This is a genomic window from Psychrobacillus sp. Z3-81 (genome assembly GCF_056620325.1).
Window position 1 is genome coordinate 285950 of record NZ_JBWQPU010000002.1, and the last position, 57671, is coordinate 343620.

Annotated in this window: 57 protein-coding genes, 3 pseudogenes, 1 riboswitch and 3 other annotated features; of the genes and pseudogenes, 15 read left to right on the plus strand and 45 right to left on the minus strand. The window is 39.2% G+C overall.

Annotated elements, in window-relative coordinates:
• Positions 1-62: 62 nt before the first annotated feature.
• The 3 genes and pseudogenes from AC1ECF_RS03640 (at position 63) to AC1ECF_RS03650 (ending at position 2136) form a co-directional block, all read left to right on the plus strand.
• On the plus strand, positions 63-1124 hold the full coding sequence (locus AC1ECF_RS03640; RefSeq protein ID WP_480388033.1) for a hypothetical protein: 1062 nt from the start codon (positions 63-65) through the stop codon (positions 1122-1124).
• 201 nt (positions 1125-1325) lie between these two features.
• A riboswitch (guanidine-I (ykkC/yxkD leader) is annotated at positions 1326-1423 on the plus strand.
• Positions 1424-1487: 64 nt separating this feature from the next.
• The gene (locus tag AC1ECF_RS03645; protein ID WP_480388034.1) at positions 1488-1826 is read left to right on the plus strand and encodes a DMT family transporter; all 339 of its coding nucleotides are present in this window, start codon (positions 1488-1490) and stop codon (positions 1824-1826) included.
• Positions 1827-2136, plus strand: a pseudogene (locus tag AC1ECF_RS03650) (DMT family transporter).
• A gap of 138 nt (positions 2137-2274) precedes the next feature.
• Here AC1ECF_RS03650 and AC1ECF_RS03655 read toward each other — a convergent pair.
• The 4 genes from AC1ECF_RS03655 to AC1ECF_RS03670 form a co-directional block, all read right to left on the minus strand.
• Positions 2275-3012, minus strand: coding sequence for an HAD-IIB family hydrolase (locus AC1ECF_RS03655; RefSeq protein WP_480388035.1), 738 nt, complete (start codon positions 3010-3012; stop codon positions 2275-2277).
• A complete protein-coding gene (locus AC1ECF_RS03660; protein ID WP_480388036.1) occupies positions 2975-4198 on the minus strand; it encodes a glycosyltransferase in 1224 nt (407 codons plus the stop codon). Before AC1ECF_RS03660 ends, AC1ECF_RS03655 begins: the two co-directional genes overlap by 38 nt.
• 260 nt (positions 4199-4458) lie before the next feature.
• A complete protein-coding gene (locus tag AC1ECF_RS03665) occupies positions 4459-4869 on the minus strand; it encodes a VOC family protein (RefSeq protein ID WP_480388037.1) in 411 nt (136 codons plus the stop codon).
• Between the two features lie 97 nt (positions 4870-4966).
• Positions 4967-5467: a TetR/AcrR family transcriptional regulator gene (locus AC1ECF_RS03670; protein ID WP_480388038.1), complete on the minus strand. Its 501-nt coding sequence runs from the start codon at positions 5465-5467 to the stop codon at positions 4967-4969.
• Between the two features lie 111 nt (positions 5468-5578).
• Between AC1ECF_RS03670 and AC1ECF_RS03675 the strand changes: the two genes are divergently transcribed.
• The 3 genes from AC1ECF_RS03675 (at position 5579) to AC1ECF_RS03685 (ending at position 6924) form a co-directional block, all read left to right on the plus strand.
• On the plus strand, positions 5579-5917 hold the full coding sequence (locus AC1ECF_RS03675; RefSeq protein WP_480388039.1) for a VOC family protein: 339 nt from the start codon (positions 5579-5581) through the stop codon (positions 5915-5917).
• Entirely contained in the window at positions 5910-6623 is a 714-nt protein-coding gene (locus tag AC1ECF_RS03680) for a Type 1 glutamine amidotransferase-like domain-containing protein (protein ID WP_480388040.1), read from the plus strand. The genes AC1ECF_RS03675 and AC1ECF_RS03680 overlap by 8 nt, the downstream gene beginning before the upstream one ends.
• Before the next feature lie 151 nt (positions 6624-6774).
• Complete coding sequence (locus AC1ECF_RS03685) at positions 6775-6924, plus strand: Spo0E family sporulation regulatory protein-aspartic acid phosphatase (RefSeq protein WP_480388113.1); 150 nt, start codon at positions 6775-6777, stop codon at positions 6922-6924.
• A gap of 83 nt (positions 6925-7007) precedes the next feature.
• Here AC1ECF_RS03685 and AC1ECF_RS03690 read toward each other — a convergent pair whose 3' ends face one another.
• Genes AC1ECF_RS03690 through AC1ECF_RS03700 form a run of 3 tightly spaced genes read right to left on the minus strand, consistent with a single transcriptional unit; the run spans position 7008 to position 9499 of the window.
• Positions 7008-7805 carry an aminoglycoside adenylyltransferase domain-containing protein gene (locus tag AC1ECF_RS03690; protein WP_480388041.1) on the minus strand — a complete coding sequence of 266 codons (798 nt, stop codon included), beginning with the start codon at positions 7803-7805 and terminating at the stop codon, positions 7008-7010.
• A 10-nt stretch (positions 7806-7815) separates the two neighbouring features.
• The gene (locus AC1ECF_RS03695; protein ID WP_480388042.1) at positions 7816-8568 is read right to left on the minus strand and encodes an SDR family NAD(P)-dependent oxidoreductase; all 753 of its coding nucleotides are present in this window, start codon (positions 8566-8568) and stop codon (positions 7816-7818) included.
• On the minus strand, positions 8555-9499 hold the full coding sequence (locus AC1ECF_RS03700) for an MBL fold metallo-hydrolase (RefSeq protein WP_480388043.1): 945 nt from the start codon (positions 9497-9499) through the stop codon (positions 8555-8557). The genes AC1ECF_RS03695 and AC1ECF_RS03700 overlap by 14 nt, the downstream gene beginning before the upstream one ends.
• A gap of 119 nt (positions 9500-9618) precedes the next feature.
• Positions 9619-9830: a binding site (T-box leader), on the plus strand.
• 51 nt (positions 9831-9881) lie between these two features.
• Here AC1ECF_RS03700 and proC point away from each other — a divergent pair.
• Positions 9882-10697 carry a pyrroline-5-carboxylate reductase gene (gene proC, locus AC1ECF_RS03705; RefSeq protein WP_480388044.1) on the plus strand — a complete coding sequence of 272 codons (816 nt, stop codon included), beginning with the start codon at positions 9882-9884 and terminating at the stop codon, positions 10695-10697.
• A 233-nt stretch (positions 10698-10930) separates the two neighbouring features.
• On the opposite strand, the gene rnz is transcribed toward proC, so the two are convergent.
• The 7 genes from rnz to mce form a co-directional block, all read right to left on the minus strand.
• Positions 10931-11878 (minus strand): ribonuclease Z, encoded by a 948-nt coding sequence (rnz, locus tag AC1ECF_RS03710; RefSeq protein WP_480388045.1) that lies wholly within the window; start codon positions 11876-11878, stop codon positions 10931-10933.
• A 454-nt stretch (positions 11879-12332) separates the two neighbouring features.
• Positions 12333-13193 (minus strand): YitT family protein, encoded by an 861-nt coding sequence (locus AC1ECF_RS03715; protein WP_480388046.1) that lies wholly within the window; start codon positions 13191-13193, stop codon positions 12333-12335.
• A 90-nt stretch (positions 13194-13283) separates the two neighbouring features.
• A complete protein-coding gene (locus tag AC1ECF_RS03720) occupies positions 13284-14525 on the minus strand; it encodes a DNA polymerase IV (RefSeq protein ID WP_480388047.1) in 1242 nt (413 codons plus the stop codon).
• Positions 14526-14588: 63 nt separating this feature from the next.
• The gene (locus tag AC1ECF_RS03725) at positions 14589-15062 is read right to left on the minus strand and encodes a chemotaxis protein CheW (protein WP_480388048.1); all 474 of its coding nucleotides are present in this window, start codon (positions 15060-15062) and stop codon (positions 14589-14591) included.
• A gap of 16 nt (positions 15063-15078) precedes the next feature.
• Positions 15079-16191 carry a M20/M25/M40 family metallo-hydrolase gene (locus tag AC1ECF_RS03730; protein WP_480388049.1) on the minus strand — a complete coding sequence of 371 codons (1113 nt, stop codon included), beginning with the start codon at positions 16189-16191 and terminating at the stop codon, positions 15079-15081.
• 16 nt (positions 16192-16207) lie between these two features.
• Positions 16208-17755 (minus strand): acyl-CoA carboxylase subunit beta, encoded by a 1548-nt coding sequence (locus AC1ECF_RS03735; RefSeq protein WP_480388050.1) that lies wholly within the window; start codon positions 17753-17755, stop codon positions 16208-16210.
• A gap of 2 nt (positions 17756-17757) precedes the next feature.
• Complete coding sequence (gene mce, locus AC1ECF_RS03740) at positions 17758-18168, minus strand: methylmalonyl-CoA epimerase (RefSeq protein WP_480388051.1); 411 nt, start codon at positions 18166-18168, stop codon at positions 17758-17760.
• A gap of 129 nt (positions 18169-18297) precedes the next feature.
• Between mce and prli42 the strand changes: the two genes are divergently transcribed.
• Entirely contained in the window at positions 18298-18393 is a 96-nt protein-coding gene (gene prli42 / locus AC1ECF_RS03745) for a stressosome-associated protein Prli42 (RefSeq protein ID WP_480388052.1), read from the plus strand.
• A 78-nt stretch (positions 18394-18471) separates the two neighbouring features.
• Here prli42 and AC1ECF_RS03750 read toward each other — a convergent pair whose 3' ends face one another.
• Genes AC1ECF_RS03750 through AC1ECF_RS03765 form a run of 4 tightly spaced genes read right to left on the minus strand, consistent with a single transcriptional unit; the run spans position 18472 to position 23806 of the window.
• The gene (locus tag AC1ECF_RS03750) at positions 18472-18912 is read right to left on the minus strand and encodes a BrxA/BrxB family bacilliredoxin (protein ID WP_480388053.1); all 441 of its coding nucleotides are present in this window, start codon (positions 18910-18912) and stop codon (positions 18472-18474) included.
• A 36-nt stretch (positions 18913-18948) separates the two neighbouring features.
• Positions 18949-20034, minus strand: coding sequence for a methylmalonyl Co-A mutase-associated GTPase MeaB (meaB, locus tag AC1ECF_RS03755; protein WP_480388054.1), 1086 nt, complete (start codon positions 20032-20034; stop codon positions 18949-18951).
• Complete coding sequence (gene scpA / locus AC1ECF_RS03760; protein WP_480388055.1) at positions 20034-22190, minus strand: methylmalonyl-CoA mutase; 2157 nt, start codon at positions 22188-22190, stop codon at positions 20034-20036. Before scpA ends, meaB begins: the two co-directional genes overlap by 1 nt.
• The gene (locus AC1ECF_RS03765; RefSeq protein ID WP_480388056.1) at positions 22187-23806 is read right to left on the minus strand and encodes a methylmalonyl-CoA mutase family protein; all 1620 of its coding nucleotides are present in this window, start codon (positions 23804-23806) and stop codon (positions 22187-22189) included. Before AC1ECF_RS03765 ends, scpA begins: the two co-directional genes overlap by 4 nt.
• Positions 23807-23981: 175 nt before the next feature.
• On the opposite strand from AC1ECF_RS03765, the gene AC1ECF_RS03770 reads away from it, so the two are divergent.
• Positions 23982-24482 carry an SRPBCC family protein gene (locus AC1ECF_RS03770; RefSeq protein WP_480388057.1) on the plus strand — a complete coding sequence of 167 codons (501 nt, stop codon included), beginning with the start codon at positions 23982-23984 and terminating at the stop codon, positions 24480-24482.
• Between the two features lie 87 nt (positions 24483-24569).
• Here the strand turns inward: AC1ECF_RS03770 and AC1ECF_RS03775 are convergent, their stop codons facing one another.
• Positions 24570-25004: a hypothetical protein gene (locus tag AC1ECF_RS03775; protein WP_480388058.1), complete on the minus strand. Its 435-nt coding sequence runs from the start codon at positions 25002-25004 to the stop codon at positions 24570-24572.
• Between the two features lie 87 nt (positions 25005-25091).
• Positions 25092-27086, minus strand: a complete 1995-nt coding sequence (locus AC1ECF_RS03780) for an ABC1 kinase family protein (protein WP_480388059.1) — start codon at positions 27084-27086, stop codon at positions 25092-25094.
• Between the two features lie 201 nt (positions 27087-27287).
• Between AC1ECF_RS03780 and AC1ECF_RS03785 the strand changes: the two genes are divergently transcribed.
• A complete protein-coding gene (locus AC1ECF_RS03785; protein WP_480388060.1) occupies positions 27288-28145 on the plus strand; it encodes a manganese catalase family protein in 858 nt (285 codons plus the stop codon).
• A gap of 84 nt (positions 28146-28229) precedes the next feature.
• Here the strand turns inward: AC1ECF_RS03785 and AC1ECF_RS03790 are convergent, their stop codons facing one another.
• From AC1ECF_RS03790 to AC1ECF_RS03810, 5 genes are all read right to left on the minus strand, one after another.
• A complete protein-coding gene (locus AC1ECF_RS03790; RefSeq protein ID WP_480388061.1) occupies positions 28230-28700 on the minus strand; it encodes a DUF4188 domain-containing protein in 471 nt (156 codons plus the stop codon).
• 49 nt (positions 28701-28749) lie between these two features.
• The gene (locus AC1ECF_RS03795; RefSeq protein ID WP_480388062.1) at positions 28750-29313 is read right to left on the minus strand and encodes a TetR/AcrR family transcriptional regulator; all 564 of its coding nucleotides are present in this window, start codon (positions 29311-29313) and stop codon (positions 28750-28752) included.
• A 188-nt stretch (positions 29314-29501) separates the two neighbouring features.
• Positions 29502-30305 (minus strand): PP2C family serine/threonine-protein phosphatase, encoded by an 804-nt coding sequence (locus tag AC1ECF_RS03800; protein ID WP_480388063.1) that lies wholly within the window; start codon positions 30303-30305, stop codon positions 29502-29504.
• Positions 30292-30789 carry an HIT family protein gene (locus tag AC1ECF_RS03805; protein ID WP_480388114.1) on the minus strand — a complete coding sequence of 166 codons (498 nt, stop codon included), beginning with the start codon at positions 30787-30789 and terminating at the stop codon, positions 30292-30294. The genes AC1ECF_RS03800 and AC1ECF_RS03805 overlap by 14 nt, the downstream gene beginning before the upstream one ends.
• Before the next feature lie 161 nt (positions 30790-30950).
• Positions 30951-31140, minus strand: a binding site (T-box leader).
• A 95-nt stretch (positions 31141-31235) separates the two neighbouring features.
• Positions 31236-32471: an ATP-binding protein gene (locus AC1ECF_RS03810; protein ID WP_480388064.1), complete on the minus strand. Its 1236-nt coding sequence runs from the start codon at positions 32469-32471 to the stop codon at positions 31236-31238.
• Between the two features lie 226 nt (positions 32472-32697).
• On the opposite strand from AC1ECF_RS03810, the gene AC1ECF_RS03815 reads away from it, so the two are divergent.
• Positions 32698-33039, plus strand: a complete 342-nt coding sequence (locus AC1ECF_RS03815) for a hypothetical protein (protein ID WP_480388065.1) — start codon at positions 32698-32700, stop codon at positions 33037-33039.
• Between the two features lie 89 nt (positions 33040-33128).
• On the opposite strand, the gene AC1ECF_RS03820 is transcribed toward AC1ECF_RS03815, so the two are convergent.
• The 4 genes from AC1ECF_RS03820 to AC1ECF_RS03835 form a co-directional block, all read right to left on the minus strand.
• The gene (locus tag AC1ECF_RS03820) at positions 33129-33710 is read right to left on the minus strand and encodes a hypothetical protein (RefSeq protein WP_480388066.1); all 582 of its coding nucleotides are present in this window, start codon (positions 33708-33710) and stop codon (positions 33129-33131) included.
• 53 nt (positions 33711-33763) lie between these two features.
• Positions 33764-34582: a DUF2785 domain-containing protein gene (locus AC1ECF_RS03825; RefSeq protein ID WP_480388067.1), complete on the minus strand. Its 819-nt coding sequence runs from the start codon at positions 34580-34582 to the stop codon at positions 33764-33766.
• A 19-nt stretch (positions 34583-34601) separates the two neighbouring features.
• Positions 34602-36284, minus strand: a complete 1683-nt coding sequence (gene metG / locus AC1ECF_RS03830) for a methionine--tRNA ligase (RefSeq protein ID WP_480388115.1) — start codon at positions 36282-36284, stop codon at positions 34602-34604.
• Between the two features lie 10 nt (positions 36285-36294).
• Positions 36295-36553 (minus strand) — a binding site (T-box leader).
• 62 nt (positions 36554-36615) lie between these two features.
• The gene (locus tag AC1ECF_RS03835) at positions 36616-37683 is read right to left on the minus strand and encodes a citrate/2-methylcitrate synthase (RefSeq protein WP_480388068.1); all 1068 of its coding nucleotides are present in this window, start codon (positions 37681-37683) and stop codon (positions 36616-36618) included.
• 100 nt (positions 37684-37783) lie between these two features.
• On the opposite strand from AC1ECF_RS03835, the gene AC1ECF_RS03840 reads away from it, so the two are divergent.
• A complete protein-coding gene (locus AC1ECF_RS03840) occupies positions 37784-38665 on the plus strand; it encodes a LysR family transcriptional regulator (RefSeq protein ID WP_480388069.1) in 882 nt (293 codons plus the stop codon).
• On the opposite strand, the gene AC1ECF_RS03845 is transcribed toward AC1ECF_RS03840, so the two are convergent.
• Positions 38646-39296 (minus strand): VC0807 family protein, encoded by a 651-nt coding sequence (locus AC1ECF_RS03845; RefSeq protein ID WP_480388070.1) that lies wholly within the window; start codon positions 39294-39296, stop codon positions 38646-38648. The genes AC1ECF_RS03840 and AC1ECF_RS03845 overlap by 20 nt on opposite strands.
• A gap of 446 nt (positions 39297-39742) precedes the next feature.
• On the opposite strand from AC1ECF_RS03845, the gene AC1ECF_RS03850 reads away from it, so the two are divergent.
• Positions 39743-40681 (plus strand): sigma-70 family RNA polymerase sigma factor, encoded by a 939-nt coding sequence (locus AC1ECF_RS03850; protein ID WP_480388071.1) that lies wholly within the window; start codon positions 39743-39745, stop codon positions 40679-40681.
• 553 nt (positions 40682-41234) lie between these two features.
• Here the strand turns inward: AC1ECF_RS03850 and AC1ECF_RS03855 are convergent.
• Positions 41235-41594 (minus strand): YolD-like family protein, encoded by a 360-nt coding sequence (locus AC1ECF_RS03855; RefSeq protein WP_480388072.1) that lies wholly within the window; start codon positions 41592-41594, stop codon positions 41235-41237.
• 99 nt (positions 41595-41693) lie between these two features.
• Entirely contained in the window at positions 41694-42749 is a 1056-nt protein-coding gene (locus AC1ECF_RS03860) for a M50 family metallopeptidase (RefSeq protein WP_480388073.1), read from the minus strand.
• Positions 42750-43218: 469 nt separating this feature from the next.
• Here AC1ECF_RS03860 and AC1ECF_RS03865 point away from each other — a divergent pair, with 469 nt between their 5' ends.
• Positions 43219-43656 (plus strand): hypothetical protein, encoded by a 438-nt coding sequence (locus AC1ECF_RS03865; protein WP_480388074.1) that lies wholly within the window; start codon positions 43219-43221, stop codon positions 43654-43656.
• A 170-nt stretch (positions 43657-43826) separates the two neighbouring features.
• Here the strand turns inward: AC1ECF_RS03865 and AC1ECF_RS03870 are convergent, their stop codons facing one another.
• The 13 genes and pseudogenes from AC1ECF_RS03870 to AC1ECF_RS03930 all read right to left on the minus strand — a co-directional run.
• Positions 43827-44837, minus strand: a complete 1011-nt coding sequence (locus AC1ECF_RS03870) for a hypothetical protein (RefSeq protein WP_480388075.1) — start codon at positions 44835-44837, stop codon at positions 43827-43829.
• A gap of 9 nt (positions 44838-44846) precedes the next feature.
• Positions 44847-45797, minus strand: a complete 951-nt coding sequence (locus tag AC1ECF_RS03875) for a hypothetical protein (protein ID WP_480388076.1) — start codon at positions 45795-45797, stop codon at positions 44847-44849.
• Complete coding sequence (locus AC1ECF_RS03880) at positions 45790-46662, minus strand: cell division protein FtsX (protein WP_480388077.1); 873 nt, start codon at positions 46660-46662, stop codon at positions 45790-45792. Before AC1ECF_RS03880 ends, AC1ECF_RS03875 begins: the two co-directional genes overlap by 8 nt.
• Positions 46628-47323, minus strand: a complete 696-nt coding sequence (locus AC1ECF_RS03885) for a cell division ATP-binding protein FtsE (RefSeq protein ID WP_480388078.1) — start codon at positions 47321-47323, stop codon at positions 46628-46630. Before AC1ECF_RS03885 ends, AC1ECF_RS03880 begins: the two co-directional genes overlap by 35 nt.
• Complete coding sequence (locus AC1ECF_RS03890; protein ID WP_480388079.1) at positions 47299-47907, minus strand: hypothetical protein; 609 nt, start codon at positions 47905-47907, stop codon at positions 47299-47301. The genes AC1ECF_RS03885 and AC1ECF_RS03890 overlap by 25 nt, the downstream gene beginning before the upstream one ends.
• A complete protein-coding gene (locus AC1ECF_RS03895; protein WP_480388080.1) occupies positions 47900-48532 on the minus strand; it encodes a phosphate starvation-inducible protein PhoH in 633 nt (210 codons plus the stop codon). Before AC1ECF_RS03895 ends, AC1ECF_RS03890 begins: the two co-directional genes overlap by 8 nt.
• On the minus strand, positions 48501-49319 hold the full coding sequence (locus AC1ECF_RS03900) for an ABC transporter ATP-binding protein (protein ID WP_480388081.1): 819 nt from the start codon (positions 49317-49319) through the stop codon (positions 48501-48503). Before AC1ECF_RS03900 ends, AC1ECF_RS03895 begins: the two co-directional genes overlap by 32 nt.
• Positions 49303-51015, minus strand: coding sequence for a dipeptide/oligopeptide/nickel ABC transporter permease/ATP-binding protein (locus AC1ECF_RS03905; protein ID WP_480388082.1), 1713 nt, complete (start codon positions 51013-51015; stop codon positions 49303-49305). The genes AC1ECF_RS03900 and AC1ECF_RS03905 overlap by 17 nt, the downstream gene beginning before the upstream one ends.
• Positions 51015-52019, minus strand: a complete 1005-nt coding sequence (locus tag AC1ECF_RS03910; protein ID WP_480388083.1) for an ABC transporter permease — start codon at positions 52017-52019, stop codon at positions 51015-51017. The genes AC1ECF_RS03905 and AC1ECF_RS03910 overlap by 1 nt, the downstream gene beginning before the upstream one ends.
• Positions 52020-52031: 12 nt before the next feature.
• The gene (locus AC1ECF_RS03915; protein WP_480388084.1) at positions 52032-53699 is read right to left on the minus strand and encodes an ABC transporter substrate-binding protein; all 1668 of its coding nucleotides are present in this window, start codon (positions 53697-53699) and stop codon (positions 52032-52034) included.
• A gap of 222 nt (positions 53700-53921) precedes the next feature.
• Positions 53922-54806: a LysR family transcriptional regulator gene (locus AC1ECF_RS03920; RefSeq protein WP_480388085.1), complete on the minus strand. Its 885-nt coding sequence runs from the start codon at positions 54804-54806 to the stop codon at positions 53922-53924.
• Between the two features lie 179 nt (positions 54807-54985).
• Positions 54986-55980, minus strand: a pseudogene (locus AC1ECF_RS03925) (LLM class flavin-dependent oxidoreductase).
• Positions 55981-56050: 70 nt separating this feature from the next.
• A pseudogene (locus AC1ECF_RS03930) lies at positions 56051-56377 on the minus strand (IS110 family transposase); the annotation flags it as partial.
• 560 nt (positions 56378-56937) lie between these two features.
• On the opposite strand from AC1ECF_RS03930, the gene AC1ECF_RS03935 reads away from it, so the two are divergent.
• On the plus strand, positions 56938-57357 hold the full coding sequence (locus tag AC1ECF_RS03935) for a hypothetical protein (protein ID WP_480388086.1): 420 nt from the start codon (positions 56938-56940) through the stop codon (positions 57355-57357).
• Positions 57358-57671: the final 314 nt, after the last annotated feature.

Sequence of the window (57671 nt, forward strand, 5' to 3'; positions counted from 1 at the left end):
ATAGAAAAATAGGGTATGGTCGAGTGACAAGAACACTCGAAAATCGGAAATGGAGGCTGACTATGTCCATTAGGAAATGGATTTACTTTGTAGGAACTGTTATCTTGTTGACTGGCTGCTCTAACTCTCCAGTTAGCATGGCAGAAGATGAAGCAGAATACACTTTGGAAAATATCGTGACAGACAATAAAGACATGTTAAATGAAAGAGTTCAGGTAGAGGACGCGTTTGAAACGATTAAATCTGTTAAAAAATTTAGTTTCATCACTCCAGATGATTATTTAGAAAAAGCATCTTTTATTTATTTCCCAGAAGAAAACCATTTGGAGTTCTATGAATCCTACAGTATTGAAGGAATATACAATACCATTGATTTAAGAACAAAGACTCGATACGACTCCAAGAAGGACTATGAGTTTAAACGAGATTCGTTAAACAATATACGCTCAGTGGTCCATCCAGAACTGTTAATTGAAATAGGTAAGTTTAAAGAGGAGGATTTTAGTATGATGCTTGCCAAGGAGCAGGATAACATTTTATATGAAAGCACATACTCCCACAAAGACTTTACCAATGATTTAATGGACCAAGTAGCTCATTCCTTAAAAAATGAGCAGGATGGTGTTTATGATTTATATTTTGACCGTATCTTAATTGATTATAGTAAAGTGAAATTTCCTAAGTTAGCCCCTAAACGAATTAACATACGTTCTATCTCCTCTTCTTTTAGTGAAGTAAGCGGCTATAGCTTAGAGCTAACCTATACGACTCCAGACGATATAGAATTTATCTATACCATTCGGGATACAGAGCAGATAGAGGATCAATATCAGAAACAAGTAGTAGAGCTGGTTAAGGATATAGAAGTGACTCAATATTTTAATGAGTATAATGACGGCTTCCATGTTTATATGTGGACCGATGGCATTCATTTTTACGAATTAAAAAACAGCTTACAAACTAGCCCTACAGAAAAGGAGCATATATACAACATAATCGAGTCCTCTCTAACTGATCGTCGAGAATTTGATAACCCCTCGTTATTTAAACCGACCAATACCAAGCCAACTCTAACGAGTGAGGACCAAGAGATACGTGATAAAATAAAAATGTTTAGTAAATAAAGTGAAACTTTGATTGGTGGGGGTTTGCTTTCATCCCCCACCAATCATTAGTTGAACCAATCGGGCTTTTAGGGACAGTTGAGCTCCCACGTAGCTGTCTCATTTCTTTTGCCTTCTTGAAGTGGGAGTTTACTGTCCCTTAATGCGGGGTAAATTTACTAGCAAGCTTACTATATTGTATAATGGAAAGTAACATACTATCCAAATGCTATCTAGGGTTCCGCAATTCTATTGGTCTGGACCGAGAGAAAGCTCACAGCTATCATGCTGTGTCACGGAGGGATAAAAGCCCGGGAGAAACTGACAATACAGTTTTCTCTCTGGGCTTTTTTGTTTATCAATTTGGAAAGGTGGCGTCAAACGATGAAGAAAGAATGGATAAAGGTGGTTATAGCAGCATGCTTTGAGGTACTATGGGTCATCGGCTTAAAGCATGCAGATAACATTTGGAGCTGGAGCGGCACTATCCTTTCCATCGCAGTCAGCTTCTATCTTCTGATAGCAGCAGGGAGAAGACTTCCCGTAGGAACGGTATATGCAGTATTTGTCGGGTTAGGAACAGCGGGCACCGTTCTATCTGAAAGCTTAGTCTTCGGGGAGCCATTGCAACCTGAAAAAATATTGCTGATTCTAGTTTTATTAATCGGAGTGATAGGCTTGAAGATTGTCACGGAAGATAAAGAACAAAAGGAGGAAAGTTAGATGGCGTGGTTCGCGTTATTAATAGCAGGTATATGTGAGATGTTTGGAGTTGCAATGATTAATAAGCTTAATAAGGAAAGAAAATGGCAATCTCTTGTTTTATTAGTATTGAGTTTTGGAGCAAGCTTTTTACTTCTGGCGTATTCCATGAAGACATTGCCAATGAGCATATGCAATCTGGACTGGGATAGGTGCTTCTGGAGGAGCTATTTTAAGCATGATTTTTTATAAGGAAGCAAAGGATTGGAGACGTCTTTTCTTTATAGGTCTTGTTCTCGCTTCCGCAATCGGCTTGAAGCTAGTTTCTTGATAGTAACTAAAAAATCCTGCAGGTAGGATATCTTTCCAAGCTGCAGGATTAGTTTTACTAGAAAATAATGCGCATTTTAATGCCTTCCTCGTGCTCCAAAGCAAAAAAACTATCGAGTTTCATCTCGATAGTTCATTTTCAACTAATGGTACTAGTTTTCTGGGAATAGAAATATAACCATGCTTCTAAAATACCTGCTGCACAATTTTTAGACGCACGAAAAATCATCTTATGATTTGGCACCTCTAATAGCTCAGGCTGTGCATTCGCCACAATGACAGACGGATAGCCTAGCGTAAGCATTTCTTGATCGTTACCTGAATCACCTGCAATTAAGATGGAAGCATCCGGAGTAACATAGTGATCAATTATATATTGAATAGCGGAACCCTTTCCGCTACCCTTTGGTAATATATCTAAATCTCTTCCTGAACTAAATATTAATTTGTGAGACAAGCCTTTATCGTTGAGTTGTTGTTTGATGGAAGGTATAACTTCTTCATTGGACACATAGAAGGATACCCTGCAATCTGTTGGAAGTGTTTGTGGAGATATACTAGGATACTGTAAGATGAGTTGCTTTATAGCATTTGGCTCCCAATCCTCATTCATTTTTTGGGTCCACTCTTTATCCTCCTCAAGCTGTGGACCTTTGTATATCCTTGTACCAACATCCGTAATTAGGAATGCTGGAGTAGGCAAGCCTTCCGCCTTCATTAGCTCAAGGGCAGAATCACGATGCCTGCCAGTAACATATACGATTGTCACCTCATCTGGGAGCGTCTTATAGTATTCTAGTAAATCTAGTAAACCTTGCTTGTCCCCGACAAGGGTTCCATCAAGATCTGTGAATAGTACTTGCGAAATCATTTTCATGTAGCAATTCCTCGTATGTTTTATCCATATTTTGTGCAATTGATGTCCAATTAAATAATCTCTTTGCTCTTACTGCCGCTTCTCTACCTAAACGTCTAGCAAGTAGGTTATCATTCACTAATGTAGAGATAGCTTCTGATAACTCCTCAGGATTCTTCGGTTCCACTGTGAGCCCCGTCTCGCCATCAGCTACTACATCCTTTAATCCACCAACAGCTGAAGCAATAACTGGAGTACCGCATGCCTGTGCTTCTGCAGCTACCATACCAAAGGACTCATAATAGGAAGGCACAATAACCGACGTTGCTTTTTGGAATAAACCACTCAGTCCATCTTGAGATTGAGGACCAATAAAGCGAACTGAATCCTCCACCCCTTCAATTTGTTTACGCAAGGCTGGATTTTTAGGCAATCCACTTTCCAAATCAATTTCCTCTTTATTACCACCTGCTAAAATCAAATCAACTTCTAGGTCCGGTGATTCTGTCTTCAGCTTTTTATAGGCTTCTAACAATGTATGAATGCCTTTCGTTTCTTCTAATCTACCCGCATAAACGAGCAAGGGCTTTTCGGTATTTTTTTTCTTAGGTGCTTGTTGGAATTGTTCGGCTACCCCAATAGAAACAACTTCCACATTTACTTCTTTACCAGCAAAATCTAAGATAATATTTTTCTCTGTTTCCGTAGTCGCAATTACCTTGTCTGCAGATTTTAACACTGCTTTTTCTGCCTCTAAACGATTTTCTTCCACTTTTCCAGTAGCCATCTTCTTTGCTATTCCAAGAGAATGTGATGTGTGAACTAACGGAATACCGTATTCTCTTTGTATTCTCATCCCAAGTAGCCCTGACATCCAGTAATGAGAATGAATTACATCATATCTGTGTAATGGTAATGTCTTTTCTAGCTCTTTATAAAAAGCGGGAAGTAAGTGGTATATCTCTGCTTTCGGCACATATCCTTTATGTCCAGCAGCTATGCGGAATACTCTTGATAATTTCCCTATTTTCTCCACCCTTGGGGCATCTGGGTTACACCAATGAGTAACCACATCCACAGCAATACCTCTTCTTCCAAGAGCCAGTGCCAGTTCTTTTACGTAATTGTTTTGACCTCCAGCTTGTTTTCCACCTAACTTTTCAAGTGGGTCACCGTGCTCTGAAATAAATAGGATTCTTTTCCACATATTTAGCCTCTCCCCTCTTAAAATAGCTCTTACTATTACGTACCCGAGAGAGGAAAGACCTAAACGTTACATTTTCATTACAATTCATTTTGGTCGATGCACCTATTCATAAAGATATTAAAAAGACTTTAGACCTAAATATAAAATTTATCATAATATTTTTTTGAAATAATTATATTTTTTGTCGAAGAGCGAAGTTTTCATCACTACACTCAAAATGAATAAGATTTTAATAATAAGTTCAGCGCTTCAAAGAATCATTATATGCCATTTGTATTCATAAGCACTATTCTCCATCCATCTGGGTCTTCGATTGTAAATCCGTTTACAGCCCAGTATGGATTTTCTGGCTCTGTACATTCATATCCCATTTGACGTAAGTGAGCGATTTTTATCTGAATCTGATCCAAATTAGGCATATAAAATACGAGAAGATTATCTTTACTAGGCGGAGGAAAAAATACTTTCTCCTTATACTCCGTAAATTCTAAATGGTAGTGAGAATTAGGTAATCCTATCATGATTCCTGAATAACCATCATGGTCCTTAAACCTATCGATAATAGTTAATCCTAATCCATCCACGTAAAATGAAACAATCTCTTTTAATTGATTAGTCGGACGTGCAAATCGTACCTGAACTGTATCCATGCCGGCTGGCCATTTATCCATAAAAAGACACCTACCTTTTTCTAAATATTACAAAGAAAAAAGGTAAGTGTCTCTACAACAAATGGATGATATAAAAGTACTCCATACTAAATATGCTTTACCGGAACAATCGGTTGAGGAGCTTTTTACCTTCCTCATGGGTAATCACTTTCTTGTGAATGCCTTTCAAGATAGCTTTCCAGCTTGCTAAGATGACTATGTAAAGATGGCCCTCATTTGCAAAATCCTTTATGATCTCCTCAAAATGATGATTCCGCTCATAAGGCTTCTCTTCACTAAGCAATAAACAGAGGTCTTTTTGTACTGCAAAATTAAGTGCAGTGATAAGGGCGGCCTTTAAAGCCTCTTCCTTATCATCAAATAATGATGCTGCTCCCTCCATTCGATCGATTATCCTCTGCTCCATCTCGGTCCTTATCAACTCATATAAGTTCGCTTTAGAGCCGAAATGATGGTAGATTGCTCCTGTTGTTACCTCAGCCTCCCTTGCAAGCTCTACGATATTCGTTTGTTCGTATCCGTTTTGACTAAATTGACTGATGGCAACTTGAATAATTTTATCTTTGGTTGTACCTGGTATCGGAATCCAATTTTTCATAGAACAAGGATAGCATATTTTTTTACATACGTAAATAAATTATGATTGACATAAACGGTTTATGTAATACATAATTAATTGACTGAAAATTTAAAGTAGGAGGAATAAAAGATGAAATTAGCATTTATAGATTACCCAGTAAAGGATTTAAAAAAATCTATCACATTTTACAGAGATACCTTGGGCTTGGAAGAGGCCTGGAGAGAAGGAGACCATACAGTGGCCTTCAAGCTACCAGGAAGTGATGTTCAGCTGATGATTGAAAATGACGAATATGGAACTGAACCAGGAGCAGTATTCCTAGTGGATAGTGTTGATCAGTTCTTTGAAGAACGCAAGGAGCAATTACAGTTTGTAAAGGAGCCCGTAGATATACCACCTGGTCGCTATGCAATTTTTCAAGATGCAGATGGCAATTTAATCAGAATACTGGACTTTACAAATGAATAGACCAGATAAACAAATTATAGCAATGGGTGGCGGAGGATTTTCCATGGAGCCAGACAACCCTTTGCTAGATCAATATATACTTGGATTGGTAAAAAAGAAGCTGCCAAAAATATGTTTTGTTCCTACTGCAAGTGGAGATCAGGACAATTACATAGAGCGCTTTTATCGTTTTTTTCGCCAGCAGCCCTGTACTCCAACCCATCTTTCCCTGTTCGATGCAAACTTTGAAAACTTAGAGGAGTTTATTATGGAGCAGGATATTATCTATGTAGGGGGTGGCAGCACACGTAACATGCTGGTCCTCTGGAAAGAATGGGGCCTTGATAACATCCTGGAGAAAGCTTATCACGCTGGAATTATCCTAGCAGGCTTAAGTGCAGGAGCTATCTGCTGGTTCGAGGAGGGAGTTACTAATCCAAAGAATGGAGAGCTTTATCCAATTAATGGACTTGGTTTTCTATCTGGGAGTGTTTGTCCGCATTACGATGGTGAAAATGAAAGAAGACCAGCCTTTCACAAGCTAATAAGTGATCAAACAATTGGGAATGGCTATGGGATTCAAGATAGTGCAGCGCTTCATTTTGTGAACGGCACGCTTTATAAGATCATCTGCTCTAAAGAACAGAAAACGGCATATTTAGTCAAGAAAGAGTCGGATTTTGTAATAGAAATACCTTTAAACATGGTATTTTTAGGCGATATATAGCGAAAAGTTTTTATTATTTCTTGCATGAACTGACAAACTTCTTAAAAAAAGTATTTTATACTAGGAAAGTTGCTTCTATTTCTTTCACTTTACTGACTTTATTCGAAGCTAAATTTCATGTATGGAGGAACTTTTGGTGAAACAAAGCGTAATGTACAAATCTCTTCTTACAGAGATAGGGATCAAACAACAAGACATGTATAAAAAGGCTAACGACCTTGGATTATCGCATCCTGCTGTCGTAGCCTGTAGTCAAGAGCTTGACAGATTATTAAACAAATACCAGCAAAGAGCAAGCTAATAAATTTACATGTCAAATTAGGTTCTTTTGTATAAAAGAACCTAAAGAGTGTCGATAAAGCAAAGTCGCTGGTACCGACACTCTCATACATAATTTCGGTTTTTCTTCGCTTGTAAAAATGGGCTTAGTAGTCTGCTCATTTCCTGTTGAAAGGCCAGCAGTCCATTCTTATTTATGCAGCTATCCTTCCCCTCATATATTGCTAATGCCTCTTTTATCGTTTGACTATGTGAAGGAAATGCTGATATCCCCCATTTGCCACCTGCCCTCTTTCCGATAATAGATCCATCACATAAGTACTTATATACCCGCAACAAATTCAGCACATAGTAATTCGGATTTTCCTCTATCCTATGTAAGCCATCTTGAATATCATGGAGAAGTGCATCTACGTAATCCTCTCGTGGAATCAAAGGAAATATCGACTCTATTTCTGGCCCCTCTAATACGATTCCAGCATGTTTTACAACTGTTAAGTGAGCTGCCAAATCAGGATCTTTCTGTACAGGGATATCCTGATACGTTTTATTGCCTTCGTAAAATGCTCTCCAGTATTCACTAAAATGATAGGTAAACGATGATGGATGCGTCCAGCTAGTTAGATGGTTCACCGAAAGGATACTTACTTCAATTGGAAATGTTTTTGTAGAGCGTAGAAGAAAAAGCTTAGTGATATTTTCTTTTACTTGCTTGCTTGATTCATCTTGAACAACAATTAGCAAATCCAGGTCACTAGAGTTAAGCTGAAACCCACCTAAAGCGAGAGAGCCATGTATATAGGCTCCCACATACTGACTCCCTATCTTATCTTTCACTTCCTTGTTTAATTCGTACACTTGTTTTCGAAAAGACTTAGGCAGGTCGTTCCAATAAAAACTCATATACTCCTCCTTATTTTTTAGTGAAAAAGCTTTTTCCTAAGGTTTCCACTGTCTTTGGCATGACTGCATATAGCCTGCTCGTTATGCTCATATAGAAAGGGATATCTACTTCTCTTTTTGGTTTTTCTATCACTTTCATGATTGCTCGCACTACTTGTTCCGGCTGCAAGAGATGGCTCTTCATTCTGTTTCGATAGGTAGAGGTTTGATCTGCCAAATCTAAGAATGGCGTGTCGATCGGACCTGGATTAATAGTAGAAACAAAAATGCCATGCTCCTTAAGCTCCATCCGCGCTGCATTTGCAAAGCCCAATATCGCATGCTTGGTAGCAGCATAGACAGAGGCCTTTGGGGTTGCTACCTTACCGGCTTGCGATGCGATGAAAATTAAGTGTCCCCTACCTCTTTCCTTCATTTTCTCTGCAAAATACTTAGATAATTTGATAGGGGCTGACACATTGATCTGTAGCATATCATTTATTTTGCTTTCAGGCAGATCGGTTAGATATGCAAAGGTTCCAATACCCGCATTCAGGACAACTGTATCTGGCACACCAACCCTTGCAAAAAGCTCCTCATAGGATTCAACAGATGCTAAATCAGCTTGTATTGTTTGGATTCCTTGCTCTTGGAGGTTCTCTAACACTTCTCTGTTTCTACCAGTAGCCCAAACCTCATGTCCCTCTTGCTTTAGTCTCTGTACTAATAACAAACCAACGCCACTAGTGGCACCAGTCACTAAGATTTTTTTAGCATACTTCATAATAAAGGATACCTCTTTCATCTCGACGTTCACGTATAAGCTGCTCATCCATTAAAAAATCCAGCTGGCCAATGGTTTCCGATAGCGTAAGGCCCAGCTCCTTTTCATAAACCTTTGGAAAAAGCTGCTGGGTAAGCTGATAAACCGTTTTCTCTCCTTCTTTCACCATTTCTAACACCTTCAAAGCTCTCTCCCTTTGTCGCTCTAATCGGTAGGAAATGAGACTAGAAACCCCTTCTACTTCGTCTCCATGACCAGCATACACCTTTCGAACATCCAATAGCTGAACCTTTTTCAAGGAGGCGTTGTATTGAAGCATAGATTTCGGTCTTGGCGCGCCTATAGGAAGTGGTGGTTCAATTAATGGATTAGAGGATATTTTATCTAAAATATGATCTCCTCCTATGAGAACTCCTTCTTTTTCATTCCATAAGGAAATATGACTTTGCGCATGTCCTAAAGTTTCTATCACCTTATAACCAGGTAGCCCAGGCACAGAATCATTTTCCTTTAAAAAACTATCTAGCTTTCTATTGCCTATAAAATGGATGGGCCTTCTCATCTTCTTCACCCAATTCAGATATTCGGTGGGTACCCCTTCCTCTAGCAAGCATTTGGTATAAAAATCATCATGATATTGAAAAAATGCTTCCTCTTTTTCCAGCCAAACTTGGTTATAGCTATGACCAAAAAGCTTTGCGTTTGGAAAATAATCGACTAAACCAGCGTGATCTGGATGATGGTGCGTCAGTATTACCTGCTCCACATCACTTATTTGATAGCCAACCTCTTCTATTCCTTTTTGAAGAGCCAGCAAAGCCTCCTCTGTCTTTGTACCCGCATCCACTAATGTTAGAGAGTCACCCTTCATCAAATAAGCGTTTACATCTCCAACTGCAAAAGGGGTAGGTAATGTAATTTTATGTATCATCGAAAAACTCCTTACGATATGAATGACTATTCATTTTATTGTACCTTTTTTTATGGAGACAGTCACTAACTAGTATTGACTTTTCTATCTCAGTTCTCTATAATTTCATTAATCAAAAAATTTAAGCCAAGACGAAGACTAGTATACAACTTGATGGAGAAAAGAGAGTGAAATGACCCGCTGAAAGTTTCACCTCCCGCTCATTTGTAGAACCTGCTTCTGAGCTACTATGAAAACATAGTCGTGACTTCGCGATAAGGAGACAAGAGATGTACTGGTTATTCCAGTAAATGTAGGTGGTACCGCGGAAGTAGACGCTTTCGTCCTTATAGATGAGGATGATAGCGTCTTTTTATGTTCAAATAGAAAAGGAGGAATTGGCTTGAGAAGGATTGTTTTTGTGGGAGCAGGCTCTATGGCAGAGGCATTAATCAAGGGAATACTGAAGGAAAAAAAGATAGCTCCCAAAGATATGTTTGTGATGAATCGATCTGATGTTGATCAGCTGAACAAATTAAAACAAACGTATCAAATACAGATTGTTTGCCCTAAAAGGATAGCCCTCAAAGAGGCTGACTTGGTCGTACTAGCAGTCAAACCAAAGGACGTGAACAGTGCTTGTCAGGAAATCAAACCTTTCCTCTCTCAGAGTGCAGCTATCATATCTGTCGTTGCTGGTGTGTCTATTCAGACACTTTCCTCTCTTTTAGGAGATAGACCAGTTGCAAGAGTGATGCCAAACACCTCCGCTTCTGTAGGCTTGAGTGCTTCTGCTATCTGTTGGAACAAGCTGGTGACTGGTGATCAACAGCAGCTAATCACAGACCTTCTACAAGCAATTGGCACCGTAGAGCTTGTTGAAGAAGAGGATATGCACATAGTAACAGCGCTATCCGGAAGTGGGCCTGCCTACTTATATTATTTTGCAGAACAATTTGAAAAGGCAGCAGTGCAGCATGACCTTCACCCTAAAATTGCACGGGATCTATTTATCCAAACGATGGAGGGAGCTGTGGAAATGCTGAAAAATGGAGAAGCGGAGCCTAAGGAGCTGAGAAAAAGAGTTACCAGCCCAGGAGGTACAACAGAAGCTGGAATTGAACAGCTTATTCAATATAAAGTTGATGAAGCTATCTTTGCTTGTATTGATGCTGCCCAAAACAAATCGAGAATTCTTGGTAAACAATATGATAAATAGAAAGTGTGGTTGAACAAATGGATAATTCGTATGCAGTTGGTTGGGGTACTCTTATGCTGATCAATGCAGGAATAGCACAGGGTAAAAACAGAAGTGGATTAAATTGGTTTCTCATATCCCTGTTTTTAGGTCCTTTTGCTACATTTTTGCTAGTAATTCTTGAAAAAAAGTAACAAAAAAACTCGGTAGCCGAAAGTTTTCGACACCGAGTTTTACACTTAGTAAAAGTGGCTTTACGAGTTATTTTGTTTTATGAGCGTTTGATCCTTCCATTCAAATTGCTGAAAATCCTCTGCTAAAAATATAGGAAACGGATAATGCTGTACCTGTGCAAGTATTTCTTTTATGTCCTGAGGAAGGAAGCGTGCACTGATATGATTAATAATTAAATTTTTTGCCTCTGCTTCTTTACAAACATTGGCAGCATCTATAATGGTGGAATGTCCATATTGCCCCGCTAGCTCGGAGGTCGTTCGATCAAATGTCCCCTCGTGAATAACAATGTCAGCACCTCGACTAAGCTTTATCGAATTTTCACTATACTTCGTATCTCCCAGTACAGTTACCTGAAAGCCTGGCTTTTCCTCACCTGTTACATCCTTACTTCGAATCACACGACCATCCTCTAACTCTATATCATTTCCCGCCTTCAGTTCCCGTAAAAGCGGACCCCTCGGTACTCCCAAGGCATCTGTTTTTTCAATTAATAACTCTGGAGGAAGAGGCTTTTGCGTTACTTTATATCCGAAGCACGGGATAACATGCTCTAAAAGCAAGGATTCTACGATAAAAGAAGAATCCTCAAAGACAACCCCTTCCTCTATCTCTTCAATATGTAAAGGATATTTCAGATGAGTTTGAGATATATCCAATGATAGATCAAGCCAACTCTTTAATCCTTTCGGTCCATAAATAGTGAGTGGCTCCTCCCCTCCTAAAAAAGAACGAGATCCTATTAATCCAGGCAGCCCATAAATATGATCACCATGTAAATGTGTGATAAATATCTTCTCTAATTTTCTTGGCTTTAAGGTCGTATGAAGAATCTGATGCTGGGTTGCTTCCCCACAATCAAACAACCAGAAAGTTCCTCTCTCCTCTAAAAGCTTCATCGCTAGTGAAGAGGTATTTCTATGCTTAGAGGGCATCCCAGCCCCTGTCCCTAAAAATTCTAACTCCATTTACCCTACATCCAATCTGTATGTCACATATATATTTATAAGTGTAGAACAAAATCCCTCTGCTTTCCACTTCTTTCATCGCTTCTTCTCTAAATACTCCTTTTAGAGCAATAGGTTTCTTCTTTCAAGAATTTATTAGTCAAAATCAATTTCTAGTAGGAAATACTATTGGTTCGGAGCAGGTGACAGGCAAGACAGCACAACCACGCGCGTAAGAGTTGGGTGCTGGCTTGCCTAGGGGAGGGAAAACTAAGAACGTCACATCCTGTGACAACGTTTTCCTGACCAACATCCTGTTGGCCTCCACTCCAAGCGTCCGACGCAGCGAAGAACCGAAGGCTTCAAAATAAGAAAGCACTCATGATTCATATCCTTAGATAGAATCACAAGTGCTAATCTTTCTATTTTCCCTGCCCCTTTCCACTTAAAAGAAAGGTTTTGTTAACTTCTACAATTAGTGAATATCTCGTTTCTTGAAGCTTCCACCACGTACCTCTGCAACATCTGTAATTACCACAAACGCACTTGGATCAAAATGCTTTACAATAGACAATAGCTTATTCTCTTCCATTCTAGTAATCACACAAGTAACAATATCCATCGTCTCATTCGAGAAACCACCTCGACCTTGAGAATAGGTAACTCCACGCCCTAGACGATCTTGAATAGCTGATCCGATTTCTTCCGAATGCTTGCTAATAATACGTACAGATTTCGATCTTTCTAGACCAACCTGAACAACATCTATCACTACTTTTGCAATGTAGTAGGTTGTTGCCGAATAAAGGGCACTCTCTAAGCCATAAATAAAGCCTGCTCCTATAAAGATAAAAGCATTAATAAATAGAATAACATCTCCAACGGAAAAAGGAATTTTACGTGATATTAATACCGCTAAAACTTCTGCGCCATCTAGGGCACCACCATTACGTAAAACTATCCCGATCCCTAATCCTAATAGCACCCCACCAGAGAGAACAACCAGTAGCGGATCATTTGCGCTTAAGATTGGATTAATATGATGCATAAGAGTTGTCGAGATGGACAAAGCCCCAATCCCAATCACACTCAAAATCGCAAAAGTTTTCCCAACTTGCTTATATCCCAAATAAACAAAAGGAATGTTTAAGACAAATAGTAATATACCAAGTGGAATATCAAATAAGTAATTCCCCATAATACTAACACCAGTTACTCCACCATCGATGACAGCGTTAGGGATAAGCACTGCTTCAAGTGCATAACCCGCTAACGCTGCCCCTATAACGATTGGGATAATTCTTCGAACTAATTCTAAAACTTTATTTTCTTTCATCACAATACTCCTATTCCTATTATTTGGATATATTTACTGAAATTGTTACCAATTCTTTTTAACGAACAATAAAACTAAACATATCCAAGGTTATTCCTTATCATGATCATCTAAAAAGTCTTTGCTAAAGCTTGTTTTCGATTCCATGGAAGGCTTCTTTTTTAATTTAATACCTCTTTTAATAGTTTCCTTTCCATACTTACTTTGAAGCTGCTCGACTAGCTTTAATATCGGCTCTTCCTTTGCATGCTCCTCGTAGTTAAAAATAGAAAGCTGTTCAACTGTTTCTTCTAAATCCACCACATTATTGACCGTTACTCCTAACAGACGAATAGGCTCACTATTCCAAGCAGACAAGAACAGTTGCTTTGCTAAATTAAAAATATCTTCCGTTTTGTACAAATTACTTTGTACTGTCTTACTTTTTGTTTTATTGTTCCAATTACTATCTCTAATTTGAACAGTAAGTGATTTTCCTGCTAAGCTTTTTGCCTCTAGTCTTTCTGCTACTTTTTGAGAAAGCCTTTTTAATACTCTTTCTAATTCATCCTGATTTGTTTCATCAAAGGGAAGGGTGGTGGAATTCCCTACACTTTTTGTATCATAGATAGATTCAGGATCAACAGGTCTTTCGTCGTTTCCCTTTGCTCTTTCAGAAAGCCGTATACCATTCTTACCGAGTTTATTCTTTAGAAGCTCGGGAGTTGCATGAGCCAGTTCCCCAATAGTATAAATTCCAAGCTCGTTTAATCTTTGAGCTGTACTCTCACCAATTCCATGCATCTCTATAACCTTTTTAGGCCACAGCTTTTCTGGTAGCTCTCTTTTCCGCAAAACCGTGATTCCCATCGGCTTCTTCATATCGGAAGCTGTTTTTGCCAAAAACTTATTTGGGGCTATCCCGATAGAACAAGGTAAATCTAGCTCTCGCAAAATTCTTCTTTGAATAGATTCCGCCAGCTCGATCGCCTGGTTACCAGAAATTTGTGTAACATCCATATAGCCTTCGTCAATGGAGACTGGTTCAACTAGTGGAGTATAAGAACGAAGAATATCGAACATCGCTTTAGAGGCAGCTCGATATTTTGAGAAATCAGGTGGGAGAAGAATCAAATCTGGACACTTACGTTTGGCTTCCCAAACAGACATAGTGGTATATATTCCTTTAGCCCTTGCCTCATAAGAGCAGGTAACCAATATACCCCTTCGTTGCTTGGGATCTCCAGCAATAGCTATAGCCTTTCCTTTTAGAGATGGATTGTGAGCTTGCTCGACAGAAGCATAAAAGCTATTCATATCAACATGAAAAATAATTCTACTTGTCCGCTTCATCCCATCACCTCATTGAAAAGAAGGCAGCCTTATAGCTACCTTCTCCAAATTTGGAAAGTTAACCTATTGTTTACTCTTTTCCTCTTCTAAATAAGCTTGAATCTCTTTAATTCCATCCAATGATCTTACTAAAATACTCGGGTCTACAACTGTAATCATCCGATTTTCTAGATTGGCTATACTGGTGAAATACTGGGTCTTTGAGTAATTCATTAAACCCATTTGTTTCAGATTCTCATGAGGTATGTCTAATATTTCTTTTGCTTCTCTTACTAGGATACCATAACTTAGGTCTTTCGTAAGCATTGTAACGATTCGAGCATTCTCATTTTTCAAGCCACTGCGGTTGTATAGTATTTGCTCAAAATCCAGGATTGGCATAAGCTCTCCTCTTATTTTCATTAATCCAATTAAATACTCAGGCATATGAGGAATTGGATTAATATGATCAATTTTTTCAATGGATACTACGTGCTCTACTCCTACAGCATAATCTTCATTGCCACATTGAAAGACAACTACTTTTTCACTAGACATAGCGACCCTCCGTTCCTTATTCTGCAGCTACCTTTATAATTTCTACCAATAGATCAGCCAATTTTTGTAGCTCTGCCACAGGCATACGCTCGTTCGTTGTGTGAATTTCTTCATAGCCCACTGAAAGGATAACTGTTGGAATCCCAAAGCCTGCAATCACATTCGCATCGCTGCCTCCACCACTAGTTTTAATATCTGGAGTTCTTCCAATTCGCTCTACTGCTTTTTTGGCTACTTCTACTACTTGATGGTCTTCTTCAAAACGGAAGCCTGGATACATAAGCTGTGTTTCCGTTTTTGCTTTTCCTCCTAGCTTTTCTGCAACTTCAGAAAAGGTGTTAACCATATGCTCAACCTGCTGATCTAACTTATTCTTATCTATCGAACGAGCCTCTGATAGTATGTGAACTGTATCACAGACGATATTTGTGGCCTGTCCACCCTCAAATCTACCGATATTTGCCGTTGTTTCTTCATCAATTCTACCAAGCTTCATAGCTGAAATAGCTTTTGCAGCGAGAGTTATCGCAGAAATACCTTTTTCTGGCGCTACTCCAGCATGTGCTGTCTTTCCTATAATGGTAGTCCATAATTTGGCTTGAAAAGGAGCTGCATTTACAATTCCACCAACTTCTCCGTCACTATCAATTGCATAGCCATACTTTGCAGTAAGTAGAGAAGGGTCTAATTCCTTTGCTCCTACTAGTCCGCTTTCTTCACCGACTGTAATCACTGCTTGAATGTCTCCGTGCTCAATTCCTTCTTCTTTTATTCGTCTAATTGCTTCGAAGAATGCGGCAATTCCAGCCTTGTCGTCAGCTCCGAGTATAGTTGTTCCATCAGAATAGATGTAGCCATCTTCTTTTATAACTGGTTTAATACCTTTGCCCGGAACAACTGTGTCCATATGCGTGGTAAAGTATATGGCATCTTTATCCTGCTTCGTTCCCTTTAAAGTTCCAATGATATTTCCAGCTCCATGACCCGTTTTTGCTGCGGAATCATCCTGAAGGACGGAAAAGCCAAGATTTTTTAGCTTATCCATTAGTACAGGAGCTATTTTGTCTTCATGCTTTGTTTCAGAATCTATTTGTACTAACTCTATAAATTCTTTTACTAAACGATCCATTTAGGATAACTCCTTTTTATAATGGGATGTTCCCATGTTTTTTCTTTGGTCTTTCTTCTTTTTTATTTCTCATCATTTCTAACGCTTGAATCAGTTTAATCCTTGTTTCCCTTGGATCAATGACATCATCGACCATTCCCATTGACGCTGCAACATATGGATTCGCAAACTTTTCACGATACTCCTCTATTTTCTCTGCTCTTGTTTTTTCAGGATTCTCACTTCCAGCTATCTCACGAGCGAAAATAATGTTAGCTGCTCCTTGAGGACCCATTACAGCTATTTCCGCATTTGGCCAAGAAAATACAAGATCAGCACCAATAGATTTAGAGTTTAGTGCTACATAGGCCCCGCCGTATGCCTTACGCAGTATTACTGTCATCTTAGGTACCGTAGCTTCAGAATATGCATAGAGAATTTTCGCACCATGTCGGATTATTCCACCATGCTCCTGCTTAATGCCTGGGAAGAAACCTGTCACATCCTCAAATGTGATAAGAGGGATGTTAAATGAATCACAGAAACGAATAAATCTAGCTGCCTTGTCGGAAGAGTCAATGTCTAATCCGCCAGCCATCACTTTTGGCTGATTACATACCAAGCCAACTACTTCTCCTTTGATACGCGCTAATCCAACCACAATGTTTTTAGCAAATTCCTTATGAACTTCTAGAAAAGACCCTTGATCTACTACTTGATTAATAACATTGCGAATATCATATGGTCTAATTGCCTCAAATGGGACAATATCTGCTAAATCTGGACGGTAGTCGTCCTCCACATCAACTGAAGCAACTAGTGGCTTCTCTTCTGCGTTCTGCGGAAGATAGCTTAAAAGCTCACGAACACTTGCAAGCACTTCTTCTTCTGTTTTGCCTCGGAAATGGGCATTACCACTAATCGTATTATGTACTTTTGATCCACCTAGATCCTCAGATGAAATTTTTTCACCAGTTACAGTTTCAATAACCTTTGGACCTGTGATAAACATTTGACTTGTCTCATCTGTCATAAAAACAAAATCCGTAATTGCAGGGGAATAAACAGCTCCTCCTGCGCATGGTCCTAGAATAACAGAAATTTGCGGGATAACTCCAGAATAAATTGCATTGCGGTAGAAAATTTGTCCGTATCCATCTAAAGATACTACCCCTTCTTGGATACGTGCCCCACCTGAATCATTTAACCCGACAAATGGCGCCCCATTCTTTGCAGCAAGGTCCATTACATTGGATATTTTTAGAGCGTGCATTTCTCCAAGCGCACCACCGAAAACGGTAAAATCTTGTGAGAATAAATAAATAGGTCTCCCATTTACTTTACCATAACCAGTTACAACACCATCTCCAGGACCCTCTTGCTTGTTCATGCCAAAGTCCGTGGTACGATGCTGGATAAATGGATTTAGTTCCACAAAGGTTCCTTCATCCACAAGTAACTCGATTCTCTCACGGGCAGTAAGTTTTCCCTTTTCATGCTGCTTTTCAATTCGAGCATCTCCACCACCAAGCTCAATCTTACGCTTACGATCATATAAATCATTAATTTTTTCGTAGATATCCATTGTTATTTTGCCCCCTTCGATTTGTCACATAACTCGTATAACACACCACCAGAAGATTTAGGATGGATAAAAGCAACTTGTGCTCCACCAGCACCGATCTTTGGTATTTCTTGAATGAGGCGTACTCCCTTGTTTTTCAGCTCATCTAGTCTCTCCTGAATCCCTGTCACGCCAAAGGCAATATGATGGATTCCTTCACCCTTTTTTTCTAAAAAGGAGTGGATGGTACTTGTTTCATCCATTGGCTGTAAAAGTTCTAGCTTTATATTTCCGCTATCGATAAAGGCAACTCTTACTTTCTCAGAAACTACTTCTTCAATATGTATAAGTGAAAGCCCTAACACATCTGTGTAATATGGAAGACTTGCTTCAATACTTTTTACTGCTATTCCAATATGATCTACTTTGTCCATTTTTTCCACTTCCTTATTTGTTAGATTATTCACTACTCTATTGTACATATTTCAAAAAGAAATCTCCACCTCTTGTAGTTTTTTTCGTTTTTGATAAAATAGAGTTACAATCAGGAGGAGAGAATTTTCATGCGCAATCAAACATTTCGTAAAATCGTAATCTATATGATGATTCTAGTAATGGTCATGTCGACACTATTATTCGGTTTAAGCTTTATTCTCTAATTAAAAAGACAGCGGGAGCAAATTGCTTCCGCTGTTTCTTTTTATCCATTTCAGCATTTCTCATGCCAAAGGATGCTCTTAAACCTCATCACAATATTCTTCAAATAAAGCCTGTAAGTGATTAATAACAGAGGTAGGCGCATGTCCTTCTATTTCATGACGTCCGATTTCCGCAACAGCTTGGCCATCCTTTAATAACACAAAAGATGGTGATGATGGTAAGTGATCATCTCCAAATAAGTTACGAGCTTGCTGAGTAGCTAACTTATCTTGGCCTGCGAACACCGTTACTAAATGATCAGGTCTCTTATCATAATGTACAGCGTTAGCAGCAGCTGGACGAGCAATTCCGCCTGCACATCCACATACAGAGTTAATCATTACAAGTGTAGTACCAGGACGAGCAAATGCTGCGTCAACCTCTTCTGGAGTTGTAAGCTGCTCGTAGCCGCTCGCTTCCATTTCATTTCTTGCTTGTATAATCATATCGTTCATGAGTAAGTTAAAATCCATATTCATTAAAAACACTCCTTTTCCAGTTATTATCTTAGCAGATTATTGGTTAGAATTCGAGGAAAATAACTCTTCCACCGCCTGGGAGACTGTCATCTTCTCTTCACGTACCATATCCTCTAAAGCACTCATTTTCTCTTTCTTTTGATTCGACGAAAAAAAGTCCTCGTATAGTTTATCGACAATCATTGTTTTAAACCATTCGATTGTCTGCTCTTTTCTTCTTTTATCCCAATAATTTGCTGATTTCATTTCTCTCTCAAACTTTCGGATTGTCTCCCATACCTCTTCCAGCCCTGATTTATATAAGGAGGAAACAGCGAGTGCGGGAGTAACCCAATTTGGAGAAGCAGGAGCTAGGAAATGAAGGATTTGTTCAAATTCTGCTGCTGTTTTCTTGGCTAAAGCTTCGTTTGAGCCATCTGCTTTGTTGACGACAATTGCATCGGCAAGCTCCATGATTCCCTTTTTCATGCCCTGTAGCTCGTCACCAGCACCTGTTAAAGCAAGCAGCATAAAGAAGTCTACCATTCCTCGTACAATCGTCTCGCTTTGGCCAACACCAACCGTCTCGACTAGAATGACATCGTAGCCTGCCGCTTCACAAAGGAGCATGGTCTCTCTCGATTTCTTGTGCACACCACCTAGTGTACCGGCTGATGGTGAAGGCCGAATAAATGCATTCGGATGCTTTGCAAGCTCTTCCATTCTTGTCTTATCACCCAAAATACTCCCCCCTGTTAAGGAGGAGCTAGGGTCAATTGCAAGCACCGCAACCTTGTGCCCTTTGTCACACAGTAGTTTCCCAAAAGCCTCTATAAATGTACTTTTCCCAACACCCGGAACACCCGTAATCCCTATTCTGATACTGTTTCCGGTAGAAGGTAACAGCTTTTTTAGTAGACTCTGACCGATATCTCGATAATCAGTTGCTGTGCTTTCTGTATAGGTTATTGCCTTTGCTAAATGAAGCCTTGATCCGGCTTGTAGCTTTTCGATAAATTCTTGTTCATTAATTTCAAGCTTACTTTTTTTCTTAAATATCTTTCTAGGAGACTTGTTCATGCCATCATGTTTAGAGACTACTCCGTGCCGAACTTCCAGGGAAGATTTCTCCTCTTCTGTCATTATTCGCTCACTTCCTCATAACCCAGTCTTCTATAAATTTCTTCAATCACTCGTTGAGCTGAAACTGGAATAACTGTACCTGGCCCAAATATTGCACTTGCTCCATTCTCACGCAAGAAATCATAATCCTGAGCAGGAATTACACCACCAACCACGATAATGATATCCTCTCTTCCAAGCTTCGCTAGTTCCTCTTTTAAAGCCGGCACTAATGTACGATGCCCTGCTGCAAGGGAGCTGACCCCAACAACATGCACATCATTCTCTACTGCTTGCTGTGCAGTTTCCGCAGGTGTTTGGAATAAAGGACTGATGTCCACGTCAAAGCCCATGTCAGCAAATGCTGTCGCTACTACCTTTGCTCCACGATCATGCCCATCCTGCCCCATTTTAGCAATGAGAATTCTTGGACGTCTTCCTTCATTTTCTTTGAAGTCCTCACACATCTGCTTTACAAGACGTAGCTCTTCCTCATCATTAAAATTCGAACTATAAACACCACTCACTGATCGAATCACCGCCTTATGTCTACCAGATACAACCTCAATCGCATCAGAAATTTCCCCTAATGTTGCACGTCTTCTTGCTGCCTCTACTGCTGCTGCAAGTAAATTCTCTTCTCCGGTTCTTGCTGCTTCTGTAAGAGAAGCCAGTGCTTCTTGAACAGCCTTTTCGTCTCGCTCCGCCTTCACCTTAGCCAAACGTTCCATCTGTTTTTGACGCACCACTGTATTATCGATGTCTAAAATATCTATAGCATCCTCTTGCTCTAATCGATATTTGTTGACACCCACGATTGTTTCTTTCGCCGAATCAATTTGTGCTTGTCTCTTAGCAGCCGCCTCTTCAATTTTCATTTTTGGAAGGCCAGTTTCGATAGCCTTTGCCATTCCACCTAGGTTCTCGATTTCTTCTATCAGCTTCCACGCTTTTTCCATTAGTTCTTCTGTTAGCTTTTCCACATAATAAGAACCACCATATGGATCAATCACCTTTGTCATGTTTGTTTCTTCTTGAAGGAAAAGCTGAGTGTTTCTAGCAATACGTGCAGAAAAATCTGTAGGCAGGGCAATCGCTTCATCCAGTGCGTTTGTATGTAGTGATTGCGTGTGACCCATGGCAGCAGCATTTGCTTCAATAAGTGTTCTCGTTACATTGTTAAATGGATCCTGCTCTGTCAAGCTCCAGCCAGAAGTTTGGGAATGTGTACGCAAAGCCAACGTCTTTGGATTTTTCGGGTCAAAGCTTTGCATCATTTGTGCCCACATACGTCTCGCTGCTCTCATTTTTGCAATTTCCATAAAGTAGTTCATTCCGATAGCCCAGAAGAAAGAAACTCTTGGTGCAAACTTATCTATGTCTATCCCTGCTTGAATACCAGTTCGAACATATTCAAGCCCATCTGCTAGTGTATAAGCAAGCTCAATATCCGCAGTCGCCCCTGCTTCTTGCATATGATAGCCGGAGATAGAAATGGAGTTAAACTTTGGCATTTGCTTAGCCGTATAGGCAAATATATCTGCAATAATTTTCATCGACATTTCTGGTGGATAAATATAAGTATTTCTCACCATGTATTCCTTCAAAATGTCATTTTGTATAGTGCCAGCAAGCTGTTCAGGTGATACACCTTGTTCTTCAGCTGTCACGATATAAAATGCCATAATAGGTAGAACAGCACCATTCATCGTCATAGAAACGGACATTTGGTCTAGCGGAATTCCATCGAATAATATTTTCATATCTTCTACAGAATCAATAGCTACCCCCGCTTTTCCAACATCCCCAGTAACCCTCTCATGGTCTGAGTCGTACCCTCTGTGAGTTGCAAGGTCGAATGCGACGGATAAACCCTTTTGTCCCATTGCAAGGTTTCTTCTATAAAATGCATTACTTTCCTCGGCAGTAGAAAATCCTGCATACTGTCTGACTGTCCATGGCTTGGAAACATACATAGTAGGGTATGGTCCTCTCGTATTTGGGGCAATACCAGGAAGATCCTTCAAGTGTTTTACGCCAGCAATATCGTCTTTTGTATAAACAGGCTTTAATGAAATCCCTTCATTCGTTCGAAAGCTTTTATCCTCCCTAGAAGGATTGGCTGCTTTCTCTATTACTTTGTCTATGGAGATTTGCTCATACTTAGATGTTTTCATTTTTGTAATCCTCCCTGTGCAAGGTCGAGAAGCTCTTTCCCTTTCTCTAGTAAAGATTGACCAGCGAATATGCGTCCAGAAAGACCTGCCTCTAGCCAGTCCTCATATTCCTCAAACTTACCTGCTACATCTAATGGAATAGTGATTTTTTCGTTCAGAAGTGCGGGAACTAGTCCTGCTGTTTGTTCATCATTTCCTACGAATACCGCGTACTGTATGTCATTTTCGTTTATCCAAGCCTGTAGATCGAATGGCTTCATGTTGGAAGGAGAAACAATTGGTACGACACCAATGGAAGTTAAAAAGCCACTAACATAATCTAACCGAGCTTTATATTCCTTAAGCGTGCCATAAGGTAAAATTGCTGCTTTTAAGGGGTTATTTTGAAAGCCTTCTTTCAAGTTTTCAAAAGGCTCCGCTAGTCTTTTGTAATCTTCACCCTTTTGAACCTTTGTAAACTGATCAGACGGGTTGGCATAAATATTCGTTCCAATTAACGATTTCTTCCTTGTTGCTACAGCCGATAATTGCTCTTCCCACTTTTGTTGTGTTCGTTGTTTTAGCTTCTCTTCACGTATAGAAGGCTCGTCTTTCACAAGCTCTATAAACAAATTCCAACTCTTTCTTACAAGCTCATTTGTAATAGTTTCTATATAATAGGAGCCGCCGACTGCATCTATCACTCTACCTATATGCGTTTCCTCTTTAATCATCAGCTGGATATTGCGAGCAAATCTTTTAGAAGCTGCTGTTTCTCCTGTTAAATAATCATATGGCAGCACAGTAATATAGTCGGCTCCACCTAATACTGCCGAAAGTGTACTGTTACCTGCTCTTAGTAGGTTAACATACGGGTCTAACACGGAAAATGAACGTAGAGAAGTTTCCGCTAGGATAGGGATAGCTTTCATATGATCTTCCCCATTTGCTTCTCCAAATGCTTTCCATAGAATGCGGAACGCACGAAGTTTCGCAATTTCCATAAAGAAATTTGTGTCCATTGCAAAGTGCACCAGACTGTTATTAGTAAGGGTAGCTATGCCTGATTCGTTCAAACGTTCATCTGCTTGTAGCAAGACACTTACTAGCTCACTAACAGCATCTCCCCCATCTTTATGTACCTTTACCCCATCTATATAGGAATGTTCTTCACTCCCACCTATTACAAAGCATTGTAGTCCTTTTATTTTACTTACAAAGGAAGGGTTTTCCTTTACATCCACGATGATTTTTGTCTGCTCTGTATACTTATGTAATTCTGTAAGCTGCTCCTCGCTCCATAAGTGGTCTTTTTTCACTTTGTAGCGAATTACCTCATTACCTCTATCTAAACTATTCTTCATATCTTCTAAAACTTGATCTACGGTGTTACCGGAAACCTCTTGTGCAATAGACCAGTTACCGGATACCTTAGATTCTCTAATAATAGTTACTTGGTTTTCAGAAACAGATTCTAAGTCTGTTAATTGATAAAGCGGTTTCAAAATAATCTCTTCAATTGTTTTCGTAGTTAGAGTATCTAATGATTTCCCTTTAAGTGATTTTAATGCTACTTCTTCCCATTTTTCCTTTGTAGCCTCTTGGAAATTCGTTTGTCTCATGCTTTCTATTGTCATGAAACCCGCCTCCCCTTCTATTATTTTGTTACCTATACGCTCTATTCTACATGAGATAAGTTTCGTTATAAAGAATATTTAGAGCACTTTGAACACAATTGATATATTAATATAAAATTTCGAATAAATAAACAGTGCTGGATAATGAATATAACGATAACTTTAGGAGGTATTTATGGACACATCTAACGTCTTTATTACAGAAGAAATTACCGTCTCCTCTTCCAAGGAATTAGTATGGTATGCTTGGACCATCCAAGACCGTGTAACTCAATGGTTTGCACCTGCAGCTAATATAGAAGCTTGTATATCTGGACGCTACGAGCTTTATTTCATTCCAGGGAATACGGAGCAAATGAATACTAAGGGATGCAAGATCCTTGAGATGATTGATAAGGACTCCCTCAGTTTTACTTGGAAGGGACCAGATCAATTTAAAGATTTAATGAATACTGAAGACCATTTAACAGAAGTACAGGTAAAGTTAGAGGAGTTAGATGAGCAAAACACGCGAATAATGATTCAACATACTGGCTTCCAGAACAATGAATTATGGAAGGAAGCAATTGATTGGCACAAAAGTGCTTGGAGAGGTGTACTAAGCAGTCTAAAGAGTGCTTTAGAGTCTGGGGAAGGGAAGCTCTGCTGCCAGCCTAGCGATGAAAAAATGGCATGATAAAGGAAGAGCACCTACGATTCTTCAGAAAGAATCATAAGTGCTTCTTTTTTATCCAACCGAACGATTAAGCGGACTACTAAATTTCTAATCTCCCGAGGTTGGATTATCGCTAAATATAAAGCTCTTTTGTGTAATTGTTACGAATTTTGTTTTTTCATGTATCCATCCATCTTTTCCTTCCACTCCGCCACCGATTAACATATAATTTTCTGGGTCTTTGGGCTTCATCGAATAAGTTAAGAGGAACACTTGTTGGTCATCCTCGTCGATGTGACTGAATTCTACATTCCCTATTTTGAACTCTTCAATACTTCCTTCATCCCCCAATACCTGTTCAGCTGCGATTTTAATCTGATCTATTATTTTCGCATTTGGTACCGCCTTTTCTTCTTCGATAATTTCTACAGAAGCTGTTCGCCCTGAAAAGACAACATACAGTATCAATAATAATAGGATGATCGGAATCCCTATTATCAGCAAATTGGGAACTCTGTTTCGTTTTCTTGCAATCATTCGCAATGAATGTTGACTCCCCCCATTCTACGTCCTTTTTCTCCTATTTCATTGATACGTTTCACCATTCTTGAATATGAATGACTTTGCTTCTTAGCTTTTTTTCATCAATCGTATCGCTTGGATAGATAGTCGGACTAGCAGCACGGCACATAAGAATAAACCTACGTAAGCCGCAGTATTTAAATAGATTGCATAAGCCGTTTCAATAAATTGAGCAATTGCTAAGAGCGAGACTGATATAATACCAAATGTTATGCCTACCATTAATAAGATAAATCTCGAAAACAAATGGGTAATAAATTTTGAATTATTTTTGTCAGAGAATATGTCATGATGGAGAGTAATCTTCCCCCCTTCTACTCGCTGTACCAGCTTATCAATTCTACGTGGTATCTTTCTAATAGTTGGTAGTAACAAGGCAACTTCTTCTTCTATACGGTTTATTACCTCTTTTGGCTCCTTAAATGGTTTTTTCATCTTGGATAACAGATAATCCGTGGAATACTCCTGTGCCTCAGAAAAAATATCGAAGTCTGGCTTTATTAGTTTTAACGTTCCATCCAAGGTCACCATGGATCGCATGGCCATACCAACAGACGGATAAAAATTTAACCCAAACTTTCGAACGACCTTAAAGAAGTGTTGAATAAGCTCCTCTGTTGGTATTGTAGGAATATAAGAGATTCTCAGTAAGACTTGTGCCATCTCATGCTCCATCTTTATACGGTCAATATGGTCATGCTCCTCAACCAGCAAAGTTAAAGCATCGTATAGCATATCTGCATCCTGATGCTGTATCCCAATCAGGAACATTTTCATCCCTTCTTGCTGCGGCTCTGCAAGTCTTCCTACTGCGCCAAAGTCTAGTAAAACAGGGATACCATCCTCTTTATCGATAAAGATGTTACCAGGATGTGGGTCAGCATGAAAAATCCCTGCATGGAGCATCTGGTCGAAGAATGAATATAGAACCGTCTGTGCAAATTCCTTCCGGTCAATTCTTAATTGATCATATAATAACTCTCCTGTAGCTACACTCTCTCCATCAATATAATCAAAAACAATTATGGAATCATTGCTCAGTTCTGTATAGACATGAGGAATCTTGATTTCATATTTACTTTCCTTCAAGGAATTTCTTATTTGAAGAGCATTGCGAATCTCTATTTCAAAGTTAACCTCTTCTCTAAGGCTGTCTGCAAATCCCTGCGCTAGCTCGCACAGTCCCAAGCTATCTGCCCAAGTGGATTTATCCGAAATCCACTGCACGAATTCCAATAAGATGTTTAAATCATCTCGAATCATTTCTTTTACTTCAGGACGCAATAGTTTCACAACCACCTGCTGATTGCTCTCCTTTAAAGTCGCCTTATGTACCTGACCAATCGATGCAGAGGCAAGGGGAATCATATCAAAATCTTCAAAGATATCTTCTATCTTTTCTGGAAAGTGTAGTGCAAGTATTCCTCTGACTTGTTCCTCGCTTAATGGCTGGACTTGTTGCTGTAGTTTCCCTAACTCTTCAATAAAGACTGGTGGAAACAAGTCCTTTCTAGTGGATAATACTTGCCCGAACTTTATGAAGATACCACCAGATTGCTCCAATGTATGCCGTAAAGCAATGGCAATCTCTTTCTCATTATCTTTCCTTGCATACTTTAAGGTTCTGGTTATACCATTTTTAAAGGCTATTTGAAAAACTTGCCTCATTCTTCTTTGGCTTCTCCATCGGCTTCTAACCTTTAGCAAAAATGTCTTTTGTTCTCTTTTTCTGCTTTTATCTTCGCTACCATCCATCGGTCCAAATAATTCAAAAAATAAATATAGTAGCATCGATATAAGTAGCGTACTACCTATCCAAATAATCGTATTCACGTCCATATAGGCATAGGCAAAGTTCTCGGAGAAAAAATCTGTATTCCTTAAATATGCATACCAATAAACAAAGAGGGTGATAAAGACACTGATAAAAACAGAAAGTATACGCTTGAAAAAATTAATTTGAGAGCCCATCAGCTTCCCGCTGACGTAATAGATAAATAGGGCAATGATCATCACTTGAATACCCATCTTTACATAGATCACAGGCTAGCACCTCATTCTTTTTATTATCTTTCTCTTTTATTCCCCTAAAAGAGCAAAACACTAACCTCTTTCTTCTTTATTATTCGCAGATGGGAATATCTTAGTTTTTATTTCCTATTTTTCTTCTTTAGAAGTTTTAAAGTTTGTAAGTTAGGCTATTTAATGATTGTGCAACACTAAATTTCAAGGAGGTACTTGTTTATGTTTTTTAACAAAAAAGAACTAAGTTTCCATGCTAAACCTGACCGTCCAGATCCAGCATTAGCTAAGCACCTGCAGGAGATTATTGGTGGTCAATTTGGAGAAATGAGTGTGGCAATGCAGTATTTATTCCAAGGATGGAATACTCGTGGAAATGAAAAATACAAAGACCTATTAATGGATACTGGCACAGAAGAGCTAGGCCATATTGAGATGATAGCAACGATGGTTGCTCGATTATTAGAGGGTGCACCAGTAACAGAACAAGAAAAAGGGGCAGCAAATCCTATCATTGGAGCTTTTATGGGTGGTATGAGCCCGAAAGATGTATTAGTAGAGGGTATGAATCCACAGCATGCAATTGTTTCAGGTTTAGGTGCCATGCCAGTTAACTCAGTAGGCGTACCTTGGAATGCTGGATATATAGTTGCTTCCGGTAACTTACTTGCAGACATGCGTCACAATGTAATGGCAGAATCCCAAGGACGCTTACAAGTTGCTCGCTTATATAATATGACTGACGATAAAGGTGTAAAGGACATGCTTTCCTTCCTATTAGCGCGTGATACCATGCACCAAAACCAATGGCTAGCAGCAATTAAAGACCTTGAGGAAACAGAAGGTGGAGTGATTTGCCCAACTACTGTTCCACCTGAATGGGAAGCAACTGAATTCTCTCATACACTTTACAACCATTCAGAAGGTGAAGATAGTGCAGACCTTCCATGGTTAAAAGGAAATGCTCCTGATGGGCATCCATTCTCTTATGACCAAGGTAAAGCATTTGGTGAAAAACCAGTCTTAAGCCCAGCACCACCTTCTTTACACAACACATTACCAGCCGAAGATAAAATGTAAGTAATAGACAATACTAGGACAAAACAAAGTGAAGCACTTACGATTATGTGAATAGTCGTAAGTGCTTTCTTCTTTACCTTCCCTTTATGTTGCTGATTGTTTGCAAATTCTATCTCTAGCTCTGTTAGTTGCTTGGTTCACTTTTATATGATTCAGTGCTTTTCCTAGTCCGTGTTTTGGCATATTCACATACATAGCCTCATATTGCTGAGGTTTTACCTGGTAGGTCTCATGAAATATTCCCACGCTTTCATTCTGATAGGCATGCTGATAAAAGTTTTTCCATATCTTTGAGTGAGTTTTACCGCTCGCATAAGCCTCCAACTGATCAAAATTACTCCAGTATTGAATAAGGCTAACCCCCTTCCAACTTAACAGTATCTCTCCTTCTAAAAAACCAAGGTTTCTATTTTGATACAATTCCTTCATCATTGGTCCCATTGCTTTCATCGTCGGAATCCACTTATGAAGCATTAGCAGCTTGTGTATTTTCATCCCAATAATAAATACAACAACCTCCGAATCATTCTCCACTGTATATCTTCCCTTGAACATAGAACTCCCCCTCTTTATTTACCATTGGTCAATTAATATCAAAAAAACTCTAATGAACTAGAGCTTTTACTAAAAATTCGCAGTAAGCTTTTGCTGCCTCCTCTGCTTCTTTAAAATTTATGGTGCGTCCAATGTAGTGAGAAACGAAGCCATGCAATGCGATGAAAGTAGATTGAATATCCTGTACCCTTAGCTCGTAATCGTTTAGATATTGAAGGCTTTCATGAAATTTTTCTAAGCTAATATTCGGAGCACTAAAAAGGAGTGGATCAAGATTTTCGTCTATTTTCATAAACATGAATTGATACGGGGTTTGATAGGTTAACCCAAACTCTATAAAGCCCAATAATACAAAAAGTGTTCCATCTGACCCTTTTAATTGCTTAGACTCCTCTAGCTTCTTGTTCAACATATCAAAGTACCTTTCTACAATTGCTTGGAACATTTCCGTCTTACTATCAAAGTAATAGTATAAGGCTCCGTGACTAACCCCAAGCTTTTGCGCAATACTTCTCATAGAAACGCCATGAAATCCTTTCTCTAAAAACAGAACGTTTGCTTCCTCTACAATCATCTCTTTCGTTAACTCTTCAGAAACTTTTTTTCTTGCCAAACTATACACCTCACTAATTGACCATTGGTTAAATAATATATTAATACACTTATATCGGAAATTCAAATAAATTTTGGTATTTATAAGTTCATTTATATAATTTGTTCCAAATGAAGCTAAAAATATCATCTTGTTGAGCTTTATGTTCAATACAAAAAAATCATTTGTCATCAGTGTTCTCATTTTCCTTATACCTCATCACTCGGCCTTGTACCCTCCTCCTCCACTTCTACCGACCAAGTGACAATGGTCGTGCTGTCTCTTACGTGGTTATTTTTTATCTCCTCCAGAAGATAAGTGACACCCTGCTCTAAGCTTTTATTTTGTAACGATTTATATAAATTAGCTCCGCTAGCGAAATCAGTATTCGGGCACTCTAACAGTCCGTCCGTGGTTATAAATAGCTGACTCGTTCCCTTCCGCAACTCCTTCGTTCCTATGCTATAGCAGGGGACTGCTAAAGAAAAGGTATTGCGTCTTCCTATCCATTCAAAAAAACTACGCTGATTTTGCATAGATTCTCCCAAACGCATTAGTTCCGGATGGAATAAATAAAAAGCGCAGTCTCCTACTGATAGCCAGTGGACAAATTTATCTTTGCGGATGACACATAAATAAGCGGTTTCTCCTTTTACTTGCTGACACTTCTTTCGGAACTCCTCTTTTTGAAAGCAATCTAGTATGATTTTATCAATAAATTGGAAGGTGTTGTATTCCATTGGTCGATTCAAAACAGGCAAAACAGAATCCTTTATGCTATCAATTTCCTTCATTAGTAAATCTGCACTTTCTGAAGAGTCGTGCGCATCCATTAGCATCACGAGCTCCCACTCTTTTTTATTGTCTGCCCATATAAGCAAGGCATCCTCGTTCTTCCACTGCCCTGCACTAGAGTTACCGCCGAATCTCCCTATACATATATGCCCCAAGTTCTCCCTATTCATCTCATCTACATAATGCTTTTCTGATCCTATCCAGCTATACTGTTCCATTGGACTCATCCTCTATATACCTTCTGATTCGGTTGCATATCTCTGTTACTTCCTCTTCTCTACCCATTTTTGCATTTGGTGCATCGTAAACGGCAAATGGCCCCCAAAACTCTTGTGGTGTTCCGGGAAACCTCGGAATGACGTGCATATGTAAATGAGGTACTTGATTACCAGATACGACCGCATATATATGTTCCGCGTCTAAAACCTCTTTTAGTGATTTACTCACTAGCGCCATTGCCAAGCCAAATGCTTGTGCCTCCTGCTCATTCATATCCCCCAAGGACGGGATATGTCGCTTCGTATCAATCATCAGATGCCCCAGATACGAGGCTTCCTTTCCATTGTCTATATGACCAACATAGATATAGTCATTTTCATAAAGTGAAACTTGGATTGGTGGGGGTTTTCTTTCCCCCCACCAATCCTTAGTTGAACCAATCGGGCTTTTAGGGACAGTTGATCTCCCACTTAGCTGTCTTATTTCTTTTGCCTTCTGGAAGTGGGAGTCTTACTGTCCCTTAATTCGGGATATATCATTTCTCCAACTGTTTTTATTTCTTGACGATGCTTCTTACAAATAAAACATTCTCCCATCTCTCTTCCCCCTAGATTGATAATAAAAATAGCCCATCGTCTCTACCTAATAGAGACGATGGGCATCGTGGTACCACTCTAATTCACTAGCATCTGCTAGCCTTCATGATTGTTATCGAGAATCACTCGTTTAGACCGCTCCCAGGCAAGTTCAGAGAAAGAATTGACTGCCTATCACCTTTTAGCAGCTCTCTATACAATTCTACTAGCTCTTACTACTCCTATTCATTGCGTTTAAACTGGTATTTATTTTGCAATAACATACCATATCTTCCCACTGAATAAAAGAATTTTTTGAATATACCTAGAATAATTTCGTATCTATTTACCACTTTACGTAGGAATGGAAATGGTAAAGGTTGTTCCTACCCCTTTTTTACTTTCTATCTCTAACACACCTTGCATCTCGCTAAGTGATCCATAGACCATGAGCATCCCCAGGCCTGTCCCCTCTTTTTTGTTTGAGTAATAGGGTTTACCTAGCTGATCTAGCTCTGCACGGTTCATTCCTACTCCTGTATCTTTTATAAGAATATGAATATGAGTTCCAGCTTCACAAACTTGGACAGAAAGAGTTCCGCCCCCATCACTCATCGCCTCGATACAGTTCTTCGTTAGATTTAGCAAGCATTGCTTCATCTGATTCTGATCGAACCTCTTTTTTAATGTATTGGTGAATTGGTAGTTGATTTCCACATTATTCATACTTGCGAAGGGCATAATGATATTGATCACATACTCCATCTCATTTTGTAAGTTGGAGTATACCATATTTGCTGACTGTGGCTTTGTAAACGCAAGATAGTCAGTTAGTATATTCTCTGCTCTTTTTAATTCCTCTAAGGAATAGTTAATATACTTCCTGTCCTCCGGGGTAATATTCTTGGAGACGCTTAGTAGCTGTAAGAACCCATTAGCTACAGTCAAAGGATTTCTTACTTCATGTGATACGCTAGCAGAAAGCTCATTCATTACATGAAGTCTTTCCATCCTTAAGTAGTTTTCTCTATTTTTAATATTAGAGCATAGTTTTTCATTTAGAATAATTGTAATGTTAATCATTAACAGATTGGAAAAATAGATATACAAAGCTATTGTCCAGAACTCTTTGTTTAATTCTTCGAAAAACAACATTAGTGTGGATAAATAGCTTGTGACAATCCAAAATATCACAAGATTTGCCAAGAGGAGCCTTTCCTTTGTCGTGGAGCGGTTAAATCGTTTACTCAACCACGGAATAGTTAAGAATATGAGCGTAGAAAAAAGAAAGGATTGAATGATGCCTTCGCCACCTACGTAAAACCTAAATAGGTTTAGGACAATATATAAAGGAAATGCCATTCGATATCCTCCGTAAAGTGCCACTATCGTAAACGGAACATACCGCAGGTCCACTATAAATCCAATTTCTAATTGAACCGGATAGACCATACATAATATTATCGCAAGCGAATGAAATATCACGGTGAATTTCGAATGATACTGTTTTTCATGGTGGTCAAAAAAGATGACAAAAAGAAGAACCGGTAATACTAAAAAAACAAGGTTTATGAAGAAAGTCTCTATCAAATTTGTTCTCCTTTCTGTCTTTCCTGCAATATTTAGAATGTGTAAATTATAACATACATGTAATTATTGTAATAAAGTTTTTTCAACCCTTTCATCATCTAGGTTCCTTTTCTTAACATTTGTTACATTTCCTCGTTTGCTATTGTCATGGGTTTAACCTGTAAGTCTAGAGGTATAAAAAGAGAGAGCAACAATACAGTGATGAATTTTGAATGGAGGAATATGAATGAAAAAGAAAATGTTCGCTTTACCAATCGTGCTAACTTCCGCGCTAATTTTAGGTGCTTGTGGTGACGATGAAGACGGTGATGTAAATGAAATAGAAGTGGAAGATCCAATGTTAGAGCAAGAGGATCCAAATGATACTGGTATTGATACGGAAGACAACGAGGGTATTGAAGAAAATGAAGACATCAATACAGAGGGAGACGGAGCAGCTGATGAACAAGGCGACACCGGTACTCCTGGAACAGACCCATCAAGCTCAACTGATACAGAGGATGGTACTGACGGTACTGACACTGAAGGTGGAGCAGACGGAACAAACACGGATGGCTCCGGATCTTAATAACTACTAATAAAGAATGAATTAGTTTCATTTTATACAAAAGAGGAGTCCCTAAATATTTTGGGGACTCCCCTTTTTGCTTAAAATTGTTATTTCCTGCTTTTTTTCTTCTGTACGAATAGAAAGCCTATGAAGATAAGTGATAATAGGATGGGTATATAGAGATAACGTGTAAAGGTTTTGCTTTCTTCCTCTAATGTTTCCTTGGATAAGGGTATTGCCACTTCTTCAGAAGGCTTTTCACCTGAACCGAGCTCACCTATTATATCTGTTGCCTCGCTTAGCTGCTTGGTCATCGTACAATAGCCAGTAGATAAAGAATGCTCCTCTTGACTTGCAAATACTACGTATTCCCCGTCTTCTATAAATTCATATCCACAAGAGGCGCTGTCTCGGACAGAGCTTACAATTACCTGTGATTTTTCAATCCCTTTCCAGACTTCTGTTACTTGAAAAAGATATTGTATTTGGTCATCCGAGCTTATGCTGTGACCATTATTGTTCGAGTCTAGGCTGCCTAGTACTTTACCTAAAAAAACTACATCAGCTTGCTCCAGCTCTTCTTGAATGCTTCCAGGCTCCACACAGCTGCATGCCGAGGATGAAATGGGCATAAAAGTAAGCAGTATGGCGAAAATGCTGAATACAGCTAGATAGCGGAAGTACGGCATAAATGTTAGCCTCCTTTACCAATTAGACGAGCGATTCAGAAAATTCGTTTCAGTTATTTATACACTTCTACATGAAAGCGATGCATGAGTGCCAATATGTCCTCTCTCCCTGCAGTGCTTACCCCTTTATAAGAAAGTCGGAAGTAAAGGGATTTGATAAAGCTTCCAACATTTCTTCGGTATTTAAAAAAGGTCAATGAGTAAGTTTCTACCTGTGATATGCTCTTCGTTAGAGTTTTCAGCCAGTCAACAACATGCTCCTCTGATAAGCCCTTCTCCATCATCGCCTCTATCGCAAATATCAGCCTCTCATCCTCATCGTCTGTGTACACACTTTCTCGCAATAAGCAGCAAGCAATCGTATCCAAGCATTCCTGAAATAGCTCTTGCTTATAGGTTGGATGCTCTACTACCGCTGTTAACAGATCAGCTCCATGTGCAATGCTGTGAGCCCACCCCTTTCCCTCTACGTAGCCTCGTAGATCTTTTTCTTCTTTTAGATAGTGAACAGTTGCATAATATATGTCTTTCCATTCTGACGAAGAAAGAAATCCTCTTTCTTTATCCTTCATTAGAATAAGTACAATTACTAAAGATGAAAAGGATCTCGTAAATACAGAATCGGTATCCTTCTCTCCAAGCCTATATAATAAATGCCGCTCCCCTATACACTTTAAACCTATTTCCCTCAATTGCTCATTCGGAACATGGTCCCCTAATATTAGCTGACAAAACTTTTGATAGATAAGCTGATCTCTCAGTTCCGCATCAATTGACCCAATCTGTTCAAGCATTTCCTCTATTAATTGCGGAAGATTCTTTACCTGAGTAATATCTTCTGACATGTTTAGTAGCTTTGTTTTTAGTTCCATCTATTTTCCCCTATTCACTTTACTTTCTTGATTCTGCTTGCAATCTCGCAAGCTCTTCCTCTATAACTAGCGGGTCGATTCTTTGAAATAAAGGCTCCACTTTCCCAAGAGACTGCGCTTCTATTTTTATCGGCTCCCAGCCCCATTCCTTTATGGAAAGCATCTCTCTAATCCTTTCGCTGGAAAATGGTAAAAATGGAGAAAGGAGCTGTGCAGCATTTACAATGATAAAAGCCATTTCGGATAGTGTTTGTTTGCACTCACTAAGGTTCTCTTTTACAGATTTCCAAGGCTTCTCATCATCAAACTGCTTGTTCCCTTGTCTTATATAGAGAAAGATCGCTTCTAGCGCTGCTTTCATGCTTCCTTTTTCAATAAATTCTCCTACTTTGTTATATAGCTCCTCTGTTTCTTTTGCCAGTTGGTCATCTACCGGTGCCTCCGGAATGATTCCGTCAAAGGACTTCTCTATAAACTTGAATGTCCGATTGACAAGATTCCCATAAGCACCAAGCAGCTCTGCATTATGACTGTAAATAAATTCACGCCAAGAGAAGTCTGCATCTCTGCTTTCCGGGGCATTGATGGTTAAAAAATAGCGAAGCGAATCTGGATCATATTTTGTTAGTGTATAAGGAACCCATACAGCCCAGTTTTGACTGGTAGAAAGCTTCCTTTTCTCAAGCGTTAAATATTCATTTGAAATAATGTGGGTAGGTAAAGGCTTTTTCCCTGTCCCTAGCAAAATGGCTGGCCAAATTAATGTATGAAAGGGAATATTGTCCTTTCCATGTACGTAGTAAGAGGTTGTAGCCTCATTCCAGAAAGCTTTCTCGTCTTGCTGATGCTGATTTGCCCATTCCTTGCTGGCAGAATAGTAGCCTGATACTGCCTCGATCCATACATATACTTTTTTATCCTCATAACCCTTTACCGGAACGCTCACCCCGTTTGGTAAGTCTCTGGAGGCTGCCCGATCTTGCAGACCTTCTGAAAGATAGCGTTCCGTCAGTTGTACCGCATTGTCTCTCCATGCTCCCGTCGCCTTCGCATGCGAGACATACTCCTCTAATTCCTCTTGAAAATCGCTTAGTGCCAGATAAAAATGCTCGGTTGTTTTGATGGTTGGCGGGTTCCCACATAACTTACAGATCCTGTTCTTCAAATCTAGTGGGTCTAAAATGGTTGAACAGCTATCGCACTGATCTCCTCTTGATTTACTGCCACAAACCGGACACTCTCCCTCGACATAACGATCTGGTAGGAACTGCTCGTCGTATTCACAATAGGTTTGCTCAATTTCTTTTTTATACAGCCGATTTTGTTTTAGTAATTCTAAGAAGAGAGATTGCACGGTCTCGTGATGATTTTGTGTGTCTGTCCTTGTATATAAATCATAGCTAAAACCTAATTGCTCGAAAGACTCTTGAAATTCCTCGTGATATCGATCGGCAATCTCTTTGACGGTGACTCCCTCTGTGTTTGCCCTAATTGCGATAGGTGTTCCATTGCAATCGGTCCCTGATACGTATAACACTTTCTCTCCCTTTAAACGATAGTATCTTGCTAGGATATCTCCAGGTAATAACGCTGCAATATGCCCTAAATGCAGGGAACCATTTGCATATGGCCATGCTCCTCCTATAAAAATGCTCATCAAACTCTCTCCTTTATTTTCAAAATAAAAAACCTCGCCCCATATCGAACTAATCGATAAGGACGAGGTTATAAACTCGTGGTACCACCTTTGTTTACAAATTACTTACATCATTTGCCTCTATAAGTACGAAGCTTCTATGCTTGATACTTTGACATGGATAACAAGTGTCAAATCTTGTCGTAGCCTACTAACCAGAGGTTTTCAGTACGAAGCTCCGAGATCATGTTCAAATGACTAGTTTGCTTCTTTTCCACCATCCGAAGCTCTCTTGAAAACATCCTCATTTTACTTTTCCTCTTCAACGCTATTATTTATAAAATTGTTACCATTATATCGAGAGAAAAAATAATAATCAAGTGAATTTTTTGAATTTTTATTTCATTTCTCCCACATAGATCGACTGCGGTCTAAATATCGTGTTATCACGGATTTGTTCAATCGCATGCGCAGTCCAACCAACCATGCGGGCAACACTAAAGGTCGGTGTAAACAATTCAGGCGGCATGTCGATGGATCGCATAATGGCAGCCGCATAATATTCCACGTTCGTGTAAAGCATGCGACCTGGCTTTAACTCAGCAAGTAGCTCGATAATTTCCTTCTCTGCAATCGTCGCAATGTCTAACCATGCGTCTTGCCCTTGAAGCTCCACGCATTTGTCTCTTAATAGAATAGAGCGAGGATCCTCGGTTTTATAAATACGATGACCGAAGCCCATTATTTTTTCACCGTTTTCTATTTTCTCTCTCACGATATCTCGAATAGTCGCTGGATTTTTGAATTCATTTAATAAAGCAATAACACCGGATGGGGCTCCCCCATGAAGCGGTCCCTTCATTGTCCCTAGAGCTGATGTTATTGCTGCCGTAAGATCTGATTCTGTAGAAATAGTCACTCGTGCAGCAAACGTAGATGCATTTAGACCATGCTCCATTGTAAGCTTTAAATACGTTTCTAATGCTTCTACTTGCACGTCTGTAGGTATTTCACCCGTTAGCATCCATAAATAATTGGCAGTATGGGATAACTCCTCGTTCGGTTCAATGATCGGCAAGCCCTGCTGGTTTCTGTAATGTCTTGCCACAATTACAGGAAGCGCAGCTGTTAAGATGGCCGCTTGCTCCTCTAGGCTTTTTTCTTTAAACTCATCGTGAACAAATGCAGAAATTGCTGTTCTCATTGCATCCATTAGGGCAGTTTCCTTTGGCAATACATCGATGATTTGCTCCACATGAGTTGGAAGCGTTCTATAGTCCTTTAGCTGGTAATACTCCCCTGTGTTATCACCAGTCCACAGAAGCTGAGCAACCTTTTCAAAATTCCCCTCGTTTATTAGCTCCTCTACCTTTACTCCTCGGTATCGAAGTTCCCCTTTTTCACCGTCTACGGAAGCGATCTGTGTGTGTACTGCTACTACATCTTTTAGTCCCTTTTGAAACATATGAACTCCTCCTTTTTTTATAGTTTAATATAAAAGATTGATAAAAAAAATTAAATATATATAATTGACTTAATTATTTTATTTAATCGAAGGTGATTGTATGGAGTATCAATGGTTAAAAACATTTTGTATAGCAGCAGAAACACTTAATTTTCGGAAGGCTGCTGAGATTTTACTTATGTCTCAGCCGAGCGTAACTGTCCACATTAAGCTTTTGGAGGAGCATATCGGCATTCAGCTCTTTGAACGGAATAAAAACCGAGTAACCTTGACGGCCGAAGGAAAATTTTTTCTACAGGAAGCGAAGCAGCTGGTGCGTTCCACGGAAGCAAGCATCACGAAGGTACAGGCATATGCACAAGGCTTTCGAAGAAGATGGACGATTGCCATTACCCCACTGATGGCAGAAACGATCCTACCCTATTTTCTTCGAACCTTTTTACAGAATCATCCCGACTTAGAGGTTAATATTCGTGTGGAAGAGTCCCATGTGATAGAGCATTTAGTGAATGAAGAGGAAGTAAATATCGGGATTGCATCCACTGACGCAACGTTCAAAAGTCTATACTCGACTCCTATTTATGAGGACCCGATTATTTTTCTCATGCCCTTTGATGGCTATGATGAAGAAACTGGGCCACCTATTGATGTGAAAGAGGTACTGCAAAACAATTATTTATTCACTCACCACCATCCTTCGTTTTGGGATAGCCTTCTTGTCAAGCTCCATCAGCATGTCCATGGACTTCGTACGATGAGGGTCACGCAGGCACATGTGACCAAGCGGTTTATCCAAGAGGGGCTTGGAGTATCCTTCCTTCCACATTCAATCGTCAGGAGAGAGCTTATAGAAGGAAAGATTATGCAGCCACACTTTGATTTATTCGAGCTTCCAACCGTTTCTTCCTATGTATTGGTCAAAAAGATGGGAAGCCTAGAAGAAGAATTTATCGAGCAAATTTCTAAGCATTATTTTGGCTGAGAACAGGAGCCGTTTCCTTTGATTTTGTTATGCTCTTTATTTCTTTTAAGACGGCCAAGTATAGGAAAAGCCCAACTATTCCGAAAGCCCAACCGACTAGCTGTCTATAAATCAAGAGTGAGGTATAAGCCTCTACTCCATATCGATTTAACATCCAGGCTTTCATGGCAGCCAAGGTGAGTCCACGTACTACAAATAAAACCGTGATCCACTGGAACCACTTGAAAATCTCTTTTCGGTAAAACAATTTTTTGCTTCCGCGACGGTCATATCCTTGGAGATAAGCGATATCCACAAAGAAATAGAGCGGAAGTGGCTTCTTTATCATCAGAGAAATGAGATATATACCACTGAACACGAGACCAAGATACAACTGATTCCAAAGCATTCTTTCAGCTGTGCCAGAGAGCAAGTCAACAATCGTGCCAATTAATAGGCTCGATAATATAAACAAACCAGTAACATTAAATTCCCTCTCTGTAATGAAACGAACGATAGTATAGATGAAACCCGGCACAGTAGATAAAAGCATCGCCCAATAATCACCTAATGCCTCCCTGCCGTTCGTCCAAATAAGATAAGGAAGAGCCACATAAAACACGATTTCTAGCACAATCATGTATTTTTTCATTTTCTTGCTCCCTTTAGTAAAGTATCGTTTCATACTTTACGGCACACCTCTAGAAAAGTTCCAGATATTTGAAAATGTTTTTTTAGGTCATATCTATAAGGTGTGGTTGATTTCCGTTCTGGCTGGACGCTTTCCTGGGAGCGCAGCTTCGGGACAATAGGATGTTGTTCAAGAAAACGTTGGCACATGATGTGCCATTTTTAGTTTTCCTTCCTTTTCGGATACTTACGAAATAATACATTTGCTTAGCGTATTGAAAAATGGGAAGTGATTGGCATAATCATCTATTTTTCTAAGACGTTCTTTTTACGTAATATGTATTAACAACCTCCATAATTTAGTCATCTTGCAATTGCTCGGAGTATCTTTAATTTTTTTTATTAAGCCGTATAATTTTTCTATTCTCAAACGTCTATTAATTGTAAGAACATTAGGAGGGGAACAATATGGAAACAAGTACTAACATTAACAAGACATTTGTAGATGAAGCTCGAAAAATAAGAGATGAATTTGAAGAAATAGTTTCGGGATACTCAACAGACCTGTGGAATTATTGTAAATATGTTACTGGTTCTCCTTGGGATGGTGAAGATCTTTATCAAGAGACTATGATAAAGTCCTTTGGTTTGCTACCACAACGGTGGAGTGAAATTACTAACAAAAAATACTTTCTCTTCAGAGTTGCAACAAACACTTGGCTTGACCAATGTAGAAAACTCAAACGTGAAATAGGAACATTAGATGAAGTACCTGAGCCAAAATTTGATTTTTCAGACCAACTATTATTGGAAGAAATTCTAATATCGTTGGAGTCAAATTTGACCATCAAACAAACAGCCGCATTTTTACTGATGGATATTTTCCAGTTTAGTGCAGATGAAGTAGCTGGGATTGTCCAAAGCACTCCAGGTGGTGTATATTCTTCTGTTCAACGCGCGAGAAGAAAAATAGAGTCTTTGGATTTTTCAAAATCAAAAACTAAGATAGTTTCTCAAAGTCATAACGTAATCATCCAGGCATACTTAGAAGCCTTTAATAATGGCAATTTAAATAGTATGTTAAGGTTATTTAGTGAACAAGCACAAAATGAAGCATTCTTTGGATTCCAGGAATTCTCTAAAGATGAAATGCTGAAAGGTTCTTTAAAATTTGGTTTGCCTGGTCATACAGCTCGTGAAATCATCCTTTGGGGCAAACCAGTTATTATTGTATTAACTTCTAATGACACTAGTGCTGAAATTCATGACATACAAACACAAGAAATTGAAAACGGAAAAATAGTTAGCCATAAAAGTTATTTCTTCAGAAAAGAATTTATTTTTGCTGCCGCTGATGAGCTTGGAATAAAGGCACAGCTAGTAAAACCACCTGTATTTTGGAGTTGAGTTTTTAGGGATGACAATTGTTGTCCCTTTTATTGTGTTTGTACCACTTCTCTCAACTTTCCTACTTCACAGTTTGGTTCTAGTGCGTCGTATTTTTATAGAAATTGAGTAACTACTTTTCGGTCTTTTTGAGTCACTCGTCGATATTCAACACTTCTATCTTTTTTACCGATGACCTTATCCCGGTATTCCGCTCTCCAACTCAGCGTCTGTAATTGGACCTTCAGGAGTGTAATCAATAGGAGTATCTGTTTTACTTCTATAATTGGTACTAAGGTATATGCATCACTAGTCAGTTTTTCTTGATATGTTATATTCTTTTTGAAATTTATTGCTCAAATTTTAATTTTAGTAGAAAACACTATTGGTTCGGAGCAGCGTCGATCACTCCTGTGGAAATAGCACGAGGGAGAGACTACAGGCTCGACCCGTGCCCACGGAAAGCATCCGACGCAGCAGAGAACCTAACACTTAAAAAATAAGAAAGCACCTATGATTTGTATCATAAGTGCTTCTCTTTCGATTTTTCCCACCTTCAGGCTCCCACAACAAGTCATTCCATTATCGTTGCGTCCACTATTTCATCCAGTGACAGTTTATAGCACCGGAAAGGGTCCTCTAATTCAATCGTCCTTTTTGATACATCAATCCACTGAATGACTCCACGATTGTAGAGAAATTCTCCTTCTCTCCATCGTTTCACCTTAATTTCCACGTTTCGTTTCATTGCTAGCTCTAGCTGCTCTTGAATAAATTCATAATCAAATTCATTTAAATCTGGTCGAGGCTCCTTTTTGACTTCCTCTTGGTAATCCCTAAGCATCTTTACATGCTCCGGCAACATCATGGCCACCCATTTTTTTGATCCTCTATCTTTTATTTTAGATAAATCAAGTTGTTCCCATTCTTCCATGTTAGCCATCTCCATTACCTATCTTTTTTATTTATTATATACGAACAAATGTTCGTTATACAACTGGGAATTTATAGGTTTAGGAGAATGAATGAAAAATTAAATGAATACTGGCTCCTTCGCTGCTTTAAAAATTTTATGAGTCAGCATTTCTTCAGCATAAAAGAAGCCAAATTGCTTTTTCCCTTTTTCTATTTCTGCATAAACCTCTTTACGTTTAGCTTCCGCAGTCTTCTGATCACCAGTTAAATGAGCAATCATCCATTCACTGCGTTTATAGCTTACTGGTTCAATGGGACTTAAATATGTATGCAACGCCTTTATTTCTTCTACATTTGGTTGATGAAGAAAGCAATCCACCTGTCTGATATGGGTGATGAATTGCATTGCTATCTTATTATCCTTACGAATTGGAATGGTTTTATACGCTTCAATCATGCGAGATGCATAATCATAATTTTCCATTACGAGATAATAATAAAAGAGTAGATAACTGTTCATAAGTGTTTCCTCAGAGACAGCAGCTTGCTTTGTTTGTTCAATTAAGGAAGCTGACCAATCTGCTGGATGTTTTGGAGACATCATTTCTTTTAACAGCAAAAGACTGCCCAAAAATGCTTCTGCTTCCTTTCCACCTCTCCTGAGCTCTAATAGAACGCGTCCATCCGATTTCATAGCTCCTTTGAAGGGAATGATAGTCACTGCAAAAATAGCCAAGTTTAGAATTCCAAAAAACTTTGTATACGGTTGATCAAAGCTAAAGCCGATAGATAACCCAATAATGGCAACAAGAAGGGAAACAAGTGGTCCACCTGCTGCAAACCATTGATGCTGCTTCATGATCCTATCAATATTTCCACTAATAGGTGCGCAGCTTGCAACACCACCAAACATTGCCCAGCTTTCGTTTGCTCTAACCTTTATCTTGTCAGTCTTCTCTATCAGAAAAGGCCCTGCTATTAAATAATGAAAACGGTATCCAGCCAAAACACCAAATAAGGCATGACCCACTTCATGAATAAAAAACGTTAGCATAGCTAATGTAACGAAAATAGCTAGCTCCAGCATCGTCTCCGCATAATCGGTAAATTGTAATGCGATCACCACAGCAAAAAAAATCAGTGTGACACCCATTGGACTTTTCCAGAATTTCATTACTCTATCTCCTCTACTATGTGCTGGTTATCTCAAGCACCCTTGAATTACTCACCTTCTAAATAAGAAAAGTAAACTTTGCAGATAATGCACTTTGATTAATATAAGTTTTACCCACTAAAACATCCCCATTTATTTGTATATTTTCACAACAATTATATCACGTTTAATAGTTTATCATTCATATTTTGGAAATGGACAATCTGGTCCTAACAGCAGGATCAATAGACTTTACATATAAACAAGAAGCGTTATGATTCCCATAAAAAAACAGCATGGCACCAATGACCAGTGCAATGCTGTTTTCTCTATTTTTCTTTATTTAATCAGTCAATATATTATATGCAAATTTGATAAGAACAACAATCTTTTAGAAAACAGCCTTGCATTAAAATAAATCTGGATATTATGACTGAAGGAACCGTTACTATTTTGCCAGTCATTACGTCTAATAATTGAGGTGAAGTTGATGAAAAGATTGTTTTTATTAATACTCGCAATTGGACTTATTTTAGTTGGTTGTCACCAAGAAGGAACGATAAATAATAATGAAAAAATCAATTCAACGAAAGACAGAGTTTATAGCGTTCCTTGGGATGGCAAGCCTATGATTGTGAAACAAAAAAACATGAATGGGGATTACGAGATAGTAAATGAAGTAACTGATAGTACTGAAGTAGAGAAAGTAATAGAAGCTTTAAGAATTGCGGAATGGCAAGAGAATACTAAAGTAGATATTGGCCCTCCAGATTATAGTTTTACCTGGAATTCATTTACCCATGACGCATGGATAAATGAAGAGTTTCATAGAGTAGAACTTATAATTGAAGGGCAATCAAATTATGGGGTTTTATCTAGTGAATCTTCTAAAATTATATTCGAAATCTTGACAGGCAAAGAACTTTAATTGGCAATAACCAGGATGACTTATTCAACTAACCGGAGCTTTCGTTTAAAAAAAGTGAGCAAAACTCATGAGCTTGGAGATAATTTCTTCAGCGCATGAGTTTTGGGCATTTGTTTTTTATGATACAACATGAGTAATTTTCCATTTAGAATGCCAAGTTTCTCATTCCTTTATCTGCGTGCTCGTTTGTTTTTATTTTGGAAAATCTTCACGATAGCTATAATGAGAGAAAGGACAGCAATTCCAATAACAATCAGCTTCAATTTACCAGTATCTTGCCCTTCAGGTTTAGTGGCTATTTGCTGTTCTACACTAGTTAAGGCCTGCTCTATTTGTTGGTTTTCTTCACCGCTTGATTCATTGGTTAATAGATTGTTTTCTTGCTGCTCCTGCGACGTGTACGGCTCATCCCCCACGACAACAAGCTGTAGAGCCATTGATGCACCAGGCTCTCCGTTTTCACTTTCTACCTTTTCCTGAGTATGTTTCCCCGCATAATCATTTGCAGCATTCGGTCCAAAATAAGACTCGGAAATTGTCTGTCCTACCCAAACGGCTGGATCTGCACTTACAGCAATCGCCCTCGGATGCATGCCCATTTGATAATCTTCCCCATCAATTGTCAACATATATACATCCGCCGTACTGCCGGTTTCCGTTGTTTTTTGTACACGCTCGACCGCTTCCACTTTTCCTGTCGGCCCCTTGGTATAGCCAGACATTTGCAGTAAAGTCTGGCCGCCAATATCCGTATGTATGTGTTTTGTAACAAATGCCGCAAATTCATCACGTGTCAATGTTTCTGTCGGATTAGGAATGTCCAAATGATTCTGGAAAAAAGCTTCATTTACCAATTGGTACGTAGCTTCCCCTTCGATAGTGGAAATTAGCTGCTGTTCCAATACTCGTTGTGCTAGCTTTGCAGACGTGTCGGCATCAATCCCGTGATATCTGGCTGCCCATGCAGCTAAATCCTGCGCGGTTAATGTCTTTTGTGGCTGGTATTCGAGATTTGCGTCTAAACTAGAGACGATCCCCAAAGAAGATAGCACTACAATGTCGTTTGCATTTTCACTTAAATTTAGATCACTAAAGGTATTATTTTTGTTCAAAACATGTGCAGATGCAGATGTTGTAAAGAAAAAGCACATGAAAAGACATAGTACAATTCTTTTCTTCATGATAACCTCCTATTTTGTAGTAAGTTGCAAGCTACCGTTTCTTTGGATTACATAAGGATTTGTTATGCCATCCATTGTTTTCAATGTCTCATAATTGATAGAAAAGCTCGGCAGCTCAACTAACAACTCCTCCGGTAAAAAGAAGCCATTATAAAAGCCTGCTTCTATGTCAAACTCTGCGGCAGTGCCCTCTTCATTTTGCAGAATTTGTCCGAGGATCAATACATGAGCATATTCAAGTTCGTACTCTACGTAGATATGGTCATGTCGAAAATAATATCGTGCATTACTGCGCTCATAGAGCCATTCTTCGGATAGATAAAATGAACCGGTTGGGCTTTTGCTAACCCAATCCAGTAAATTTCCCTCTATTGTGTCGGCATCTTTTTGAAAATCTGCAATAATCGACTCTTCCACTTCTGCCGTCCAATCAATATCCAAATAGTTCGCAATGGTTTCTAGCTCCAACCCGGCTGTTTCTGCCAAGAAATCTTCCCTAGCCTGTAAATTCTTTTCAATAGCCTGCAGCAATTGTTCATGCCCTTTCAATGTGTTTTGACTGCTAAGCAATTGCTCATATTGCAGATAAAGTTTATTCAACTGTTCTGCATACGTAAGAATTTTTTGTTCCATTACCCATTGGTTGCCCATAATATCCACAATATCTGAACCTTGCTGCATCAATGCCAGCCATGTATCCAAGCCCTTTTCCGAGTAAAACTGCAGCTGCTCGACAGCGACTTGCTGATCTTCTTTAAAAGCTGTTTCTGCTTGCTTTACTTGGGGTTCCAATTTTTCAATCTCTTCGCGTGTTTGGTCCATCTCCTGGTGCAGCTTCGAAACCGTCGAATCATCGTATACAATTCCCAAGAAGTTCGCAAAAGCACCTGTTAAATGGGCATAAGCCGGTAATGCAACGGCACCTGCTAAAAGCAATACGAGTCCCATTTTTTTATACATAGCGGATCATCTTTCTTGTTGAAAAGTAGCTTGCTGCCATTCCCAATGCAGCACCCATTACCAATTGAATGACACAAATAAGGATTACTTGATTGGTGTTTAATTGCCCCAAATAAGGGATTGCTGATTGAATTGGTTTAAAAATAAACCTATATAATCCATTAATAAATACGATTGCCAGCAGGGCACCAAAGAGACCTAATAATATGCCTTCCAGTAAGAACTGCATACGAACGATTTTAGGATCCATCCCTAAAAACAGCTTTATTTTCAGCTCTTGAGCTCGTTGATATAACGCAAGGCGGAATGAACTATAGACCATTAAAAATGCGACAGCAACAAATAGTGCAATTGCTAACACACCGTATAATTCAATTTTTTGTATCCATGTTGATAATATTTGTGCCATTTGCTGCGGGTAAATAACTTTTACGATACTGTCCACTTGTGCTAAATTTTGCTGAAGTGATTCGACATAACCTTGATCACTCACTTGAAACTTAACGGCATCTGCCACACTCCCATCTGTAAAAGCATGCAATAAGTGCTCTCTGCCTTCGAAGATGAAAGATATATGATCGAGCATCTGCTCACCTGTCTCGATTTCCACGTTTTTGGCATAGGATTGCTCCGATAAAATTTCGGCAACCCCTTCAACCATGCCATCTTCTACATATACTTTCATTGCTAGCTGTGATTCTACATAGTCAATTGCCTCGGCCACATATGCCCTCACCAATAAAACACTTCCCACTAGACAAAGCGCAATAAAAAGAAGCGTGACAGAGGCACCTACACTTCCTCTGTTGCGCTTGATCCCTAGTTTTACATCATCTAGCATGTAGATAATCTGATGTTTGTTCACTTATATCACCGTCTTCCATCACCCAAATGGTTTCCCCGTGTTGGAGTAATTGCTCTGCGTGCGTAACGACTAGCACTGCAATTTTCTCTTCCAGATGCAATTCATACAATAATTCCATTATTTCCATTGCTGTTTGCTGGTCTAAATTCCCTGTTGGCTCGTCCGCTAATAACAGCTTCGGTTTATTTAACAATGCACGCACAATTGCCACCCGTTGCTGTTGCCCACCGGAAAGCTGCAGGGGATAAGCATCTATTTTGTGAAGAAGGCCCACGCGCTCTAGTAAACGCATGGCCTCCTCTTGTATTTGTTCGATGGGTCGTCCAAGTGCCTTTCCTGCCAACAGAATGTTTTCAAGCACTGTTTTCTGCTCAATTAATTCGAAGCTTTGAAATATAATGCCCATTTTCCGTCTCAATTCAAATTTCGGCATGGATGTTATATCCGAACCATCAATCAAAATTTGACCGGTATCGCAATCTATTTCTCTATACAATAATTTTAGAAGTGTACTTTTTCCTGAACCCGAGCGACCTCGCAAGTAGGCAAATTGACCATGATGGAGTTGGAAATTCAACTGTGACAATACAGCAACGTCATCGTAGTATTTCGTCACTTCCTTCATTTGAATCATGATTAAATCTTTCCTTCTTTTAGCCATGGTATGAAGCCTCGCAAAAAGCGCTCGGTTGCCGGCATGAAATAGGAACCGAAGTGGTAATCAGGATCTAAAGTTGTATTCACCCAAGTCCCCTTCGTATTCACACGGTCGATATACAATACAGAGCCGCCATCTGCTGTTGATACAAGTGTTTCACAGCCTTCCGCCGGCCAATATACACCGTGTTGATGCCAAGTAGCATCAGCTAACGTTAAATAATTCGTGAATAAATCTTGTGATTCACCTGGTAGGCGCAGCCCGCTATCTGCACCTGGCTCCAGCCACCACCAGAAGTTTGTCGGACGGAATTCCCATTTATGTTCTGGTAACCAGTCTCGATGCTGTGGACCAAACGTGACAACTACTTTGCCTGAATTCGCAAAATCATAAATTTTATCTACATTTTTCTCTAATAGTTCAATATGTGTTTGGGATGGGATAATCAGTACATCATAGTCATCCAATGAAGCTTCTGCGAATTGTCGAATCGGTATTAACTTAGAAATATGCTGGCCAAATTCAGATGTTTTGTATGTTCGGTGATGGTGAGAGCTGCCACCATACATAACGGCAATTTTACGCATTTACTTTCTCCCCTTTCTGTAATCGTTTAAATTCGTCTTGTACCCATTGCTCCATTTGTGCCGGAATACGGTCTGTTGTTTTGTTAATCTGCGGCTGCATTCGAGCACTCGTTTGCAGCAAACTGCCGCCAGAGTGTACAAAGATTGTACCGTTAGTAGAGTTGCGATCAATGTATGTAATTGTTTCTCCGCCTGGTAATGTTAATAATACTTCTGCGCCTTCTGGGGCCGGGTGATGGCCGCGTGCAAAGAAACCTTTTACTCCCCGGTTGATCGTCATATCGTCTTCTGTGACGCCTTCAAAGATAGGATGTGGCTTTGCAATCGACACATTATAGTCTCCATGCCATTTAATTTCTTTTGGAATGAACATTTCTTGACCCCGCAGCCAAGGTGTCACTAGGTTTCCGAAGAAGCACACAATTTTACCAGCTTCTAAAAACTGTTCAATACACTCCTTTTCTTCTAATAAATAATCCTGATCTACAAAAGGTAGGATCACCATACATTTGTATGGTGCCAAATCAATTGTGTGCAGCTGATACATGTCCACAACTTCATAGCCTTCTACCGTTTGTCCTTCTGAAAAAATGTTACGTGGATGTACTACTAGAAAATCCTTCATTTTCATTTGCTCCTTCCAATAATAAGAGTGCATCGATTAAGGCTTGCGTAAATGGATGCGTTGGATGATTCATGACCTGTTCAGTCGGACCTTCATCAACAATTTTTCCTTCATGCAGCACAATAATCCGATCGCAAAATCCTTTCGTCAATGCAATGTCATGTGTAACAAACACATAGGAAATGCCGAATTGCTCATTCATGGATTTTAATAAAGCAATTAATTCCATTCTTAATGAGGTGTCCAGCATGGAGGTTGGTTCATCTGCCACAATTAGCTGCGGCTTCGTCACAAAGGCACGTGCTACTCCCACCCGCTGGCGCTCTCCCCCCGACAATTCATGTGGATAACGCATCATATACTTGTTCGGATCAAGCGACACAACCTCCAGGGCTTCACGAACAAGCGCTTTTCTTTTCTCCGGATCCGATTCGATTTTCTGGATAATCAATGGCTCTTCAACTAATTGGAAAATTTTCATGCGAGGAGACAAGGATTCATAGGGATCCTGGAAAATCATCGAAATATCTTTACCATATGTCCTTCTTTGTTTTTTGGATATCGTTGTCAACTCGGTTCCATTAAAGGTAAGAGAACCTTGCGTCGGCGTTTCAAGACCTACTATCATTTTTCCAATTGTACTTTTCCCTGCTCCTGATGCCCCTATAAGTCCAATAATTTCTCCTTTTTGAAAAGACAATGAAACATCTTTCAATACAGCAACTTCGTTACGTTTAGAACGCTTATAAACTTTCATGATGTTTGTCAGTTCAACGAACGGTTTCATAAAGCTCCTCCTCGCGAACCTCATTTTTCTTTTTAGGCTTCAATCGTGGGATCGCATCTATCAAACGTCTTGTATATGGATGACTCGACGTACGGGCTAGCTCTTTTGATGGACCACCATCGACGATATAACCGTATTTCATAATAAGAAGACGGTCTGTAATCGTTAATACTGCCGGCAAGTCATGGGATATGAAAATCATCGAAAGGTTCATTTCCTTTTGAAGCTTTCTCAGCAGCTGTAATATTTCTACTTGCACGAGTACATCTAAACCAGTCGTAGGCTCATCTGCGATGACAAAACGCGGCTTATTTATAAGCGCCATCGCAATAATGACACGCTGTCGCATACCGCCAGATAATTCGTGAGAATAGGCATAGCGCCATTTTGAATCTAGTCCAACTTGATTGAGCACTTCGTCAATACGTGTATTCATTTCATGTTTCGGAAGCTTTTGATGCGCTAAAATTGCTTCTTTCAGCTGCTTTTCTACCGTATGCACAGGGTTCAGCGCATTCATTGCAGCTTGTGCAATATAACCGATCTGCCTGCCGCGCACTTGACGAATTTCTTCATCGCTAAATAATTGCAAATTTCGCCCTTCAAAATAAATAGCTCCGGATGCAATATGAGCTGGCGAGCGTAATTGCTGAATAATGGCTGAGGCTACGGTTGTTTTACCGCTTCCCGATTCCCCGACAATCCCTAATACTTCGCCCTGCCTTACTTGAAAGCTGACTTCATTTACGACAGTCGAGAAGCGATTATTCTTCGGATATTGAACAGTTAAATTTTCAACAGATAGCACTGTATTTTCTTCTACTAATCGTGTATTCGTCTCGATAAGCTGCTGTCGCCGTTTTTTTGCCACCGTATAGGCACCTAAACGTGGGTTGACCTTTTCTTCTAAAAAATAGCCGATGAACGAAAAAGCCAAAACTACTATTACGATACATACGCCGGGAGGGATAATCCACCACATCCAAGCGTCTGTTAAAAACCCACTTCGACTGTTGGCGTAATATAAAATACTACCCCAGCTTTTCATTGTTGGATCTCCTAAGCCTAAAAAGCTTAAAGAGGATTCCATTAAAATAGCTCCATTTACCGCCCCTACAAACTGAGGGATGAAGATTGGGAAAACACCGGGCAAAATATGCTTATAGAAGATATAAAAATCATTGGCACCCATCGTTTTTGCTGCCAGTACGGAACCAGCTGATTTAATAGCCAATGTTTGTGCACGGATCTGGCGGGCTTTTCCCGCCCACATCACTAATGTAATAACAAAAATTTGTGTATATATACCAGGACCTATGTATACAGCGACTACAATCATAAGGGGTAAAAACGGAAGCGTCATAACGATATCAATCATGCGCATCACGATTACTTCCAAACGCCCACCAATATAGCCTGCCAATACACCGATAATGCCTCCGATAGCCGTAGCCAAAATTGCTGTTGCAATACCGATGAATAAAGATGTACGTGCGCCTACTGCTAATTCCGTTAATATATCTTGTCCCATATCATTTGTGCCAAGCCAATGTGCAGGGCTTGGAGGCTGAAATGAAGGACCCACTTGTTTATAAGCATCATACGGGCTTAGTACAGGACCTAACAGTGCAAATAATAAAACCATCATTAACATGGCAAGCCCAGTTATCCCAATGATTTTTGTTGATTTCCGCATTATTGTCCCACCTTTTCTGTAGAGGCGCTTTTCGCTTGTGGATCAATAAGAGGGTACGTCAGGTCCGCTAAGATATTGGCAATGATAATTCCTAAGGTTATGATTAGAAATACACCTTGCATCATCGGAAAATCCCGTGCAATGACACTTTCATAAAGTAGTCTGCCAATACCGGGATAAGAAAACACCGTTTCAATTACGACTGCCCCACCGATTAGCGTCCCCAGTGACATCGTAAATTGCGTATAAATAGGCAACAATGCATTACGCAATGCATGATTGAAAATTAAACCCTTCTTCTTCACGCCTTTTGCTTCTGCCATTAACATATAATCTTGGCCAAGTGACTCCAGCATGGACGATCGTGTTAATAAATAATTCGAACCAACTGTCGCGATGCTTAGTGTCGTAATCGGCAATACTAAGTGCCACAGCACATCTTTTATAAAACCCCACATCGTTCCGTCTTGGATAATCGATACAGCCCCATAAGTCGGAAACCAATTGAGCTGTACGGCGAAAATCGCAATAAATAACATACCAATCCAAAATCCTGGAATCGCTTGAAGTGTCAACATCGTTGTTAAAAACGTAACATCTCGCTTCTTTCCTCTGTTCCAAGCAGAATACGCACCAATAATGACGCCAATAACCGTACTAATCAGCAATGCAGGTAAAACTAATGTGATTGTCCATGCTAATTTATCTGCCATAATTTCAGTAACGGGTTCTGCATATTTAATTGACAAACCAAAATCCCAAGTGAGTATCCCTTTTAAATATTCAATATATTGTTCCCATAACGATCCACCCAAGCCAACCGACTCTAATGCCGCTTGTTTTTGTTCTTCCGATAATTCCTGTAATGTGGATTCATCGAAAAAGTATAGCAATGGATCTCCAGGTGCCAGCCGCGGCAATCCGAAATTAATCGTGATTGCCACGAATAGCACAAGTACATATTGGAACAGTTTTTTTCCTATTACTGAAAAATGTCTGCCCATTTTTACGCCACCTTACTCTACAATTACAGGTGCTGTCGCTGAAACAGCCTCTTGTGTTGATTCAGGTAAAAATGAAAATTTGTGAATGACACCGTAGCCTAATGACTCAACGTAGCCATCATAAACCTCCGCATTATAGGCATACACTTCTTCCGGATAATACAGAGCAATTGCAGTTGGCTGCTCGTTATATAACTCTTGCATGTCAAATGAAATGTATTTGCGGTCTTTAATTGTTTTAGATGCCATCCAATCTTCAATTAATTCATCCAATGCTGGGTATGGCAAATCCTTGTTCCAAAGATAGCCTGAGCGGTGAGACATGATAAATTGGTCTGGATCAGCAACACCATGAGGACCGATAAGGCCTACATATGCTTCAAAGTTATCCTCTGAAATAGCAGCAGAATACGTTGTAGGATCCAGTGTTTCTACAGCAACCTCAATCCCTACTTCTTTATATTGTTCAGCCAGCATTTCTGCGACACGAACATAAATAGGTTCACCTGCTGATACTTTAATTGCAATTGATAATGGCTCCCCTTCAGGAGTTTCACGGAGACGATCACCATTTGTATCTTTGTAGCCTAAACGGTCAAATAACTCATTTGCTTCTGTGACATCATATGGGGTTGAAAGGTCTGGATTTGTCCACGGAGAATCAGGATGTGGGTAACCTTTATCCCCTGCACGACCTTGACCAAGTAATACTGTGTCAACAATTGCCTGGCGGTCGATTGATAACGACATCGCTTGACGAAACTCTTCGTTATTAAATGGTGCCATTTCAAAATTTAAGCCAAACTGCACAATTGATAAGTTTGTTGCAGAAGCTAATTTAAATTTGTTATCACCCTTAAAAGTGGATAATAGCTCCGCTGGTACCGTACGTGAAGACACATCGATTTGGCCGGATTTTAACGCGTTGAACATAGCTGTTGCATCCGCAATGATTGGTAACGTCAATTTTTCCACTGTTGGTGTACCCATGAAATAATCATCATTAGCTTGTAATGTATAATGTTGATCTGCTACATATTCTGTTAATTTATAAGGTCCAGTACCAATTGCTAGCTCTGAATATTTACGTGGGTTTTCAACATTACTCCAAATATGCTCAGGTAATATCGGTAAATCAGCAAATGTTATTGTTTGAAGTGACGGGCATGGGTAACCACATTCAAATGTTACTGTTTTATTATCTTCTTTAATGGAAATCTCATCGATTTGTGGGACCTCACTTACGTGGTGTGTATGGCGGTTTGCTGGACCATCACGGTAATACTCGTATGTAAATTTAACATCTTCGGCTGTGAAATCCTCACCGTCATGCCATTTGATACCATCACGAATGACAACCTCCCATGTATCTTCATCAACTTGTGTTGCTGACTCTGCAAGCCACGGTGTTGGTTCATCTACGTATGGTGAAGGGGAGAATAGCTTGTCATACACCATATCCGTCAACCAATCCAGATTTCCTGTGTAAATGTTCAACGGACCTACATCACTTTGTAAACCGATTGTTAGGTTCTCCACACGGTTTTCTATTGTCGCACCTCCCTCTACTGCCTGTGCGCTTCCTTCTTTCACTTCTTCATCACTCGATGAACAAGCAGTAAGCCCGAAAGACAGAGCTAATATGGGAATAAGTAGCTTCGTCTTTTTCACAAACTCCATATCTCTTCCTCCTAAGTAAAAATATTGGTTACAATTTGAAACTATACAGTCATTGATAATGATTATCAATATCACACTTTGCCACTCATTTCAATTTAACGTTGATATATTCGTACTTTTTACAACATTATTAAAGTTTTTAATATAGTTATTAAAATTTCTTATAACTTGCACACCCATGGCTAGCTCAGGAACTATTTTTTAAATAAAAAAACATCTGCATCAAATTGATACAGACGTCCCTAATTTTGCTTTAAGATGCTCGCAGATCTCTTTTTCATTTGGTGTTAATGCCGTTCTATCGCTCATTACAATCCCGAGCTGCCGTTTAATACGTAAACCCTTTACTTCTTTCCTTTCCAGTCCTTCTTGCTGAATCACTTTATCAGGTAAAAAGGCCATCCCCACTCCTTGTTGGACAGCTTTCGTGATAACATGAAAATTGGACATTTGTAAATAATCAGGAAAAATATTTTTTTCCTGAAGGGATGTTTTAATTTGCTCCGAATAGAGCTCTCCATTAGGTAAATAAACCGAGTAATCCTTTAAATCCCGCACATATAGAACCTGCCTTTTCGCCAATGGATGTGTGGGTGAGATTGCCAAACTTAGCTCTTCTTCAAATAAATAATCTACGTCAAACTGCTGCGATATCGTTGGATCCAAGTCATACAACGGCATCACAGCAAAATGGATTTTTCCTTCCATTAATAGTTTTTTCAATTCTGAATAGCAGTAGCAATTGATTTCATATGGATAGTTCTGTGAAATAGTATTGCCCTCACCGAAAATATCATCAAAGTAATGATTAGCTATGTAATTAGATAAAAATAAATTCGTTTTTTCTTGTTGTTCCACTTGCGTTAATACATTCTTCATTTCTAGTTCTTTTTGATAAATAATTTTTGCATAAGATAAGACTACTTCTCCTTGCGGTGTTAAATCCACTTTTCTTTTATTTCGATTAATGAGGCGACACGCTAAGTTCTTCTCAAGCTGTTGTATATGTTGTGTTACGGTTGGCTGTGAACAGAACAATCTTCTTGCTGTTTCCGTATACGAACGACAGTCCGCAAGCACCATAAAAGTTTTATACCAGTTATTCATGTTACAATTCCCTTCCATCTTAATGAGAATGAATATCATTATCTATACTACTATTCATCACCTTTCTTGTAAAACACCTTGATTTTATTTCAATAAACTTTGCAACAAAAATAAAGCATAAACCTTCCACACGGAAAGCTTATGCTATAAGTTACATTATCTCAGGTATACCCAATATACTACATCAATTCCTTTGCCAACAGACGATACACCTCAAGACGCTTTTCTTGTGAATGTGGGATACTACAAATCATTGCTTCGTCAAAGCCATAATACTCCTGCTCCTCTAGTAGCGTTTGCGCAACCTCTTTTGCTGATCCTACCAAATGGATTTTCCGGTTCTCTTGAATCATCATTTTGTCCATTTCGGTAAGCGGGTAATTATGAGCTTCTTCTGGTGTCAATAATTGACCAATCTGGCCCCTCATTAAGAACAATCTTGCAATATCCTGTGGACGCGCTTCATACTCTGCCTCTTCCTTCGTCTCCGCCACTGTCACCAGGTAGGAAACATTGATTTCAGGTTTTTCCATAAACACGGAAGGCTGGAAGTTCGAACGGTATGCATCTAAAATAGTCGGTGACATGCTACCTTGGAAAAATTGCGCAAAGGAATATCCAAGACCCATACGACCGGCTTTGATAGCACTGTTTCCACACTTGATCCAAGCAGCCACGCTTCTGGCAATACGACATTGGAAGGGGTCGCTATGGTATGGCTATATAAGCTGTCAGAAGGTACCTCGTCATTTATTAGCTGTAAGGCAACCTCTAGCTTTTCATACATATTGTTGATTTGTGGCGGGCGTCCTTCAGAAAGTGCATACATCGAATAATTGTCCCCACCAGGCGCTCGGCCTACCCCAAAATCTATTCGTCCTGGAGAAAAGGCGCTTAATGTCTTGAAAACCTCCGCTAGCTTAAGCGGTGAGTAATGCATCATCATTACCCCGCCAGTACCAATTCGAATGTTCTCAGTCTTAGCGGCCAAATGGGCAGCAATCACCTCTGGAGCAGAGCTCGCAAAAGCCCCTGTCCCGTGATGCTCCGCCATCCACATTCTATGATATCCCAATTTATCTGCAAGCACTGCAAGCTCTTCTGCTTTTTTTAGTGCATCTACTGCTTTATTGCCCGATGTAATCGGCGCTTGATCTAGTACACTCAATCTCATTTAATGTCCATCCTTTCTTTTCTTCCCTTGTTAATAAATGCTATAGGACAGGGAAAGAAAAGTAAAATAAATGAGCTTGTATTGCATCTGTTTTTGTTTTTCGTAAGTTAGAGCTTTTAGCCCGATAAGATACTAACGGATTAACGATAATGACAATGTACTCTCTTCCTTCTAAAAACTGAACAACTGGGGCATGATAGTGACCCGTTGATTCCAATACAACTGGTGGTTTCATCCCTATTTGACGCTCTAAATCTAGTAAATAAGCGTGTAACTCTTCTAGACCCTCCACCGTATGTTCAACCTTCACACTGCTTTTGTAGGGCATTTTTTTATCCAAGAACATTTGAACCTGACTTTCACCTTTTGCGACATCCAGACCAACAACTGGATTCATAAATTATCTCCTCCTAAACGTAGTGGATTGACCGGTAACCTCTATCTACCTTGTCATTCATATCTTCGCTTGTTATACGGGATCACGATGTCCCAACCAGCCTAATCATGTGTTAACAAGTAGAGGGTGAACAGTTTAGTTGTCGGGATCAAGTCCCACGGGTGCGTACGTTCTACCCCGGCTACTATCAATCTATAAATTGAATAAAAAATAGTCAACCTGATTTCTCTGGCTGACCTTATAATACGAACGGGGGCGTTAGTTCAATATTCGCTTACCGAAATAATCAATCTTTATTACAAAATCCCTATAAAAGAATAAAGAATAGCCCCTATTTTGATCAATCTTTGTTCAAAACAGGGGCTATGATTTTCTATTAGAAACAGTGTTTGTAGCTATGTTTTAATCAAACTTTATTCCAAACAATAACGCATCCGCGAGTACCACTAACTATATAACGCATTAACATAAATGACCACTTTAGGAATTATGTGTTAAAATTAAAGGGTTCGATTACGATTTAACTAAATTATTTTTTAACATTTTGAGGAGGAAAAGCATTGGGGGATTATACATTAGAACGTTTTTTGCTTAGTATTATTATATTTATATTGTTAATATTATTAATGATTTTAAGAGGAAAAAGGAAAATTATAATTGGATTAATAATAATAGTTTTATTTGGTTATGGAGTTTTTTTCTACATAAGGGGACAGGTTTATGAACATCAATATAAACGGTCGGTTGAAATTGTGAATGAATACCTTGAAAAAAAGTATTCAAATGAGGAATGGATTGTGAACGACACATTAGAAGAAGGTCGGAAGCGTAAGAAAAATAATGTAGATATTATTTTTTTAAACGAAGAGGAAGTTATTTATTCTTATAAAGTTATAAATGAAAATAAAGTAGTACAATGGTCAATTTACTCTGGCGGGAAAAATTCAGATGATTTATTGCATTATGAATTAGAAAAGTAAGTTTTTAAATAGTGCCGACCTATTTTTAGGGGTGCTATTTAAAAACTTATTTTAGTTTTTTTGGAATGGAGACTGGTTGGTATATCTTCAGATTAAGACAAAAGAGCATCTAATGCGACGTGATTTAGTACATTAATTAACGGTAATCGGTCAAATATATATGTTAAACAACGAAACGGTTAACAATACTGTAAATTATAAATTGTTTTTTTGGGAGATAATGTTACAATATTCTTATAAATACTTTTTTTTACAAAAAAGTATTAAAAAAGAAAAAGTCTTGATATTGTTTATGTTGTAAAGTGAGCACCAGA

Excerpts from the sequence above, each read along its gene's own strand:
- AC1ECF_RS03640 (WP_480388033.1), top strand. The coding sequence starts at position 63 with ATGTCCATTAGGAAATGGATTTACTTTGTAGGAACTGTTATCTTGTTG.
- AC1ECF_RS03645 (WP_480388034.1), top strand. The coding sequence starts at position 1,488 with ATGAAGAAAGAATGGATAAAGGTGGTTATAGCAGCATGCTTTGAGGTA.
- AC1ECF_RS03655 (WP_480388035.1), bottom strand. The coding sequence starts at position 3,012 with ATGAAAATGATTTCGCAAGTACTATTCACAGATCTTGATGGAACCCTT.
- AC1ECF_RS03660 (WP_480388036.1), bottom strand. The coding sequence starts at position 4,198 with ATGTGGAAAAGAATCCTATTTATTTCAGAGCACGGTGACCCACTTGAA.
- AC1ECF_RS03665 (WP_480388037.1), bottom strand. The coding sequence starts at position 4,869 with ATGGATAAATGGCCAGCCGGCATGGATACAGTTCAGGTACGATTTGCA.
- AC1ECF_RS03670 (WP_480388038.1), bottom strand. The coding sequence starts at position 5,467 with ATGAAAAATTGGATTCCGATACCAGGTACAACCAAAGATAAAATTATT.
- AC1ECF_RS03675 (WP_480388039.1), top strand. The coding sequence starts at position 5,579 with ATGAAATTAGCATTTATAGATTACCCAGTAAAGGATTTAAAAAAATCT.
- AC1ECF_RS03680 (WP_480388040.1), top strand. The coding sequence starts at position 5,910 with ATGAATAGACCAGATAAACAAATTATAGCAATGGGTGGCGGAGGATTT.
- AC1ECF_RS03685 (WP_480388113.1), top strand. The coding sequence starts at position 6,775 with ATGTACAAATCTCTTCTTACAGAGATAGGGATCAAACAACAAGACATG.
- AC1ECF_RS03690 (WP_480388041.1), bottom strand. The coding sequence starts at position 7,805 with ATGAGTTTTTATTGGAACGACCTGCCTAAGTCTTTTCGAAAACAAGTG.
- AC1ECF_RS03695 (WP_480388042.1), bottom strand. The coding sequence starts at position 8,568 with ATGAAGTATGCTAAAAAAATCTTAGTGACTGGTGCCACTAGTGGCGTT.
- AC1ECF_RS03700 (WP_480388043.1), bottom strand. The coding sequence starts at position 9,499 with ATGATACATAAAATTACATTACCTACCCCTTTTGCAGTTGGAGATGTA.
- rnz (WP_480388045.1), bottom strand. The coding sequence starts at position 11,878 with ATGGAGTTAGAATTTTTAGGGACAGGGGCTGGGATGCCCTCTAAGCAT.
- AC1ECF_RS03715 (WP_480388046.1), bottom strand. The coding sequence starts at position 13,193 with ATGAAAGAAAATAAAGTTTTAGAATTAGTTCGAAGAATTATCCCAATC.
- AC1ECF_RS03720 (WP_480388047.1), bottom strand. The coding sequence starts at position 14,525 with ATGAAGCGGACAAGTAGAATTATTTTTCATGTTGATATGAATAGCTTT.
- AC1ECF_RS03725 (WP_480388048.1), bottom strand. The coding sequence starts at position 15,062 with ATGTCTAGTGAAAAAGTAGTTGTCTTTCAATGTGGCAATGAAGATTAT.
- AC1ECF_RS03730 (WP_480388049.1), bottom strand. The coding sequence starts at position 16,191 with ATGGATCGTTTAGTAAAAGAATTTATAGAGTTAGTACAAATAGATTCT.
- AC1ECF_RS03735 (WP_480388050.1), bottom strand. The coding sequence starts at position 17,755 with ATGGATATCTACGAAAAAATTAATGATTTATATGATCGTAAGCGTAAG.
- mce (WP_480388051.1), bottom strand. The coding sequence starts at position 18,168 with ATGGACAAAGTAGATCATATTGGAATAGCAGTAAAAAGTATTGAAGCA.
- prli42 (WP_480388052.1), top strand. The coding sequence starts at position 18,298 with ATGCGCAATCAAACATTTCGTAAAATCGTAATCTATATGATGATTCTA.
- AC1ECF_RS03750 (WP_480388053.1), bottom strand. The coding sequence starts at position 18,912 with ATGAATATGGATTTTAACTTACTCATGAACGATATGATTATACAAGCA.
- meaB (WP_480388054.1), bottom strand. The coding sequence starts at position 20,034 with ATGACAGAAGAGGAGAAATCTTCCCTGGAAGTTCGGCACGGAGTAGTC.
- scpA (WP_480388055.1), bottom strand. The coding sequence starts at position 22,190 with ATGAAAACATCTAAGTATGAGCAAATCTCCATAGACAAAGTAATAGAG.
- AC1ECF_RS03765 (WP_480388056.1), bottom strand. The coding sequence starts at position 23,806 with ATGACAATAGAAAGCATGAGACAAACGAATTTCCAAGAGGCTACAAAG.
- AC1ECF_RS03770 (WP_480388057.1), top strand. The coding sequence starts at position 23,982 with ATGGACACATCTAACGTCTTTATTACAGAAGAAATTACCGTCTCCTCT.
- AC1ECF_RS03785 (WP_480388060.1), top strand. The coding sequence starts at position 27,288 with ATGTTTTTTAACAAAAAAGAACTAAGTTTCCATGCTAAACCTGACCGT.
- AC1ECF_RS03790 (WP_480388061.1), bottom strand. The coding sequence starts at position 28,700 with ATGTTCAAGGGAAGATATACAGTGGAGAATGATTCGGAGGTTGTTGTA.
- AC1ECF_RS03800 (WP_480388063.1), bottom strand. The coding sequence starts at position 30,305 with ATGGAACAGTATAGCTGGATAGGATCAGAAAAGCATTATGTAGATGAG.
- AC1ECF_RS03815 (WP_480388065.1), top strand. The coding sequence starts at position 32,698 with ATGAAAAAGAAAATGTTCGCTTTACCAATCGTGCTAACTTCCGCGCTA.
- AC1ECF_RS03820 (WP_480388066.1), bottom strand. The coding sequence starts at position 33,710 with ATGCCGTACTTCCGCTATCTAGCTGTATTCAGCATTTTCGCCATACTG.
- AC1ECF_RS03825 (WP_480388067.1), bottom strand. The coding sequence starts at position 34,582 with ATGGAACTAAAAACAAAGCTACTAAACATGTCAGAAGATATTACTCAG.
- AC1ECF_RS03835 (WP_480388068.1), bottom strand. The coding sequence starts at position 37,683 with ATGTTTCAAAAGGGACTAAAAGATGTAGTAGCAGTACACACACAGATC.
- AC1ECF_RS03840 (WP_480388069.1), top strand. The coding sequence starts at position 37,784 with ATGGAGTATCAATGGTTAAAAACATTTTGTATAGCAGCAGAAACACTT.
- AC1ECF_RS03845 (WP_480388070.1), bottom strand. The coding sequence starts at position 39,296 with ATGAAAAAATACATGATTGTGCTAGAAATCGTGTTTTATGTGGCTCTT.
- AC1ECF_RS03850 (WP_480388071.1), top strand. The coding sequence starts at position 39,743 with ATGGAAACAAGTACTAACATTAACAAGACATTTGTAGATGAAGCTCGA.
- AC1ECF_RS03855 (WP_480388072.1), bottom strand. The coding sequence starts at position 41,594 with ATGGAAGAATGGGAACAACTTGATTTATCTAAAATAAAAGATAGAGGA.
- AC1ECF_RS03860 (WP_480388073.1), bottom strand. The coding sequence starts at position 42,749 with ATGAAATTCTGGAAAAGTCCAATGGGTGTCACACTGATTTTTTTTGCT.
- AC1ECF_RS03865 (WP_480388074.1), top strand. The coding sequence starts at position 43,219 with ATGAAAAGATTGTTTTTATTAATACTCGCAATTGGACTTATTTTAGTT.
- AC1ECF_RS03870 (WP_480388075.1), bottom strand. The coding sequence starts at position 44,837 with ATGAAGAAAAGAATTGTACTATGTCTTTTCATGTGCTTTTTCTTTACA.
- AC1ECF_RS03875 (WP_480388076.1), bottom strand. The coding sequence starts at position 45,797 with ATGTATAAAAAAATGGGACTCGTATTGCTTTTAGCAGGTGCCGTTGCA.
- AC1ECF_RS03885 (WP_480388078.1), bottom strand. The coding sequence starts at position 47,323 with ATGGCTAAAAGAAGGAAAGATTTAATCATGATTCAAATGAAGGAAGTG.
- AC1ECF_RS03890 (WP_480388079.1), bottom strand. The coding sequence starts at position 47,907 with ATGCGTAAAATTGCCGTTATGTATGGTGGCAGCTCTCACCATCACCGA.
- AC1ECF_RS03895 (WP_480388080.1), bottom strand. The coding sequence starts at position 48,532 with ATGAAGGATTTTCTAGTAGTACATCCACGTAACATTTTTTCAGAAGGA.
- AC1ECF_RS03900 (WP_480388081.1), bottom strand. The coding sequence starts at position 49,319 with ATGAAACCGTTCGTTGAACTGACAAACATCATGAAAGTTTATAAGCGT.
- AC1ECF_RS03905 (WP_480388082.1), bottom strand. The coding sequence starts at position 51,015 with ATGCGGAAATCAACAAAAATCATTGGGATAACTGGGCTTGCCATGTTA.
- AC1ECF_RS03910 (WP_480388083.1), bottom strand. The coding sequence starts at position 52,019 with ATGGGCAGACATTTTTCAGTAATAGGAAAAAAACTGTTCCAATATGTA.
- AC1ECF_RS03915 (WP_480388084.1), bottom strand. The coding sequence starts at position 53,699 with ATGGAGTTTGTGAAAAAGACGAAGCTACTTATTCCCATATTAGCTCTG.
- AC1ECF_RS03920 (WP_480388085.1), bottom strand. The coding sequence starts at position 54,806 with ATGAATAACTGGTATAAAACTTTTATGGTGCTTGCGGACTGTCGTTCG.